This is a genomic window from Allotamlana fucoidanivorans, assembly GCF_006265225.1.
GTDB lineage: Bacteria > Bacteroidota > Bacteroidia > Flavobacteriales > Flavobacteriaceae > Allotamlana > Allotamlana fucoidanivorans.
Genome location: NZ_VDCS01000010.1, coordinates 57,672 through 115,342 on the forward strand (window position 1 = coordinate 57,672; position 57,671 = coordinate 115,342).

Sequence of the window (57,671 nt, forward strand, 5' to 3'; positions counted from 1 at the left end):
TTATTTGGTTATTGGTTAGAAAGCGTAAAATGATGTTTTAATGACTCTTTCAAAAAAACATATCGTCTTAAAAACTGAAAATCTATCAATAGGTTACACCTCTAAAAAAGAGACTAATACAATTGCTTCTCATATTAACATAGAACTTTGTAAAGGAGAACTTGTAGGATTAGTAGGCGCTAATGGTATTGGTAAATCTACACTTTTAAGAACGTTAACCGATGTGCAGCCAGAATTAGAAGGAGATATCCTTTTAAACAATAAACCTTTAAAAACATATTCTAATATTCAATTAGCCAAAGCCTTAAGCTTGGTACTAACAGAAACATTATCATCAAAAAACTTAACCGTTTTTGAATTGGTAGCTTTGGGTAGACAACCCTACACCAATTGGCTTGGAAGCTTTTCAAATACCGATATTAAAATCATACACAAGTCACTCCAACTTATTAATATTGAAGCTTTAAAAGATAAGAAGTGTTTTGAACTTAGTGACGGACAACTTCAAAAAGCCATGATTGCGAGAGCCTTAGCGCAAGACACCGATGTTATCATACTAGATGAACCAACAACACATTTAGACATGTATCATAAGGCCTATATTTTAAAGTTGCTTCAAAAACTAGCTAAAGAGACCAATAAAACCATTTTATTTTCATCACATGAAATTGAGTTAGCCATTCAATTATGCGACAAAATGGTAGTGATGACTCAAGGTCAAGTAACTTCAGATATCCCTTGCAACCTAATTACCAATGGTACTTTTGAAAGACTTTTTCCTAAGGATTTAATTGCCTTTGATAAGAAAACAGGAAGTTTTAAGGTTAAAAAATAAGAATTTATAAAATCCGTTTTCAAAAATTAAATCTTACTTCGGGCAGTTTCTATCTTCAAACTAAAAAAATTATATTTGAAAATATTTCTATTTTTTAATGAACGACAGCCTTATTCTCATTCTTGCCATTATCATTTCAGCCATTGTTGGAGGTTATATAGGTATGCTTATCTCAAAACTTAAAAGTAAAGGAGAAACCAGTGGTTTAATAGTATTAAATTCTAATTTGGAACAGCAATTACAAGATGCTAAAAACACTTTTGAAGCTGAATTAAATAAACAAGCTGAGTTTTTTAAACTTCAAATAAATGAACTCCGCGAAACAATTTCTAAAATTGAAAATGAACGCGAAAATATACGCCGTGAAAAGGATTTCTTAAATGCCGAATTAACAAGAAAAAATACCGAGTTTGAAAATCTTACTCAAAAGAATGCAGAGCAAAAAGCTGAAGTAGAACAGCTTCAGGAAAAATTTACTAAAGAATTTGAAAATTTAGCCAATAAAATATTAGATGAAAAGTCTGAAAAATTCACCATTCAGAATAAAGAAAACATCAAAAATATTTTAAATCCGCTACAAGAGAAAATTCAAGTTTTCGAACAAAAAGTTGAAGCTTCTCAAAAGGAAAGTATCAGCATGCATTCGGCTTTAAAAGAGCAATTATTAGGCTTAAAAGATTTAAATCAACAAATGACCAAAGAGGCCACTAACCTTACCCGAGCTTTAAAAGGCAACAGTAAAATGCAAGGGAATTGGGGCGAATTGGTACTTGAGCATGTTTTAGAAAAATCGGGCTTAGAAAAAGACCGTGAGTACTTTGTACAACAAAGCTTTACACGTGAAGACGGCTCTCGTGTATTACCCGATGTAGTGTTGCATCTTCCTGATGACAAACGCATGATTATTGATAGTAAAGTTTCTTTAGTCGATTATGAACGCTACGTTAATGCTGAAGAAGATGACAAACCTGCTTACCTTAAAGCACACGTTAATTCCGTTAGAAAACACGTAGACCAACTGGCGGAGAAAAACTATCAAGATTTATATGATGAATCTCCGGACTTTGTATTATTATTCATTCCTATTGAAACTGCTTTTGCTGTAGTAGTAAATGAAAACAATAGTATTTATAACAAAGCTTTTGAGAAAAATATTGTTATTGTAACGCCTTCAACATTACTAGCAACACTGCGTACTATAGACACTATGTGGAACAATGAAAAACAACAGCGTAACGCTATTGAAATTGCCAGGCAGGCAGGAGCTTTATACGACAAATTTGAAGGCTTAATGAACGACCTTATTGGTGTTGGTAAAAAAATTGACGCTACTAAATCAGACTATAATGCCGCTATGAATAAGCTTTTTGAAGGTAGAGGTAATTTAATTACCAGCGTTGAAAAACTAAAAAAAATGGGGGCAAAAGCAAAAAAATCACTTCCAGAACCTATACTGAAGCGCGCTCAAGAAGACGAGATTTAAAAAGCATTAAAATATAAATATCATGAAAATTTTAACCAAAATAATCATCGGTCTAGTAGTCATTTTCATAGGCTATTTTTGCTTTCTATATTTTGCAAAATATAGCGAAGGCGTTAGAGCGGGTGAACTTGTTAAATTTAGTCGTAAAGGAGTTATCATAAAAACCTGGGAAGGTGAGATAAGTCAAGGCGTTTCAGATTCTCAATTCTTTAGATTTTCTGTAGAAGACTCAGAAAATAAAGTTATTAAAGACCTAAATGACTTACAAGGCCAATATGTAAAACTTTACTATTATGAGCGTTACAAAACGTTCTTTTGGTTAGGAGACACCAAATATTTCATAACAAAGGTTGAAAAAACAGACAGAAACTTAAATAAATAAAATTACATGTTTAAACACGCTAAAGAATCTCAAGTTGAAATTACACAACTTATGTTACCATCGCACTCAAATTTTAGTGGTAAAATTCACGGAGGGCATATTTTGAATTTGATGGATCAAATAGCCTTTGCCTGTGCTTCAAAGCACTCCAACCACTATTGTGTAACAGCCTCAGTAAATCGGGTAGATTTTTTAAATCCTATAGAAGTTGGTGAATTAGTGACCTTAAAAGCTTCTATAAATTATACAGGAAAAACCTCTATGGTGGTAGGTTTACGTGTAGAGTCTGAAAATATTCAAAGAGGAGAAGTAAAGCACTGTAATTCTTCTTATTTCACCATGGTAGCTAAAGATGAAAATGGTAAAAATGCTTTGGTACCAGGTTTAATTCTCGATAGTGTGCAAAGCATACGTCGATTTGCCAGAAGTATAGCACGACAAGAACAAGCTAAAACGCGAACTACAAAATTTAAGTCTTCTGAATTTAAAATTGAAGAACATATTGAACATATTAAAACTCAAAATGCCCAGATAGCCCTTTAGGTGATTTCTATTTGAATAATTAAATTAGTTTTTTTTACTATATTTAATTATGCGCAAATGGATACTACTTGTTTTAATTCTTGGTTTAGGCCTTTCGTCGTATTTCTATCTTTTTAAAGGTCATAGAGATATTGCTTCAGAAAAGGCAGAAGTAACCATGACAGCTATACAATTACAAGAGTTATATAAAAAAACACCTAACAATGTTTTTGAAAACACATATTTAAACAAAACCATTGAAGTAACAGGTAGAGTTTCTAGTTTTGAACCAAAACAAATTACATTAAACCGTGTTATTTTTTGCCAGCTATCTGATTCTCTAGATGCGCACATCAACATAGGTTCAAATATTAATATTAAAGGGCGCTTAATTGGCTATGATGAATTACTTGAAGAAGTAAAGTTAGACCAGTGCTATATTTTAAATTAAGTTATACTAAACTAACCCATTCCAGTATGAAATACTTTTGTTTTCTTTTTGTATTGTTGCCTTTTTTAGGATTTTCTCAAAATGACTTATTAAATGAAATAGATACAGATTCTTTAAGAGCAAATGAGGTGAGCGCTACTTTCAAAGGGCTCAAGATTGTAAATTTTGAATCGACCAAACTTGTTGATAAAGGCGATTTTACATTTGTGGTTGCCCACCGATTTGGAAGTCTAAAAAATGGTTTTGATAGTTTTTTTGGCTTGGATGATGCCGTAACTCGATTGAACTTTATTTTTGGCGTTTGTGATGGTCTTAATATTGGCGTATCAAGAAGTTCCTTTCAAAAAATTTATGAAGCTTCTGCAAAATATCGTCTAATTAAACAAACACATAGTGGGATTCCATTTACTATAGTCGGTTACAATTCGGTACTCGTTAATACTGGTCTAGAAAAAGACAACCTTCCGTTATTAGAATTCAAACACCGCATGGGTTATACTGCTCAAATACTTATATCAAGAAAAATAAACAACAACTTATCTCTTGAACTTGCTCCTACCTTTTTCCATGATAATTATGTGGCCGTTAACGAACAGGATAATTCACAATATGCATTAGGCCTTGGAGGACGCTATAAAATAAGTAAGCGTGTGTCTTTAAATGTAGATTATGGCTGGCATCTTAACCGAGCCAGCACTTCGCCCTTTAAAAATCCATTATCAGTAGGTGTTGATATTGAAACGGGAGGCCATGTATTTCAAATGCATTTTACCAATGCACAAGGCATGAATACCAACTCTTTTCTGGGTCAAAGTACAGGAGATTGGAGTGATGGAGATATTTATTTTGGTTTTAACTTAAGTCGTGTATTTTAAACCCCACATACTATGAAATATAAAATTTTAATATTTACGCTTTCAACAATTTCTTTTTATAACTGTGCCAACGACAGTGAAGATGATTTAACAAACCCTAACCCTATACCAACAGTTGTAACCTATAATGCGCACGTAAAATCTATAATTAACACCAATTGTACAAGCTGTCATTCAGATCCTGCTGTTAATGGAGCCAATGTTCCTTTAACTACTTATACCCAAGTAAAGTCTGCCGTTCAGAATAACAACTTAATAAGTAAAATAAATGGTAACGGACCTGGGGGACTAATGCCTCTTGGAGGTCCAAAACTACCAGAAAACCTTATTGATGTAATTGAAAAATGGGAAACCGATGGTTTAAAAGAAAACTAATAACTAAAAAACAATACTATGAAAACGAAACACTTTATTTACCTATTTGTCCTTTTCTTGATGGCATTTAACTGTTCTAGCAGCAGTGATACTGACACCATGGAAACTCCAAATCCAGATCCAGACCCAACTCCTAGTGAAAAGGTCACTTATGATGCCGATATTAAAAGTATTTTAAGTAGCAATTGCATTTCTTGTCATGGCTCAACACCTACTCAGAATGCGCCAATGTCATTAACTACTTATACGCAAACGAAAAATTATATCGATCAAATTATTGACCGTGTTAATAGAACAGGCTCAGGCAAGATGCCGCCTTCTGGACAATTATCTAGCCAAGAAAAGGCTGCTTTTCAACAATGGAAAACAGATGGATTGCTTGAAAATTAACAAGAATTATTTGGCAACATTTTTGATCTAGTTAACAATAAAGAATATGAAACACCTACTATTCTATTTTATTGCTTTTTTAAGCTTAAATATGTATTCTCAAGAGAAGTATTTAACGCGTTCTGGTAGAGTTAATTTTGAAGCTTCTGTCCCTTCATTTGAGGAAGTAAAAGCGATAAATAATTCGGCAACCGCCATACTAAATGGTTCTAATGGTGAATTGGCAGCTTTAGTTTTAGTTAAAGGCTTTCGGTTTAAAAACGCCTTAATGGAAGAGCATTTTAATGAAAATTATGCGGAGTCTGATCAATTTCCGAAAGCTACTTTTATAGGAAAAATTGAAAATTTTCATAGTGAACAGTTAAACACTACTCACCAAAACGTTGTACTGAAAGGCCAGTTAACTTTTCATGGAGAAACAAAACCTATAGAAGTAAACAATCTCACTTTTTCAAAAGAAAGTAATGTTATTGTAATGTCTGGATCATTCAAAGTAAAAGCTGAAGATTTCAGTGTCAAAATACCCAAAATAGTACGTAACAAAGTTTCTGAAACTATTGATGTTTCCTTTAATTTTGAGCTTAAACAGAAATAAAAAAAGCAGCCCATAGGCTGCTTTTTTTATTTCAAATGATTGAAAGTTATTTACTTAAGTACATTTTACGTCTTGAATATAAATCATAAAACTCGTCATCTTTTAAACTATCAATAAATAAGATACTTTCTCCTGTACTCTTCATTTCTGGTCCTAAGCGTTTATCTACATTAGGAAACTTATTAAATGAAAATACCGGTTGCTTTATAGCATATCCTTCAAGTTGCGGATTGAATGTAAAGTCTGTTACCTTTTTCTCACCAAGCATTACTTTAGTAGCATAGTTTACATAAGGTTCTTTGTAAGCCTTAGCAATAAACGGAACCGTTCTAGAAGCTCTTGGGTTTGCTTCAATGATGTAAACCATATCATCTTTAATGGCAAACTGAATATTAATTAAGCCAACCGTGTTTAAGGCCCTAGCAATAGTATGTGTATGATCTATAATTTGTTGCATCACTAAATCACCTAGATTAAATGCTGGCAAGGTTGCATTTGAATCGCCCGAATGTACCCCACATGGCTCAATATGCTCCATAATACCTATGATATACACATTACCATCAGCATCACAAATAGCATCCGCTTCTGCTTCAATAGCACCATCTAAATAGTGATCTAATAAAAGCTTGTTGTTAGGAATTTTTCTTAGTAAATCAACAACATGCTCTACTAATTCTTCCTTATTAATCACAATCTTCATACCCTGACCTCCTAATACATAAGATGGTCTTACTAGGATTGGGAAGTTTAACTGATTCGCTAACTCTAAGGCTTCATCTGCATTTTCGGCTACACCAAACTCAGGGTAAGGAATGTTATTCTCTTTTAATAGTTTAGAGAAACTACCTCTATCTTCAGCTAAATCTAAAGATTCAAAACTAGTACCAATAATTTTAATTCCGTACTTGGTTAATTTCTCTGCTAATTTTAAGGCTGTTTGCCCTCCTAATTGCACAATTACTCCTTCTGGTTTTTCATGACGAATAATATCATAAATATGTTCCCAGAATACAGGCTCAAAGTATAACTTATCGGCGGTATCAAAATCCGTTGAAACGGTTTCTGGATTACAATTAATCATGATTGTTTCATAACCACATTCAGCAGCAGCTAAAACACCATGTACGCAACAGTAATCAAACTCAATACCTTGACCAATTCTATTGGGACCAGAACCTAAAACAACAATTTTCTTCTTATCGGTTACAACACTTTCATTGTGCACATAGGTATCTCCTTCTGGTGTTTCTATAATATTTTCGAACGTAGAATAGTAATACGGTGTTTTGGCTGTAAACTCAGCAGCACAAGTATCCACCAATTTAAACACACGCTGAATGTTGAACTCATCACGTTTATTATACACCTGACTTTCTAAACATCCTAACATATGAGCTATTTGACGGTCGCCATACCCTTTTTGTTTCGCCTCAAGCAATAGGTCTTTATCTAACGTATCTATGGTGTATTTTGAAATTTCTTTCTCTAACTGGAATAGCTCTTCATATTGCTTTAGGTACCACATATCAATCTTGGTGATATCGTGAATTTGGCTTAAAGGAATTCCCATAGCAATGGCATCATAAATAACAAAAACGCGATCCCAACTGGCATGAGTAAGCTTATCAATTATTTGATTATAATCTGTATAACCCTTACCATCAGCCCCTAAACCATTACGCTTAATCTCTAAAGATTGTGTAGCCTTATGAAGCGCCTCTTGGAAAGAACGGCCAATTCCCATCACCTCTCCTACGGCTTTCATCTGTAGCCCTAATGTTCTATCAGAACCTTCAAACTTATCAAAGTTCCAACGTGGTATTTTTACAATAACGTAATCTAACGTAGGTTCAAATAAGGCTGAAGTAGATTTTGTAATTTGATTATCTAACTCATCAAGCGTATACCCAATAGCTAATTTTGTTGCAATTTTTGCAATAGGATATCCTGTTGCTTTACTTGCTAAAGCTGAAGAACGTGATACACGTGGGTTAATTTCAATGGCAATAATGTCTTCCTTTTCATCAGGGCTTACAGCAAACTGTACATTACAACCCCCTTCAAAATCACCAATACTACGCATCATTTTAATAGCCATATCACGCATTTTTTGATACGTTTTATCACTCAATGTCATAGCAGGTGCCACGGTTATAGAATCTCCAGTATGAATCCCCATAGGATCCATGTTCTCAATAGAACAGATAATTACAACATTATCATTTTTATCTCTAAGAAGCTCTAACTCATACTCTTTCCATCCCATCATAGCTTTATCAATCATCACCTCATGAATCGGTGAAATTTCTAAACCTCGGCGTAAAAGCTTATCAAAATCTTCTTCTTCATATACTATAGCAGCTCCAGCGCCACCTAAAGTAAATGACGAACGGATACATAACGGGAACCCAAACTCTTGAGCAATCTCCTTACCTTTTAGGAAAGACGTTGCTGTAGCTTGAGGCGCCATAGCTACGCCTATTCTCCCCATTAATTCTCTAAACTGCTCTCTATCTTCAGTAATATTAATGGCATTAATATCTACACCTATTAATTCTACCCCAAACTCTTCCCAGATGCCTTTTTCATCAGCTTCAATACATAAGTTTAAAGCAGTTTGACCACCCATAGTTGGTAAAACGGCGTCAATTTGAGGGTGCTCTTTTAAAATTTTAATGATAGATTTTGTAGTCAGTGGCAACAAATACACATGATCTGCCATAGAAGGATCAGTCATAATCGTTGCTGGGTTAGAATTAATCAAAATCGTTTCAATTCCATCTTCTCTTAAAGACCTCAAAGACTGCGAACCTGAATAATCAAACTCACACGCTTGTCCTATCACAATAGGCCCTGAGCCAATAATTAATATCGATTTAAGTTTTGGATTTTTTGGCATTTTACTTGATATAATATGTTGTCTTTTAATTTTTTACAAAAATAGCAATCAGCAGATATAAAAAAAGGCGCTACACTTAAGTAACACCTTTATATTATCAACAATTGTTAATCATTTATTTTTTATGTCTAGTTTCAGATGATACAGACAATTTTTTTCTTCCTTTTGCTCTTCTACGAGCTAATACCTTTCTACCGTTAGCAGAAGCCATTCTTTCTCTAAAACCATGCTTATTTCTTCTCTTTCTTTTAGAAGGCTGAAATGTTCTTTTACTCATTGTCTTATATCTTTAAAATCTGAAAATGTATTTTTTGTATTAGGGCTTTCTTTAAAACCGAGGGCAAATATACAAAGGCTTTATTAGTTAGACAAAACTTATTTTAAAATTTTTTCAAATAAGTTTTTATTTTAGAATAATAACCTTTAACTCCTTTATTTATTTGGGTTAACATCAATATTTTGTTGGTGTTACCTATATATATTTTGATAAAATTTAGTTTCTTTGCAATCCAAAATAAGGATTTTTTTGTGTTTTATTCGCTAATATCACACAATTTTCAACTAGAAATTAAATATCATGTTCAATAAAATTATAAAACTTATTATAGCTGCAGGCATTATTGCTTTTGCGGTTTATCAATTTACCGAAGATAATATTGGTAATGGAATTGCTTTAATTCTGTTGTCATTAATATTTGTCTTTCTATATTTTAAAAATGAATTTATCCTACTAGCCTTTTTAAAATTACGTAAACAAGATTTTGAAGGCGCTAAAAAATGGCTTGACAAAATAAAGAATCCTGAAACAGCTTTAGTAAAAAAACAACAAGGTTACTACAATTACTTACATGGTATTATGGTGTCTCAAAGCAACATGAATGAAGCCGAAAAGTTTTTAAAAAAGGCTATTACATTAGGATTGTCTATGGATCATGATTTGGCTATGGCGAAATTGAACTTAGCTGGAATTGCCTTTTCTAAAAGAAGAAAACAGGAAGCCCAAAAACTACTTACAGAAGCCTCAAAATTAGACAAGCAAGGCATGTTGACGGATCAAATTAAAATGATGAAGCAAAACATGAAACGTGCCGCAGGACCAAATCAACATTTTGGTACTGGCGGATCTTTAAGAGCTCAAAAAAGAAGAGGTTAAAGTATCGGCGACCATAATCTACAAGAAGATTCTTTTATTTTATCAAATTTTGGTCTATTCAACCAACGCTGATAATCAATCATTTCGCAGTCTTTCAGATCATCAAGAAAATGCTGTTTTAAACGTTTACTGTTGCTTGAATCATAGATTAAGGCGTTGATTTCAAAATTTATTTTGAAGCTTCTATAATCCATATTTGAAGTTCCTACGGTTGAAAAAACATCATCAACAACAATAGTTTTTGCATGTACAAAGCCCTTAGCATACCTGTAAACTCTCACATCAGCCTCTAGCAATCTTTCTAAATTTGAATTGGTAGCATACTTAACCACCCAAGAATCTGATTCTTTTGGAATAATTAAACGAACATCAATGCCACTTTTAGCTGCTATTTGAATGGCAGTAATAATCTCGTCATTGGGCACAAAATAAGGTGTGGTAATATACACATATGATTTGGCTGTTGTAATAGCCGTGAATATAGCTTCCATAATATTGGCCCAATCTGTATCAGGACCACTAGCTGCAATTTGAACGGCCACAGTATTATCACAATGCAATACAGGAAAATACGCTTCCTTTACCTGAAGTGTTTGCCCTGACACAAAATTCCATGTGGTAAGGAAATGAAATTGTAAAGCCTTTACTGCTTCGCCTTCAAGTCGCAAATGTGTATCTCTCCAATACGGTTTACTTCCATTATTATTTAAGTAAACATCTGAGATATTAATCCCTCCTACATATCCTATTTTTCCATCTATGATAGCTATTTTTCGGTGATTTCTATAATTCATCTTACCTGTTAAACTAGAAAAAACAACAGGCATAAAAGGAAAGTGCTCTATTTTATTTTGTGTTAATTGGTGCTTCATTTTAGACGAAATCTTACTACCAACATCATCATATGACACCCTGACTTCAACCCCTGCCCTTGCTTTTTCTATGAGTAAGTTCAATATTTCTGTGCCAATACCATCATCACGTAAAATATAATACTCCAAATGAATGTGATTTTTTGCCGCTCTTATATCTTGCTTTAACTTAATAAACTTGTCGTCTCCATTCCTAATAATATCAACACTATTCTTTAGTGTAAGAGGTGAATTCTCATTACTGTAAAGTAATTTAACCAACTTAACCTTATCACCTAAATGATCATTTATTTCTTCAATCTCCCTGCTACTAAACGTTAAATCATTTCGAACAGATTTTATAATCTTTTGATTTGCAACATTTTTTCTACTAAAGATTTTATTCTTTCTATACTCCTGACCAAACAGATAATATACTAAAACCCCTAGAAAAGGAAAAAAAACCAAGACAATAATATAGGATAAGGTCTTGGTTGGGTTTATATTTTTTAATAAAATTGTTATTGCGGCTGTTGCAGCTAATAAGTAATTAAGAATTAAAAGAATTCCCAAATATTCTTGCTTAATGAATTCTATCATGTACTAGTTTACCATATAGTGGCCTTCTTGAGGTATCTCAATAAAGTACTGTTTTCTTGACTTATTATTTAGGTGTGGTTCTCTTAACCAAGGATTGTGCAATTTGAGTATTTTATAATTTATTCCAAATTCTTGGGCAAACTTATAAAAATTAGTAACCACAGTATCTACCTCAACTTTAAAGGTTGGAACGCTATTGTACAAATCTTTATCCCTAAAATTAAACCCATATTTGGTAGGGTGAGACAAAATTTCTTTGAGTGCGATAATTCTGAATACATAACGACCTGTTTCTTCCCCTAAAAGTAAATCATAATAACTAGAAACTTCTTGTTCTTCAAGCCTGCGCTCAACACCCGACTTTCCTGCATTATAAGAGGCAGCAGCAAGCGTCCATGACCCTAATTTGTCTTTGGCCTCAATTAAATATTTACACGCAACGTGCGTTGCTTTTTCTAAATTATAACGTTCATCAACATTGCTATTAACCTCCAAACCATTCTCTCGGGCTGTTGCTGGCATAATTTGCCAAACACCCCTTGCTCCGGCAGGTGACACGGCATTAGTTAAACCACTTTCAATAACAGCCAAATACTTAAAATCATCTGGCACTCCATGTGCTTTTAAAATAGGTTCTATAACAGGAAAATACTTCTTAGCACGCTTAAACATCAACAAACCATTTGATTGCCAATAGGTATTAACCAGTAACTCCCTATCCATGCGCTCATAAATATCAGGGTTATTAAGCGGCACAGACTCACCAGCAAAATTTAAATCATCTGGCACTTGTAATGCGTACACATTATAATCATTGATTAATTTTTTTTCAAAATTTTCATCGGTTGGCGCGTCTTGGAGGGCATAAATAAAAAGTGCGCATAAACTTAATAATCCCACAAACGCCAAAAATCGTTCTACTATTTTCATCTTTAAAAAGTTTGTCTAAAGATAAAAAAAACGACCTAGTTACTAATAATTATCTTTGGTAAATTTTCGTTAAACCACTTATACTTATTAATAATCATGATGTGGGTACCATTAGGAATAACCATACAATTCTCAATGTATTTTATAGGAAAAACAGAATCGTGATCGCCATGTATATGCACAATATTTGGATTATAAGTTTCTTGTTGCCAGCACACCATCTCTTTAATTGCCCAACTTAAATATGTATTATTATTTACAGAAAGGTATTTTTTATAAAGTTCAACGCGCTTTGTCATGAGTTTTCCGAAAGCATATTTTTCAAAAATCTCAATTTTACTTGCTAAATGCGTTGGAACTAGTTTATAAGCACCTGTAGATTTTACCAACAACATTCTTGACGGTAGCTCATATTTACTTTTAACACTTGATACTATTATTAACTTTCTTACCTTAATCAACCGGGCTATTTCCTGTACCAAAACACCCCCAAAAGACACGCCTAATAGCACAATATTTTCATGTTTAATATGTTGACACATCCTCCTAGCATAGGCACTTAGTGATTCATCCCCTAAGGGTATCATCCATTCTAAATAATGAATATCAAATTGGTCTTTTGGTAAGTTTATATATTCAAATATCTTAGGACTAGCCGCCATACCAGGCATTAAATACACATGTATTACCCCTTGAAACATAAGCATTTAACATTAATTTTACTTTCTGTTAACAATTATTTTTTGTACTTTTGCACAAAGTTATAGAAATAGTATTCGCTATTTTAATTTCCATAAATATAAAACAATAATAAGATGGTTGAAGCTGCAGAATTAATTGACAATGATTTTTTACGTCAATACGAGATTAAAATTGATGGTCAATTAGCAAAAATTGAGTACTCATTACAAGAGCGAAAAATTTTTCTAACCAAACTAATTATTCCAGAAGACATTAACGATGAGGACTTTAAAAAAGACTTTTTAAAACTTGTTTTTGAGCAAATTGAAGAACGTAATTTAAGCGTTGTTCCTACAAGTCCTGAAATTGCAAAGTTTGTACGAAGCAACAGAAAGTACAAAAGAATGCTACCCGTTGGTGTTAGAATTTAATATTGTAAGATTCATTTGAAAAACTAAAAAACCGAAACTTAAATGTTTCGGTTTTTTTATGCTACTTTTTCCTCTTGAAAATTGAATCTTACCAATCCATCTTCATCTATATGAGTGAGTTCAACAACATGCAACGTGTTTACCAATTCAGGATTCCATGGTGCTTTCACTTTTACATAATTTTCTGTAAATCCATGTATATAGCCCTCTTTATTTTCACTTTCAAATAGCACAGTGCGTTTGGTATTAAGTTGACTTTCATAAAACGCACGGCGTTTTTTTACTGATAAACCACGTAGCATTTTACTACGTTTACTTCTTACATTATTAGGAACCACACTATCCATGGTAGCCGCCTCTGTATTATCTCGTTCTGAATAGGTAAAAACATGGAGGTATGAAACATCTAAATCCACTAAAAAATTATAGGTTTCAAGAAATTGTTCATCGGTTTCCCCAGGAAAACCAACAATCACATCAACCCCAATACAAGCATGTGGCATCACTTCCTTTATTTTTGCCACTCTATCAACATACAGTTCACGCATATAGCGACGTTTCATTTTTTTTAAAACCGCATTAGACCCCGATTGCAAAGGCACATGGAAATGTGGCACAAATGCTCTAGATTTTGAAACTAAATCTATCGTCTCATTTTTTAGTAAATTAGGTTCTATTGATGATATACGCAAGCGCTCAATCCCTGCTACTTGATCTAATTCTGTTACTAAATCAAGAAACGTATGTTCATGCTTTTTATTACCAAATTCGCCTTTACCATAATCTCCAATATTTACACCTGTTAAGACAATTTCCTTAATATTTTGTTCTGAAATTTCTTTGGCGTTTTTTAGTACATTTTGCATAGTATCACTCCTAGAAATACCTCTTGCCAGTGGAATGGTACAATACGTACATTTATAGTCACAACCATCCTGAACTTTTAAAAAAGCACGCGTTCTATCCCCAATAGAGTATGAGCCCACATAAAAATCGGCCTCTTCAATTTCACAAGAATGTACTTCTCCAAAATCATTTTTTGACAAATCATTCAAGTAATCGGTAATCTTAAATTTTTCTGTTGCCCCTAGTACCAAATCTACACCATTTACATCAGCTAATTCTTGAGGTTTTAGTTGCGCATAACACCCTACCGCTGCAACAAAAGCATTGGGATTTACTTTTTGAGCCTGCTTCACAATAGTTTTAAAACGCTTATCGGCATTCTCTGTTACAGAACATGTATTAATTACATATATATCGGCTTTTTCAGCGAAATCAACCCTTTCAAATCCTTCATTGTGAAAATCTCTCGCAATAGTTGAGGTTTCCGAAAAATTCAACTTACAACCTAAAGTATAAAAAGCGACTTTTTTATTCATATCTTTTTTATTTCCGTGAAAACAGAAAACTAATTACTTTTACATGCAGCATTGCAAATAGCAAAACGTAAACAACAAATTTCATTTACTATTACGCTCCATAAGAGCCTGCAAATTTACAACTAATAAGTTATATGTTAAAACCTAATTCGAACGAAATAATTAACTATTTATCAATTAGTTGTGTTGTTTTTTTGCTTTTATCCTGTGGAAAGAAGACTAAACTAAATAGAGACCATTTAGTTTTTAGGTATAATGAATATGCCAATATTAACACCTTAGATCCAGCTTTTTCAAGAACATTACAAGACAACAACGTGTGCAATCAATTGTTTAATGGCCTAGTTCAGCTTGATGATCAATTAAACATTCTACCCTGTATAGCAAAGCGTTGGTCCGTTTCTGAAGATGGATTAACCTACAACTTTGTATTACGGAATGATGTATACTTTCATAAGCATCCGCTACTAGGCAAAGACTCTACCAGAACTGTAACACCAACAGACTTTGAATATAGTTTTAACCGTTTGAGAGATAACGAACTAGCTGCTCCCGGAAGCTGGGTTTTAAACAAAGTAGATAATTTTAAAGCAATAAATGACTCAATTTTTGAAATCTATTTAAAACAACCTTTTCCTGCATTTATTGGCTTACTCACCATGAAATACTGCTCTGTAGTGCCTAAAGAAGTGGTAGAATATTATGGTATTGATTTCAGATCACATCCCGTTGGAACAGGTCCTTTTTATTTTAAGCGTTGGGAAGAAAATATTAAACTTGTTTTTAGGAGACATAAAAACTATTTTGAAAAGGACGCAAACGGGCAAGCATTGCCCTATTTAGAAGCTGTAGCAGTAACCTTTTTACCCGATAAACAGAGTGAATTTCTTCAATTTGCACAAGGTAATATTGATTACCTCTCAGGTCTAGATGCTTCGTATAAAGATGAACTCCTTACCGCCGATGGCCAATTAAGACGTAAATACAGTAATGCTGTAAACATTATAAAAGGCCCATATTTAAACACAGAATATCTTGGTTTTTATCTAGATTCTGAAACCCCTGAAATACAATCAGAAGCCATTAGAAAAGCCATAAATTATGGTTTTAATCGTAAAAAAATGATAACCTATTTGCGCAATGGCATTGGCAATCCTGCTCAAGGCGGCTTCATTCCTCTGGGTCTTCCTGGTTATTCAAAAACAAATGGATTTGCCTACAACCCACAATTAGCAAAGCAATTAGTTGAAACGTTTAAAACCGAAAGCGGTATATCCCACCCTGAAATCACATTGGTAACCACCAGTAATTACCTTAGTTTTTGTGAATTTATTCAGCGTGAAATGGAAAAAGCCGGATTAAAGATGCATATTGATGTCATGCCAGAGGCTTCTTTACGGTCTGCTCGGTCAAATGGAAAAGTAGATATGTTTCGTAGCTCATGGATAGCCGATTATTTAGATGCCGAAAACTATCTTTCTATTTTTTATAGTAAAAATTTTGCCCCAGGCGGTTCCAACTACTTTCATTATAATAATAAACAGTTTGATTCGCTCTATAATCATGCATTCACCATTACTGATATAGAAAAGCGAAAACATCTTTATACAAAAATGGATTCTTTAGCTATGGATAAAGCCTTAATGGTACCTTTATACTATGATGAAGTTGTGCGGTTTACTCAAAAAAATGTGAAGGGATTAGGCGTAAACCCGATTAATCTTTTAGATTTAAAACGTGTACAGAAGGATACTTCTGTTTCTTTTCCAAAATCACACCCTTAACAATAAGTAACATAGCAAGTCCGTAAAAAAACATAATGATTGTATCTTGAAAAGGCACATCTCCCCTAAATGTCTTTATCACCATGACCCCTTCTGAAATAAAAAAGCAGATTACACCATAAAACACAAATTTATAACTCGCATCATTCACACTACCCTTTCTTAAATAAGTAAGTTGAAACATAAGCAATGAGATGAAATAACTAATTATTACGGGTAAAAAAAATGCATTTAAATAATCATAAACATAGCTTACTATAGCTAAAGTGTAAAGAAAAATGACTATTGAAAAAGGAATTAACCGAGATACCCTAAAATCATTCTTATTAGAAAACCTAAAACTAAAAAATAATTTACCTAAGGTAAATAAAAGCAAACTTAAACCAAGACAAACTACATTTTCATGTGATATTATAAGCATATCTCCCAGAAAAAAGACACTCAAACCCAGAAACATCCACCAAAAATTACGCTTATTATCCTCTTCCTGATGTGTTAAATAAAACACAATAAGCAGCAGTATCACAGGGGCTTTAGAGATATATCTAAATGGAAATATAGGACAGTATAGTTTTACGAAAATATCTATAACCAGTACAAATAAAAACACAAAAGTAAACTTTTGTTTATTGCTAATTAAGGCATTCATAGCGTGTTTTTGGGGCTTTCTCAAAGCTAAATACAGCTTCAAATCTAGGTCGAAATATAAAAATTATTTCAGAATTAAACCTATACACATGAGATTTTGAACACACCACATATTAATTATGCAGAAACCTCATTAAATAAGCGCTTAAAATGTAAATTATTTATAATCTATATAGCGTAAAAAAATGTATTTTTGCGTTTTCTTAAACACACACAAATCAATACATAATGATTCATTTCTTTGGAAACGTTAATAGCAAAGTATTTGCTGTTCAAACAACAAAAGAATTATCAACAGAAACTATTTCAAAATTAACATGGCTTTTTGGCAATCAACCTAAGTTAGAGCAAGCATCATTGGATGCTTTTTTTGTTGGTCCTCGCGCTGCTATGATTACCCCTTGGAGTACCAATGCCGTTGAAATTACTCAAAACATGGGGATTCAAGGCATTATTAGAATTGAAGCGTTTGAAGTGGTGGCAGAAGATTTCAAAGATTTTGACCCCATGATTTCTGAAAAATTTAACGGCTTAAATCAAGATTCTTTTACTATTAACATTGAACCAGAACCCATTCTTGATATTAAAGATATTGCCGCCTACAACATTCAGGAAGGTCTTTCTTTAAGTGATGAAGAGGTAGACTATTTAGAAAATGTTTCTAAGAAAATTGGGCGTCCTTTAACCGATTCTGAGGTTTTCGGATTTTCACAAGTAAATAGTGAGCACTGTCGCCACAAAATTTTCAACGGAACCTTTGTTATTGACGGTGAAGAAAAACCAACCTCATTATTCAAATTAATCAGAAAAACATCTGAAACTAATCCAAACTCTATTGTTTCAGCCTATAAAGATAACGTAGCCTTTATTGAAGGCCCAAAAGTAGAACAATTTGCTCCTAAACGTGCCGATGTTCCTGATTTTTACACCACTAAAGATTTTGATTCTGTTATTTCATTAAAAGCAGAAACCCACAACTTCCCAACAACAGTAGAGCCTTTTAACGGAGCCGCAACGGGTTCTGGGGGTGAAATTCGTGATCGTTTAGCTGGAGGAAAAGGATCCCTTCCATTAGCTGGAACAGCTGTTTATATGACATCTTACTCCCGTTTAGAAGAAAACAGACCATGGGAAAAAGCGGTTGAAGAACGCGATTGGTTATACCAAACCCCCATGGATATTTTAATAAAAGCGTCAAATGGTGCTTCAGATTTCGGGAACAAATTTGGGCAACCCTTAATCTGTGGTTCTGTATTAACTTTTGAACATGAAGAAGATGCACGCAAACTTGGTTTTGATAAAGTTATCATGCAAGCTGGCGGAATTGGTTATGGTAAAAAAGAACAAGCTTTAAAAGACACCCCAAAAACAGGTGATAAAATTGTTATTCTAGGTGGTGAAAACTACCGTATTGGGATGGGCGGCGCTGCCGTATCAAGTGCCGATACTGGTGAATTTGCTTCAGGTATCGAATTAAATGCGGTGCAACGTTCTAACCCCGAAATGCAAAAACGTGCTGCTAATGCGGTTCGTGGGATGGTAGAAAGCGATGACAACTTTATCGTTTCTATTCATGATCATGGGGCAGGCGGACACTTAAACTGTTTATCAGAATTGGTGGAAGATACTGGTGGAAAAATTGATTTAGATGCGCTTCCTGTTGGAGACCCAACACTTTCAGACAAAGAAATTATTGGTAACGAATCTCAAGAACGTATGGGATTGGTTATTGGTGAAAAACATATTGAAACATTACAACGTATTGCTGAGCGCGAGCGCTCGCCAATGTACACGGTAGGTGATGTAACAGGAGATGACCGATTTACGTTTGAATCAAAATCAAACGGTCGCAAGCCCATGGATTTAGCCATGGAAGATATGTTTGGCAGCTCGCCAAAAACAGTCATGACAGACAAAACAGTTAACAGAAATTATAGTGATGTAAGTTATATTTCTAATAAATTCTATGATTACTTAGATCAGGTTTTACAACTGGAAGCCGTAGCTTGTAAAGATTGGTTAACCAATAAAGTAGACCGCTGTGTTGGTGGTAAAGTTGCTAAACAACAATGTGTTGGACCATTACAACTACCTCTTAACAATGTTGGGGTTATGGCGTTAGACTTTAAAGGTAAAGAAGGTATTGCAACCTCTATTGGGCACTCCCCTATTTCTGGTTTAATTAACCCAGTGGCAGGTAGTAGAAACTCTATTACGGAGTCGTTAACCAATATTATCTGGGCTCCGTTAAAAGACGGATTACAATCGGTATCCCTTTCTGCAAACTGGATGTGGCCTTGTAAAAATGAAGGTGAAGATGCCCGTTTATACGAAGCTGTTGAAGCCGTTTCTGAATTTGCTATCGACTTAGGTATCAATGTCCCAACGGGTAAAGATTCCTTATCAATGAAGCAAAAGTATCCGAATGAAGATGTTATTGCGCCTGGTACGGTTATCATTTCGGCTGCAGGTAGCTGTAACGACATTAATAAAGTGGTAGAACCAGTATTTAAAAAACAGGCAGGTGCTATTTACTACATCAACATTTCTCAGGATAGTTTTAAACTTGGTGGAAGTTCATTTGCTCAGGTTATTAATAAAATAGGTAAAGATGCACCGAATATAAATGATGCCACTTATGTAAAAACCGTTTTCAATACCATTCAAAATTTAATTAAACACGAACAAATTGTTGCTGGTCATGACGTCGCTTCCGGTGGATTAGTGACTACTTTATTAGAAATGTGTTTTGCTGATACGCATACAGGAGCCGAGTTAGATATAACAGCTTTAGCTGAAAAAGATTCGTTTAAAGTTTTATTTGCCGAAAATGCAGGTATCGTTATTCAAGCGAAAGATACCTCCGTAGAAAAAGTTTTATCTGAAGCCAGTATTGAATTTTTCAATATCGGTAAAGTGACTGATTCTGATACGCTAAGCATTATTAACGGAACAGAAGTATTTACCATGATGGTATCTCGTTTGCGTGATGTTTGGTACAAAACCTCATACTTATTAGACCAAAAACAAACGGCAAACGGATTAGCACAAGATCGTTTTGATAATTATAAAAATCAACCACTTCAGTATATCTTCCCTAAACATTTTACAGGAAAGCGTCCTGAATTAAATAGCAAAAGACCAAAAGCTGCTATATTACGTGAAAAGGGAAGTAACTCAGAACGTGAAATGGCAAATGCTATGTATTTAGCTGGTTTTGATGTAAAAGACGTACATATGACCGATTTAATTTCTGGTCGTGAAACTCTTGAAGATATTCAGTTTTTAGGAGCTGTGGGAGGCTTCTCTAATTCAGACGTTTTAGGTTCTGCTAAAGGTTGGGCTGGTGCCATTAAGTACAACGAAAAGGCCAATAAAGCTATTCAGGATTTCTTTAACAGAGAAGACACCTTATCGATTGGAATTTGTAATGGCTGTCAACTGTTTATGGAGTTGGAAGAAATTAACCCAGACCACAAAGTGCATGGAAAAATGCTTCATAACGATTCTCATAAACACGAAAGTTCATTTACTTCTGTAAAAATTCAGGAAAACAACTCCATTATGCTTTCAACATTGGCTGGTAGTACTTTAGGGGTTTGGATTTCGCATGGCGAAGGTAAATTTAGCCTTCCTTACGGTGAAGATCAATATCATATAGTGGCTAAATATGGTTACGAAGGGTATCCGCATAATCCTAATGGATCAGATTTTAACACCGCTATGATGTGTGATAAAACAGGGCGTCACTTAGTAACTATGCCGCATATTGAGCGTTCTACCTTCCAATGGAACTGGGCTAATTACCCTGATGGCAGACAAGACGACGTAACTCCTTGGTTAGAAGCTTTTGTTAATGCCAGACTTTGGATAGAAAAGCACTAAACCAACAATCTATATTTTAGAAAAAGCCTTTATAAAAAAGGCTTTTTTTATTTGATTATATTTTGATATTTTTCTTTCATGAAAGAAAACATCTTGAAAATCCTACTTTTTTGCTCTTGCTTTTACCTAACAGTGAAATCAAATGCATATTCAGCAAATAAAGTCACGCGTTACTTTTTTAAAAACGGTAATATTTCCATTGAAGAATGGTACGGAACAGACGATAAAATTGATAGCCTAAAAACATATTATAAAAGTGGCTCACTAAACGAAATTTATTATTACAAGAAAGGCATGCTGAATGGTTTAGGGTATAGCTTTGACAAAACAGGTAAAAAAACCACCACATGGGAATTTAAAAAAGGAAGAACCATTAAACGTCTTAATCACACTTTAAGCTTTGATAATTTAACTGAACCAGCTGTTAAACGTCTTTTTGATAAACTTAGTGAGTTAAACAAGGTAATATTAGATAATGCCGAAAATCATGAGGCTCGTTTGAGAAGAGCTCAGATTAGAATGGAACTTGGTAATAAGGTTTTAGCTTTAGATGATTTTTTAGACTTGAAGATCAATTTTATTGGCTAAAAAAGTCAGGATATACTCTTAAAAAAGATTTTTTAGCCGCTTTTTATGGTAACCTCGGACAAGTTTATTCCATGTTAGAACAGCCTGATAAAGCCTTACACTATCAATACAAAAATTTGTTATTAACTTCCGAGGAAATCAAGACAAAAAAGGATGAAGTGAGACACATGGTTTCTACTTACAATTTGGGTTCATCATTATATAATATGGAAGCCTACAGGCTTTCGCTTCATTATTTAAATATCGTTTTAAAAAAATGGAAAAAACATGGTTTTGCGAACCGAACAATTGCAGCTGTATACACCGACTTAGGTATGTTTAAACAAGCACTAATTCATGCAGAAACTGCTTTTCCAAAGGAAGATACCATAAATGCACATAGCTATAAAAACCAACAAAAGATCTCAGGACAATAAGAGGGTGGTTATATTATAAAACTGGTGATACAGATAAGGACATTATCGATTTGACGGAAGCCGTTGAAATAAACCTAAAAATGCTTATGCACACAGATACTTGGGAGTTATTTATCATGACCTAGGAAATCATAAATTGGCTTGTAAACACCTACAAAAAGCTAAAAGTTTACATTATGAGGATTATAAAGACGCAAATAATTTAGACATATATATAAAAGGTTCTTGTGATAATGAACCTGTCGAAATTGAAGAAAATAACACCTATGCTAAATTACTAAAAGCCCCGTACATCTCGCCAAACCCAACCAAAGAACAATTTTCAGTTAAAAACTTACCGTTTGAGGTGTTCAACTATACTATTCATGATATGTTTTCCAAGAAAGTTTTACAAGGGCAAACAACAGACAATACTATTAATATCTCAAGATTACCCAGCAGAGTATATTACGTACATATTGTTCAAGATGAACTAAATCAAAAACTCCTTTTAATTAAAGAGTAAAGTTTTTCATTACTTTATAAAAGCGAAAAACACTTTGCATATTAAAAAGCAAAGTGTTTTTCTATTTAATCAAACCAACCAAAAAAACGTTATGCAAACTTCAACTTCTTATTCGCCGCTTCCGTTTTTAAATTCATCTTTTTATATGCTTTGACCACTGTTATTTTCATTAATATTGAAACTATTAATGCTATAACAAATAAGCCAGCAAATACATGTAATGTTGTATCTAATGATCCTGTGGCATTTTTTACCATGTCATAAATAGTAGGACCTACTACACCTGCTAATCCCCAAGCGGCCAATACCATACCATGAATGGCTCCCAATTGTTTTGTTCCAAACAAATCACCCAAGAAAGCGGGCAATGTAGCAAAACCACCACCATACATAGTAATTACGGTAAATAATACAATTAAGAACGCTAGTTCCATTGTAATTTCTGGTAAGAAATAAAAGGCTAATATTTGAAATCCGAAGAAAATAATAAAGGTATTGGCTCTACCAAGATAATCAGAAAGTGTAGACCACATAATTCTTCCTAAACCATTAAACACCCCTATTAAACCAACTATACCCGCAGCTTCCATTGGTGTATAATTTAGTTTTTCCTGCATCATTGGGCTCGCGGCCGAAATAATAGCAATACCACAAGAAATATTAATAAACATCATAATCCAGATATAATAAAAACGTGGTGTTTTAAGAGACGCGTTAGCATCAATATTAGCCATATCGGCTTTAATGGTTTTCCCTTCACCAGGTTTAAATCCTTCTGGCATATACCCTTCTGGAGGTCTTTCAATATATCTTGCTGAAGATAAAATTAAAATCATATAAATAATACCTAGAATATAAAATGCGTTTGAAACACCAACAGAATCAAACAAAGATTGCATTACTGGGCCAAATATTAAGGCCGCAAAACCAAAGCCCATGATAGCCATACCAGTTGCCAATCCTCTTCTGTCTGGAAACCATTTTACTAACGTACTTACAGGAGTGATATACCCTAGACCTAAACCAATGCCTCCTATCACACCGTAACATAAATAGAACAAGGTTAATGATTCCAGTTGAACCGCGAACCCTGATCCTAAAATTCCAAAACCGTAAAATAATCCTGCTGTAGTTCCGCTTACTTTCGGCCCTACTTTCTCAACCCATCGTCCTAAAAAGGCTGCTGAAAGCCCCAGTAGTAAGATGGCTATTTTAAAAGCCCATTTTATAACACTTCCATCTACATCAAAAACATCTTTAACAGGGTTTGTCATAACAGAGTATGCATAAACAGAACCTATTGAAATATGTATTCCTACCGCAGAGGCAGCAATTAGCCATCTATTTTTTAGTTTTTTAGTTTTCATAATTTCATTAATTTTCGATGTTGTTTAGAACATCTTATTTAGTTAACCTTTACTTCTTTGAAGTAGTTTTTCAATATATTAACTGCTCCTTGAAGTTCTTCATCTGTATTTTCACGAGCATCTTTCAATTGATAATCCCAACCAAGGGTATCCCATTTATGAATCCCTAATTTATGATACGGTTGAATTTCAATTTTCTCTATAGTTTTATAATCTTTAAAATATTCACCTAGTGCGTGTAATAATTCTGGTTTGTTTGTAATCTCTGGAATTAAAACATACCGCAACCACATTGTTTTTCCTGATTGCTCTCTATGTTTTGCAAAATTGAATGTGGTTTCTTTATTACGCTGCCCAGTAATGTATTCATACCCTTCCTCTGTCATGTGCTTAATATCTAGCATAACCAAATCTGCATACTCATCAAGCAATTCAACAGCAAAGTGATTTAAAAGTCTACCGTTGGTATCAATATTAGTATGAATACCTTCTTCCTTTAATCGTTTAAAAAAAGGAATTAACTCCTTTGATTGCAGCAAAGGTTCTCCTCCCGAAACTGTTACACCTCCTTTTCTTCCAAAGTAAGGCTTCATCTTTACGGCCCGCTGTACTAAATCTTCAATATGGTATTCCTGCCCTCCTGTTGTATCAATTGTATCAGGGTTATGGCAGTACAAGCATTTTAATTTACAACCTTGTAAAAAAATTACAAATCTAATACCTGGACCATCGTGAGTTCCAAAGGACTCAATAGAGTGAACCCTTAATGTGTTGTCTTGAGTTTTGATAATATTCGTTTTTAAAATTAGCATCCGAAAATTAAGCTTTTAAACTTAATTTTCAGATGCATTCAAAATATTAATAAAACTACATGGATTCGTGGAAAGAACGTGTAATAACTTCCATTTGCTGCTCTCTTGTTAATCTAACAAAGTTTACAGCGTAACCAGAAACACGAATGGTTAATTGAGGATACTCTTCTGGGTGCTCCATAGCATCCATTAAAGTTTCTCTGTTTAGCACATTCACATTTAAGTGCTGTGCTTTTCTAGTGAAATAACCATCAATTATAGACACTAAATTTTCAATTCTATCAGTTTCATCAGATCCTAAAGATTTTGGTACCATTGAAAAGGTATTTGAAATACCATCTAAAGAATTTCTATAATCAATTTTAGATACTGAGTTTAAAGATGCTATAGCACCATTACAATCACGACCGTGCATTGGGTTTGCGCCTGGAGCAAAAGGAATACCATTGGCTCTACCATCTGGTGTAGCTCCTGTTTTCTTACCATAAGACACGTTTGATGTAATAGTTAATACAGATAGTGTAGGCTCTGCATCTTTATAAACTGGTAATTGTTTAAGCTCGTTATTAAAATCGGCAACGGCATTAGCAGCTAAAGCATCTACTCTATCATCATCATTACCATATTTAGGGAACTCGCCTTCAATTTTAAATTCTACAGATAAACCTTCTTCGTTTCTAATTGGTTTTACTTTAGCATATTTAATAGCTGACAATGAATCGGCCACAATTGATAAACCAGCAATACCGTAAGCTATGTTAATACTTGGGTTAGTATCTATTAAAGACATTTGCGCTTTTTCATAGTAGTACTTATCATGCATGTAGTGAATAATGTTCATAGAATCATTATAAACTCTTGCCACCTGCTTCATGGCAATTTTAAAGTTAGCCATAACTTTATCAAAGTCTAAGTACTGGCCTTCTAAAGGTTCAATACCTTCCACCATTAATGTTCCTGTATTTTCACAACGACCACCATTAATAGCTAACAATAACGTTTTTGCTAAGTTTGTTCTAGCCCCAAAGAACTGAATAGATTTACCTAAACTTTGGTAAGACACACAACATGCTATACCATAATCATCAGAACCACGCTCAGCTCTCATTAAGTTATCATTTTCAAACTGAATTGAAGAGGTGTCAATAGCTACTTTAGCACAGAAATCTTTAAAATTTTGCGGCAATTCTTGTGACCAAAGTACGGTCATATTTGGTTCTGGAGATGGCCCTAAGTTATAAAGTGTGTTTAAGAAACGGAAGGAAGTTTTAGTTACTTTAGTTCTTCCATCTTCAAACATCCCACCAATAGCTTCAGTAACCCAAGTAGGGTCTCCTGCAAAAATCTCATCGTAAGCACTCATTCTTAAGTGACGCACCATACGTAATTTCATCACGAACTGGTCAATGTACTCTTGTGCTTCTTCTTCGGTAATCAGACCTTCTTTTAAATCATTCTCAATATAGATATCTAAAAATGTAGACACATTACCTAAAGACATGGCTGCACCATCTTGTTCTTTAACAGCAGCTAAATACGCCATGTAAGTCCATTGCACGGCTTCACGAGCGTTTTCGGCAGGACGACTTAAATCTAAATCGTACTTAGCACCTAATTCAAGCATATCCTTCAATGCTTTTATTTGCTCTGACACTTCTTCACGTAAACGAATAACAGATTCTGTCATTGGCCCTGTGATATTTTCTAAATCCGCTTTTTTGTTTTCAATCAAAAAGTTGATGCCATATAATGCTACACGACGGTAATCACCAATAATTCTACCTCTAGCGTAGTTATCTGGCAGTCCTGTTAAGAACCCTAATGAGCGGTATTTTCTTATCTCAGAAGTATATGCATCAAAAACACCATCATTATGGGTTTTTACATATTTAGAGAACAGTTCAGTTAAATTTTCATTTGGTTTAACACCGTGTTCTGATAACGCTTTTTGTACCACTTTAAAACCACCAAATGGTTTCATGGCACGTTTTAATAACTCATCGGTTTGTAATCCTACAATAACTTCATTCTCCTTATCTATATACCCAGCAGCAAAAGCACTTACCGTTGAAATAGTATCTGTATCAACTGCACGAACGCCATTGCGATCTCTTTCTTCTTTGGTTGCAACTTTACAAACTTCCCATACTTTATTAGTTCGGTCACTTGGTCCTACTAAAAAGCTGTAATCTCCGTAATATGGTGTAATGTTATTAAATACGAAATCTCTAACATTGACTTGTTCAGTCCAAACACCGCCTTTAAATTGTTTTACTTCCATTTTTTTATGTATTAATATTTTGAAAAAATCCGTTTTATTTTACACTTACAAAGGTAGACTCGGATAAAGAAAATAAAACTGACAAAAGTCAGTAAACCACTGATTTTAAAAGTTTTTCATTTTAAAATAATTACGAAAACGTTTGAAATTTTACATCCAATTAACAATTACTTAACACTTTTAACTGAACTACTATGAAAAGGAAAAAATTTTAAGAATTTAATAAAACATTATGAGATTTTTTTAGGTAAAAATTAAGATATTCGTAAAAATTATAAAAAACACTACTAAATCTTTATACCTTCTTTTATCAGTTTATTTGAAAATCTTATTTAATTTCATAATTTGCAATACAGCAAAACATATTAATAGCTAATGATAGAAATAACTAGACTTTTTGATTTTCCTTACTATCAACTCGAAAATAAGCCTAATGAAGCTGCTTTGGTAACAAAGTATGACGGTGAATGGATTAAAACCTCTACTCAAGAATATATTGATAAAGCGAATGCTATAAGCAGGGCGCTTTTAAAATTAGGTGTAAAAAAGGACGATAAAATAGCAGTTATTTCATCAACAAACAGAACCGAATGGAATATAGTTGATGTTGGCGTGCTTCAACTTGGCGCGCAAAATGTTCCTATTTATCCAACAATTTCCCCTGATGATTATGCGTATATACTTAATCATAGTGAATCTATTTATTGCTTTGTTTCCGATGCAGAAGTGTTAGAAAAAGTAAATAAGGTAAAAGCTAAAACCAAATTAAAAGACGTTTACTCCTTTGATGAAATTAAAGGCTGTAAGCACTATTCTGAATTATTAGATTTAGGCAAAGACACAGATAATCAAGAGGCTGTAGAAACCAGAAAAAGAGAAGTAAAATCTACAGATTTAGCTACTATTATCTATACCTCAGGAACCACTGGAAAAGCCAAAGGTGTTATGCTTTCGCACTGGAATATTACAAGTAATGTTTTAGACAGTGTTCCAAGAGTACCCCTTAGAGGGTCTGAAACCAGAGTGCTAAGCTTTCTACCTATTTGTCACATTTTTGAGCGGGTTTTAATTTATGTTTATCAGCATGCAGGCACCTCAATTTACTATGCCGAAGCTCTTGATAAAATTGGTGAAAATGCCAAAGAGATAAAGCCAAACCTTATGAGTGTTGTGCCTAGACTTCTTGAAAAAGTTTATGATAAAATCATGGCTAAGGCGGCCGAGCTATCTGGCATAAAAAAAATGCTGTTCTACTGGGCTGTTAATTTAGGGGAACATTGGGAACCTTACAAAAAAAATGGTGCTTGGTACGAGTTCAAATTAGGTATAGCAAATAAGCTCATTTTTAGTAAGTGGCGCGAAGCTCTCGGCGGAGAACTTTACACAATGGTATCTGGAAGTGCTCCTTTACAACCTAGATTAGCCAGAATATTTGGAGCTGCTGGTATGCTTGTTATGGAGGGCTATGGCCTAACAGAGACGTCGCCTGTAATATCCGTAGGGTATTACAACGACAATATGTATAAGGTAGGTACAGTAGGAAAGCCTATTCGCAATGTTCAAGTAAAAATAGCAGACGATGGTGAAATTTTGATTAAGGGTCCTAATGTTATGTTAGGGTATTACAAGGATCCTGAAAAAACAGCTTCTGTCATGACAGGCGACTATTTTCACACAGGAGATAAAGGCGAAATTGATGCCGACGGTTTTTTAAAAATTACAGGACGCAAAAAAGAAATGTTTAAAACGTCTGGCGGAAAATACGTAATTCCTACGCTTCTTGAAAATGAATTAAAACAATCTCGCTTTATAGAACAAGTCATGGTCATTGGTGAGGGTGAAAAAATGCCTGCTGCCCTAATACAAGTTAACTTTGAATTTGTGCATGAATGGGTAGAGCGCAAACACCATCCCATTGAAGACTCTCATGACGCTATTTCAAACTCAGAAATTGTGCAAAAAAGAATTCAGCAAGAAATAGACAAATGCAACACGAAATTTGGAAAATGGGAACAAATAAAATTATTCCGATTAACTCCTGAAGTATGGTCAATAGATTCAGGACACCTTACGCCTACCTTGAAAATGCGGCGGTCAATTATTCTAGAAAAATATAAAGACCTTATTGAAGACATTTACCGTCCCGTTTCATAAAATTCTCTAAAGGTTTTTTACAGCATTTTTTATGATGTTTTAGTAAAATTTGTTATGCGCGCATAACAAATTTTACTATATTTGAGAAAATCAACTAAAATGAAAGATAAAACCATAGATTACATGCTACGCACCACATGGCTGGCAGTACAAAAAATGTATAATGAAGAAGCCGCCAAATTTGACAGCACCATGGCCACAGGTTTTACACTTTTAAGCATTGATCCTGAAAAAGGAACGCCATCTACAGCATTAGGACCTAAAATGGGCATGGAAGCGACAAGCTTATCAAGAATATTAAAGGCAATGGAGAAAAGAGGACTCATTGAACGAAAACCAAACCCCGAAGACGGGCGTGGTGTTCTCATCTGTTTAACCCCATTTGGTCTTGAAAAAAGAGATCTTTCCAGAGAACGTGTACTCACTTTTAATGATGCTATTAAGCAACATGTATCTGAAGAGCAATTAGCACATTTTTATGACGTTTCTGAAGTTATTTTAGATAGAGTTTGTAACAAAAAAATATACAATCAAAACGATTAGTAAAACACAACATGAATAAAAGAAGAATAAAAAAAATTGCCATTATTGGCTCAGGCATCATGGGAAGCGGTATAGCCTGCCATTTTGCAAATATTGGTGTAGATGTTCTACTTCTTGATATTGTTCCCAGAGAATTAACCGAAAATGAAAAAGAAAAAGGTTTAAGCTTAAACGATAAGGTTGTTAGGAACCGTCTTGTAAATGATGCCTTAACAATTGCTTTAAAACAAAAGCCTTCCCCTATTTACCATCAAAAGTTTGCCAACAGAATTACAACTGGAAATCTAGAAGATGACATTAGTAAAGTGGCTCATGTTGATTGGATTATGGAAGTTGTTGTTGAACGCTTAGACATAAAAAAACAGGTATTTGAAAACCTTGAAAAGTATAGAACCCCAGGCACACTCATTACTAGTAATACTTCTGGCATACCCATTAAATTTATGAGTGAAGGCCGTAGTGAAGATTTTCAAAAGCATTTTTGTGGCACACACTTTTTTAACCCAGCCCGTTATTTAAAACTCTTTGAAATTATTCCTGGTCCAAAAACCGATACTTCTGTATTAGAGTTTTTAAGTGACTATGGTGAAAAATTCTTAGGAAAAACAGTGGTTATAGCTAAAGATACCCCGGCATTTATAGGCAATCGTATAGGGATATTTAGCATAATGAGTTTATTCCATACCGTAAAAGATATGGGTTTAACCATTGAACAGGTTGATAAACTTACTGGCCCCGTTATTGGTAGACCTAAATCAGCAACCTTTAGAACTGTAGATGTTGTTGGATTAGATACTTTGGTTCATGTAGCCAATGGTATTGCCGAAAATTGCAAAACAGATGAACAGTTAGAACTATTCAAACTACCAGATTTTATTAGTACTATGGTAGTAAACAAATGGTTTGGCAGTAAAACGGGACAAGGTTTTTACAAAAAACAAGTTTCTCCTGATGGTAAAAAAGAAATCCTCTCTTTAGATTTAGATACACTGGAATACCGTTCATCTAAAAAGGCAAAATTTGCTACGTTAGAATTAACAAAACCTATTGATAAAGTTATTGATCGTTTTAAAGTACTCATTTCAGGAAAAGACAAAGCTGGTGAATTTTATAGAAAAACATTTGCTGCTCTATTTGCCTATGTATCGCATCGCATTCCTGAAATTTCAGATGACCTTTATAAGATTGATGATGCCATGAAAGCTGGTTTTGGTTGGGAGCATGGTCCTTTTCAAATTTGGGACGCTATCGGCGTTTCTAAAGGTTTAGAATTGATTGAATCCGAAGAGTTATCTGTAGCTACATGGGTAAAAGATATGGTTGCTTCCGAAATTGAATCCTTCTACACTGTTAAACAAGGAGCAACTTACACATATAATATACCAAGCAAAACATACGAGAAAAAACCAGGACAAGATGCTTTCATTATATTAGACAACATCCGAAAAACAAACGAAGTATTTAAAAATGCTGGTGTTGTTATTGAAGACTTAGGTGATGGTATATTAAACTGCGAATTCCAATCTAAAATGAACACCATAGGTGGTGATGTATTAGCTGGATTAAATAAAGCCATAGATATTGCAGAAAGAGATTTCGAGGGGTTAGTAGTTGGTAACCAAGGTGCCAATTTCTCAGTTGGGGCCAATATTGGCATGATTTTCATGATGGCTGTTGAACAAGAATATGATGAGCTCAATGCGGCCATAAAATACTTCCAAGACACCATGATGCGCATGCGCTACTCTGCAATTCCTACGGTATCTGCACCTCATGGTATGTCCCTCGGGGGAGCTTGCGAGCTTTCCATGCATGCAGATAAGGTTGTAGCAGCAGCAGAAACTTATATGGGACTTGTTGAGTTTGGTGTTGGTGTAATACCAGGGGGTGGTGGCTCAAAAGAAATGGCTTTACGTGCTTCAGACACCTTTAGAAAAGGGGATGTAGAACTCAATATTTTACAAGAATACTTCCTAACCATTGGTATGGCAAAAGTAGCCACCTCAGCTTATGAAGCCTTTGATTTAGGTGTACTTCAAAAAGGAAAAGACCTTGTTGTTGTCAATAAAGACCGACAGATTGCAACGGCTAAAGCTCATGCTAAATTAATGGCAGATGCCGGTTATACAATGCCTGTAAAACGTAAGGACGTTAAGGTATTAGGAAAACAAGCACTTGGTATGTTTTTAGTAGGCACTGATTCTATGGAAGCAGCTAATTATATTAGCGAACACGATCAAAAAATTGCCAATAAACTAGCCTATGTCATGGCCGGAGGTGATTTATCAGAACCTACTTTAGTAACCGAACAGTACTTGCTAGACATAGAACGAGAAGCCTTTTTAAGCTTATGTACAGAGCGTAAAACTCTAGAGCGTATTCAATACATGTTAAAAACTGGAAAACCATTACGGAACTAGTTACTAAGCTTTAAGACCTATGCTCTAAGCAATAGGCGAGATTTATTTTAAATATTTGAGCTTAAAGCATATAGCTTAAAGCCTAAAAGCATAAAAAAATGAAACAAGCATATATAGTAAAAGCATACAGAACAGCTGTAGGAAAAGCACCTAAAGGAGTGTTCCGTTTTAAAAGAACGGATGAATTGGCGGCTGAAACCATCCAGCACATGATGAAGGAATTACCTCAACTGGATAAAACTCGTATTGACGATGTCATTGTTGGCAACGCTATGCCCGAAGGATCTCAAGGGTTGAATATGGCACGTTTAATTTCCTTAATGGGATTAAATTCTGTCGAAGTTCCTGGAGTAACGGTTAATCGTTTTTGCTCTTCAGGTATTGAGACAATAGGAATTGCCACCGCAAAAATTCAATCTGGAATGGCCGATTGTATTATTGCAGGTGGAGCAGAAAGTATGAGCGCTGTACCCATGACAGGATTCAAACCTGAATTAAATTATGACATTGTTAAGGCTGGCCATGAAGATTATTATTGGGGCATGGGAAATACGGCTGAAGCGGTAGCAAATCAATTTAAAGTATCCCGTGAAGATCAAGATGAATTTGCCTATAATTCACATATGAAAGCTTTAAAAGCCCAAGCCGAAAACCGTTTTCAAGATCAAATAGTTCCCATTGAGGTAGAACAAACTTATATTGATGAGCAGGGTAAAAAAGCCACTAAAAAATATACCGTTATAAAAGATGAAGGCCCTAGAGCAGGAACCAGCTTAGAGGCTCTTGCTAAACTACGTCCAGTTTTTGCTCAAGGTGGGAGTGTTACGGCCGGTAATTCCTCTCAAATGAGTGATGGTGCCGCTTTTGTTCTGGTTATGAGCGAGAATATGGTTAAAGAATTAAACCTTGAACCTATTGCCCGTTTAGTAAACTATGCAGCCGCAGGTGTAGAACCACGAATTATGGGTATAGGCCCTGTAAAAGCTATTCCAAAAGCATTAAAACTAGCAGGACTTAAACAGGAAGATTTAGAGCTTATTGAACTTAATGAAGCATTCGCATCGCAAGCTATTGCCGTAATCCGTGAGTTGAACCTCAACCCCAATTTAGTCAATGTAAATGGTGGCGCCATTGCGTTGGGGCACCCGCTTGGCTGTACAGGCGCAAAACTTTCTGTTCAACTCTTTGATGAAATGCGAAAAAGAGATATGAAAGGGAAATACGGCGCTGTTACAATGTGCGTGGGCACTGGCCAAGGCGCTTGTGGAATTTTCGAATTTTTAAACTAAAAAAACGTACTATACAAATGGAAAAAGACATACTACGGGGCGGACAATTCTTAGTAAAAGAATCAAACTGCGAAGCTATTTTCACCCCTGAAGATTTTAATGAAGATCAGCTCATGATGAAAGAGGCAGTTACTGAATTTCTAGACAGAGAGGTATGGGCAAAAAAGGCTCAATTTGAACAAAAAGATTACGCCTTAACAGAATCTTGTATGCGTCAAGCTGGTGAGTTGGGCTTTTTAAGCGTTGCGGTACCAGAAGAATATGGTGGTATGGGCTTGGGCTTTGTAGACACTGTGTTGGTGTGCGATTATATTTCTGGTGCCACAGGGTCTTTTAGTACGGCCTTTGGTGCACATACAGGTATAGGTACCTTACCTATTACACTTTATGGCAATGAAGCCCAAAAACAAAAATATGTACCTAAACTAGCTTCAGGTGAATGGTTTGGTTCTTATTGTTTAACCGAACCGAGTGCAGGTAGCGATGCCAATTCGGGAAAAACCAAAGCGGTACTTTCTGACGATGGTACGCACTACAAGATAACAGGGCAAAAGATGTGGATTTCAAATGCTGGTTTTTGTCGCTTAATGATTGTTTTTGCTCGTATTGAAGATGATAAGAATATTACGGGCTTTATTGTAGAATACGATCCTGAAAACCCAAATGGCATTACCATGGGTGAAGAAGAACACAAATTGGGTATTAGAGCCTCTTCAACACGGCAAGTTTTCTTTAATGAAACAGTGGTTCCTGTTGAAAATATGCTATCTACAAGAGGAAATGGGTTTAAAATTGCTATGAATGCCCTTAACGTTGGAAGAATCAAATTAGCAGCAGCATGTTTAGATGCACAACGCCGTACAATTTCTGAATCTGTAAAATATGCTAATGAGCGTATTCAGTTTAAAACCCCTATATCAAGCTTTGGAGCTATTAGGCAAAAAATTGCAGAAATGGCTACTAATTGCTGGGTGGGCGAAGCTGCTACCTATCGGGCTTCAAAAGATATAGAAGATAGAATTGAACTTAGAAAAAACAATGGCAAAGACACCCACCAAGAAGCTGAATTAAAAGGTGTTGAAGAGTATGCTATTGAATGTTCAATATTAAAAGTAGCCGTATCAGAGTTTGTACAAAAATGTACCGATGAAGGTATTCAGATTTTTGGAGGCATGGGCTTTTCAGAAGATACACCTATGGAATCAGCTTGGCGCGATGCCCGAATTTCAAGGATTTATGAGGGTACTAATGAGATTAATCGTATGCTATGCATTGGCATGCTCATAAAAAAAGCTATGAAAGGGCATGTAAATGTGCTTGAACCAGCCATGGCTGTAAAAGAAGAACTTATGGGTATTCCTTCGTTTGATGTGCCAGACTATTCTGAATTATTCTCTGAAGAAAAAAGTATTATTAAGAATCTTAAAAAGCTGTTTTTAATGGTGGCTGGAGCTGCCCTTCAAAAATATGGTGAAAAAATCGAACAGCAACAGCAACTCATGCTAGCGGCTTCTGACATTTTAATTCAAATCTATTTAGCTGAGTCGGCTATTTTACGTGCTGAGAAAATGGCCAAAAAAGATGGTGAAGCACAAGCAAAAGAACAAATTGCCATGGCTAAACTCAACCTCTTTCACGCTATTGATGTCATTGAAACAGCAGGTAAACACTCCATAATTTCATTCTCTTCAGGAGACGAGCAACGCATGATGCTCATGGGATTAAAACGCTATATTAAATATGTAAATATGCCTAACATTATAGAGCTTAGACATATTATCGCTGAAAAAGTAATACAAGAAAATAAATATTGTTTTTAATATCTTCGGAATAAAAACAGAGTAGTGACTAACTCAAATGCAAAAAACGCTTCGGAAAAAATTTCGAAGCGTTTTTAATTTTCACTATTTTTAGGTCAAAAATGACCATTAAACTAACACTATTTCTTTTATTACTATTTGCTTTATCACCATTAATTAATGGTCAATCTCAAGGAGATCTCTACAAAATCATAGACTCCATTTCAGAACACCGTATTAAAAAAGACATTCAAACCCTCGTTAATTTCGGCACCAGAAATACATTTAGTGATACCCTTTCAAATAAACGTGGGATTGGAGCGGCTAGAAGATGGGTAAAATCAGAATTCGAAACCATTTCAAAAGACTGTAATAATTGCTTAGAAGTATTTTATCAAAAAGATTTTATCACTAAAAAGGGCAATAATCGAGTGCCTCATGATGCTTGGATAGTTAATGTTGTTGCCATTCAAAAGGGAACCTCTTACCCTAATAACTACATTATTATGAGTGGTGATATCGATTCAAGAGCTAGCAATACCATGGATTTTACCACAGATGCTCCAGGGGCAAATGATAACGCTTCAGGTTTGGCCGGAACTATTGAAGCCGCACGTGTATTAAGCCAATATCAATTTGAAAATAGTATTGTTTATGTTGGTTTATCTGGAGAAGAACAAGGTCTATTTGGAGGGGCAGGTTTAGCACGTTATGCCAAAGACAAAAAATGGAATATCATTGGGGTGTTAAATAATGATATGATTGGAAATATAAAAGGGGTTGATGGTGTGATTGATAACAGAACATTTAGAATATTCTCAGAGCCTACCCCTCCTACCGAAACTGATAATGAAAGACAGCTTAGGCGGTTTTATGGAGGTGAGGTTGATGGTATATCGCGCCAGTTAGCGCGTTACATCTATAAAACTACGAAACTATTTATGCCCGAAATGAATCCTGTGATGATATACAGGCTTGATCGGTTTGGTAGAGGTGGCCATCACCGCCCATTCAATGATTTGGGGTTTGCTGGAATACGCATCATGGAATCTCATGAAAATTATACGCAACAACATCAAGACATTAGAACTGAAAATGGCATTCACTATGGTGATATTATAGAGCACGTTAATTTTGGCTATGCTAAAAAACTCACTGCTGTAAATGCTATAAACTTAGCCTGTTTGGCTTGGGCACCTCCGGCACCAAAACAAGTGGCTATTGGTGGTATTGTTGAACCTGCCACCAGATTAAAGTGGACCAAAGTTGAAAGTGCTAAAGGGTATAAAATATATTGGAGAGATACCACCTCACCTACTTGGGATTACAGTCGTTATGTGGGGGATATTTCAGAATTTACGTTGAACGGTATCGTTATTGATAATTATTTCTTCGGAATTTCTGCCGTAGGAGAAAATGGTTTTGAAAGTACCGTTACTTTTCCGAATAACATCATGTACAAATAATTAATATACCAAACACTTTAAAACATTCACAAGATTAAAAACCAAAAACACCAATGAAATCATTTAAACGCTTTTTATTTTTTACATTCTTAACCATATCAGCAGCATCTTTTTCGCAAGGCTTACTTCAGGATAAATCAAATTTCACAAGGCAAGATACGTTAAGAGGTAGTATAACCCCAGAACGCGCATGGTGGGATTTAACGTACTACCACCTTGACATCAAGGTAGACCCAGATAATAAATTTATTTCTGGAAAAAACACGGTACAATACAAAGTACTCAAACAAGATTCGATACTTCAAATAGATTTGCAAGCGCCTTTAAAACTTACAAAAGCTGTTCAAAACGGTAAAGCACTAAATATAAAGCATGATGGCAATGCCCATTTCATTTACTTAAATGATATTCAAAATGTAAATACTATTGAAACTATTGATGTGTATTATGAAGGGCATCCCAGAGAAGCCGTAAATGCGCCTTGGGATGGTGGTATTTCTTGGAAAAAAGACAACAACGGTAATCATTTTGTTGCATCCTCTTGTCAAGGTTTAGGTGCCAGTGTATGGTGGCCTTGTAAAGATCATATGTATGATGAAGTAGATAGTATGCAAATTAGTGTAAACGTACCCGCAAAATTAATGAATGTTTCTAATGGACGGCTGCGAAGCATTGAGCGTATTGAAGACACCAAAACCTATAATTGGATAGTAAAAAGCCCCATTAATAACTACGGTGTCAATATAAATATTGGCGATTATGTTCACTTTTCTGAAGATTATGATGGTATGGCTGGCAATCTTGATATGGAATATTATGTATTAAGCTATAATCTAGACAAAGCCAAGGAGCATTTTAAAGACGCACCAAAAATGATGAAAGCTTTTGAACATTGGTTTGGGCAATACCCTTTTTATGTAGATAGCTTTAAACTAGTTGAAGTACCATATCTTGGTATGGAACATCAAAGTTCAGTAACCTATGGCAACCAATATAAAAAAGGATATTTAGGTAATGATTTATCTGGAACTGGTTGGGGACTAAAGTTTGATTTTATTATTATTCATGAATCTGGTCACGAATGGTTTGCTAATAACATCACTTATAAAGATGCCGCCGACATGTGGATTCATGAAAGTTTTACAGCCTACTCTGAATCTTTATTTTTAGAGTATTACTACAGTAAGCAAGCGGCTTCTGAATACGTAATTGGAACTAGAAAAACTATTGTAAACGACAAACCTATTATTGGTCACTACAATGTAAACAAAGAAGGTTCTGCAGACATGTATTATAAAGGAGCCAACATGCTACATACTTTAAGACAACTTTTGGAAGATGATGAAAAATGGCGTCAAATTTTAAGGGGACTTAACCGTGTTTTTTATCATCAAACGGTAACCACGCAGGAAATTGAAAATTATATGAGTGAACAATCGGGCATTGATTTAACAGCGTTTTTCAATCAATATTTAAGAACCACCAAAACCCCTACACTTTCATATAGTATTGACAATAATACTCTTAAATACAAATGGACAAATATTGTTGAAGATTTTGACATGCCCATTCAAATAAATATTAATGGAAATACACAATGGTTGTTCCCAAAGGCAGATTGGAACACCTTAAATTTAGATTCAAAAATAAACACATTTGAAATTGATCCTGATTTCTATGTAGATTCTAAACAATTATAATATTTGCAAGCTATTACAGAAATACACTTTGAGCGCGATGCCGACTGGTATGATTGGTTGTTAAATAATCATGCTAAAACCAACGGAGTGTATCTTATATTTTACAAACTAAACATGAGTTTACCAACAATGCGTTGGGAAGAAGCCGTTAAAGTTGCGCTGTGTTTTGGCTGGATAGACTCTAAAGTGCAAAGTTTAGGGGGAGGAAAAAGACGTCAATATTTTTCACCAAGGAATCCTAAAAGCTCTTGGAGTGCATTAAATAAAAAGTATATTGAAGAACTTGATGCTAAAGGTTTAATACAAGACCATGGTTATAAAAGTATTGAAGTAGCCAAACAAAATGGAGCTTGGACAGCGGTGGATGATGTTGAAAATGGTATCATTCCTAAAGATTTAAAAGAAGCTTTCAACCAAAATCCTGAAGCTTATAAAAACTACTTAAGTTTTGCCAAAAGTTACCAAAAAGGCTATTTATTTTGGCTAAATAGTGCCAAGAGAAAAGAAACACAACAAAAGCGCATTAATGAAATTATACGTTTGTGTGCTTTTAATATTAAAAGTCGGTAATTTCATTGTTCCCTTAACAATAAACAAAATACTACCTAGTAAAGTATTAATATACCATAAACCTCCTTTTATATTTTCCCAACAGCTACTTAGCATTATGGTTATTTTAAATAATAACCATTTAAATGATAAGAATACATATGTTGTTCGACTAAAGTTCGGAAATTTATAAACACCAAACTGTGAAAAGAACCATACTATTATGTTTTTTGTTTGTAGGCTTACTATCATGCAAAGACAAAAAAGAAGAAACCATCAAAGAAACTAAACCAGAAACCACTTTTTCAACAAAAGTAAAAATAGACAACCCTTATGTTTCAAATATTGAAAAAGCATATCAAAAAAAGGCGTTTTTAACTAAAGCTGCAGTTACTTTTGATGTTAGTATTGTGTTTGGTGGAAACGAAATTCTTAATGGAAAAGCTCTATTTTCAACAGATTCTTCTAACGGAATATTAAAATTAAACAACGGTGATACAATAGTTTTTAGCCAACAAAATGTTTACCATTCACCAGATGCTAAAAACACCAAGATGATTCGTTTTCATGCTTATACTTGGCATTATTTCTTTATGTTTCCTTATAAGTTGAGTGATCAAGGTACGGTTTGGTCTTTCTACCCAAATTCTAATTTAAATGGCAAAAATTATGATACTAAAAAATTAAGTTTTAAAGCTAACACTGGTGATGCTCCCGATGATTGGTATGTTGTTTATGCTAATCCAGAAACGCATTTAATTGATGTAGTGGCCTATATTGTTACAGCTGGAAAAACTAAAGAAGCCGCCGAAGATGACCCGCATGCTATTAAATATCAAGACTTTAAAACCATAAAAAATATTCCTGTGGCTCATAAATGGACATTCTGGGAATGGCATGCCACCAAAGGACTAACCAAACAAATTGGAATGGGAATTATAAAAAACGTTGAGTTCATTGATTCAGATGCGGCTCTATTCGAAATTAAAGACAATTATATAAAAATATAAAAGAGGTCGTTTGAATTTTGATTTAAACAATTCGGATTGAGATAATTATAAATCCAGCATTGCAGTATGCGTCTAGATATTCTATATTTGGAAGGTGTTTCCCAATGAGTCCATTGGTGTTTTCATTGGTTTCTAACCAATGAAGGTAGTCCATTGTATTTTCTAATAATAGGAATCACAATTTCTTCAAATTCGTTAAATACTTTTTCTTTCCCATACTTAACGTAAATCCATTGATTAATTTTCTTACTGTTCTACTAGTTGTTTAATTCCATGCAAAGCTTTAATTCTCATTCTAGAACTCATTCTTTTCATTATTAGCAAATTCAACACTCTACTAAAGAATCCTTTTGGATCTCCATAGCCTTTATTGATGACTTTGGTTTTGTTACTCGATACTGGAACTAGAGTAAAAGAAAATCCATAATTACCAAACATTTTACTAATCCCAAATTCGTCTGATAACATAATCCATCCTATTTCTTTTTTCTCATTGAAAAGTATACACTTTTCTGATACTTTACCAAGTTTTCCATTCATTTCCACATCGCAATGGCGCACGGTATTAAGTGCTTCAGTATCACTTGTAGTATGTTTTACGATGGTCATCCATTGTGATAGTAATGTTCCATCAATTAGAACTTCCCATATTTTATCTGCAGATGCCTCAATGATTAATTCATTTTGTCCTTGCAATTCTCCTTTCATTTTAAAGCTTTTAAATTTATAATCACTACAATAGTTGGTACCCTTTTTAAAGTGTTGAGGAATTGTTTTCGCTATTTAAACACGGTGCCTTCTGCTATAGTTCTATTGTTTTCTAAATCCTTTTTTACACTTTCTACCTTTGCTGCTATTGTTGATAGTGCTATTCTCCCTAGCGGAAAGCGAAGTGTTAGAGAATCTGAGTTAACTATGTCAATGATAGCCTTTGAGGCTTTTACTGGGTCGCCTTCTTGTTTTCCGTCAACCCCTCTTAATTTGACTCTAAAAGCTCCAGCAGTTTCTGAATAATCCGAAAGCCTTTTTTTCGCTTCTTTTAAACTGTCACTGGCAAACTTTGTACGGAATGGACCTGGCTCAATAATAGAAACTTTAAGTCCAATTGGATTTACCTCTTGCGCAAGAGCTTCACTGAACCCTTCAAGTGCAAATTTACTGGCGTTATAAATACCAAATCCAGCAAATGCTTTAATCCCTCCATGTGAGGATATTTGAACAATATGTCCGTTTTTTTCTTTACGCATGAACGGTAAAACACTTCGAGTTAGTTGGAGTGCTCCAAAAAAATTGGCATCAAAGACTGCTTTAACTTCTTCTATACTACTTTCTTCAATAGCACCAACAAAACCAATTCCTGCATTATTGACTAATACTTCAATTCTGCCAAATTTAGAAATAAGGAGTTGTACCGCCTCGTTTATATCATTCAAATTGGTAATATCAAGTTTAATGGCAAAACCATTTCCCTTATTCTTTTGATTAAACGACTCTACTTGTGATTGTTTTCTGAAAGTCCCTATAACAAAACCTCCTGATGTCATTACAGTTTCTGCAAGTGCTTTACCCAATCCACTTGAAACCCCTGTTATTAACCATATTTTTTTACTCATGATAATATGTATAAATTCTTTAGAAGCAAAGAAAAAGAGTAATGAAAAGATGAAAAATGAACTACATCAGGAAATATGATTGAACTAGTTCAAGATTTTATTGCCAGACGTTTTCTAATTTTACTCAAGAATTCGGCAGACATTCCTAGATAGGAAGCTAAAGCATACTGTGGGACACGTAAGACAATCTCGGGGTAAATATTTTGAAATTCTATGAAACGTTCTTCAGCTGACTTACCTAAATTGGAGAGTACACGTTTTTGAGAAAAAGCGAAAGATTTTTGAGCAACTAATCGAAAGAAACGTTCAAATTTTGGGTTTTCGCGGCATAATTTTTCAACGTCATCGTACGTAATTTGTTGAATGATTGAATCTTCAAGAGCTTCTACAAAAAGTGAAGCTGGCTCTTGATTTATATAACTACTAAAATCACTAATAAACCAATCTTCTATTGCAAACTGGATTGTATGATCAACGCCTTCGTTATTAATAAAATAACTTCTCAACGCACCTTTTAAAACATAAGTTTGACAAGAACACAAAAAGCCAGGTTGAACAATAAATTGTCTGCGCTTTACTTTTAATGTAGTTATAATGGCACTAAATTGTTTACTATCACTCTCATTTAGGTCAACATATCGCTTAATGTTATTTAATATATTTTTGTGATTTTCCATAACTACTTTCTAATTTTATAAGAGCCATCATTTCAGGGTCTAATTTTTAGTCAACCTACTTCAGGAATGTGCAGTCATAATAATTACAGCTAGCGTGTTTCTTTAGTTTAGCTATAACTAGCATTTTTTTTATACGTTGTACCTGTTGCACAACACTCAAATATAATTCAAAATTTTAAGTTTTAAATGAAAGTTCTTATTTTTAGAGATGCAAGAAAGATGAGAGTATCAGGAGAAATTATTTAATAATTTTCAGTTAAGTGTTTGTGTACTGGAGCACAATTTCTATTGCAGTTTAAAAGATGTATTAGCATTAGAATTTCTGTATAAACAAACCAAAGGGTATTATGACGGACTTGAAATTCATAGAAAAACACAGTAAACGAGGGACGACTAGTCTGCAAATTCGTTTTTTGCATGTATAAAGGCATGACAGACCTTACTTTTAGCCTAAGCCCATCTTGATTTTAGATGATAAATAACTATCAAAAACAATAAACGCCCTTGAAAAGGACGTTTTGTATCTTGTTTTTTAAAAATGAAGGGCTTGTGTAACGATTACTGTTGTTGGAATTTCGTTTTTCTTAAAGGAAAAAATTAATCGGGTAAAGTTCTACCCGAAATTTCCACTTTTCCATTATTAATAGTTGAATTAGGAGTATCATTTGGTAATGTTTGTGTTTCTGATTTGGAATCTCCTCCTTCAGGTACCCAAACAGCAGTTATACTTAATACTCCTTGATAAGGAATATCTCCATAAGCGGCTGCCTCTAAACCAAGCCCAGCTCTTACATTGAGATTAATAGTCCAAGGTGAAGTAACATTGGTTAGTTCTACAAGGTTTCCTTGACTATTTCTGTAGACTACCTTGTTTATTGTCGCTCCATTTGATGCAATCACTGTATATGTAATATCGTACATAGTTCTAGCTGGTTTGTCATCTTTTGAACATGAAACTAAAATTGCAATAGCTGTAATAAATAATAGTTTTTTCATTCTTTATAAAATTAAATCATTTCTAAATTTAACGTGTTTCGAATTCCATTTTATTCCATACATTCAAATGAATGTCAATGCAGCATATGAAAAGTAAAGGTTTTGGTGGATTTACTTTTTACAAAAGTAAATCGTTTTAAAAGTAAGAATTATTTTTGATTTTCATAGCGATTCTCTATTATTTATAACACAGGGTTCAGTATTTTTTCCATTTATTGACCTGCCTTTTTAGATTATGGCCACAATTGTTTTAAAAATATCTATCCATTATATTCTTCATTAAAAAATATATAAGATTTAAGGTTCCCTGAATTGTAGCCAATCCCTTTAAAACACTTTATTTTAAAATAAGAATTTTATCATTGACTAGCTATTGGTCATGATGCAGCATACCCTGTTTGTATAAAACAGTTAAGCCTTTGATTGATTACAATGTTCCAATTATTTTTAAAGGTTGGGATGTTTATTATGTTACCAAAATATTTTTAAGCAGAATTAGATTGAAGTTTCACTCCTTTTTTTTTAATGTTGGACTTGCAACCAAAAAAAGCCCGCTCTGATGATTCAAAGCTAGCTTGTAATGTTTGATTATGATACTGATTAACGATAATGCTGCTGCACTAACTGACGGGCGAAACCAGGAATATACAATTGATTCAGGTATACACTTGAGAAAAACACGACTACCGTGTTGGTTTCCGGTGACACATAAATTCCTTGTCCGTAACGACCAGCTTTGTACAAGTCACCATCATCAAAAACCATATCCCACTGATATGTGGCATGCGACTGGCCATCTTTAAAATATTTCGATTTATCGGTTTCAACACCTTTTTTAAGGGCATCGGCATAAGTGGTCTCATACACCTTATCGAAGTAAGTATCGCTTATAATTTGCTTTTCGGCCACTTTGTTCCAGCTTGGTGTATACAACATACCAAAACGACCCATATCGCGCAAACGAGAGGTAAAGTATCCGGCCGAAATAGGTTCTCCTTGGGCTGATAATGCATAGTGACCATCACTTTCCATTCCTACTTGTGTCCATATACTTTCGGCAACAATTTTCTCATATTTTTTACCGGTAACTCGCTCCACAATAAAACCAAGAATTTGGGTGTTTGGGGAAGCATAATCGAATTTTACACCGGGTTCAATATAACTTTTCACCTCTTTTAATATATTATAGGCCGACTGTCCGCCTTCCTCATGACGGGAGGCCAAGGCATAAGAGGTAACTCTTGCCAAGGCATGCTCAAGGTTCATAAAATTGGCATTGGTTTCCACATAGTCCATTCCAGATACGTGATGTAAAAGGTGCTTAACTTTAACTTTTCTCCAATCTTCATTGTTATAATCGGGCAAGTAGTGGTTGACAGTTTGCTCAAGATCAATCAATCCTTCTTCTTCTAGGATATGCACCATAATACCTAATATTTGTTTTGAAGCCGAGAACCAGCTGTGTTTATCTAGTTCACGCATTCCAGGGTACTCTTCCAATACAATTATACCATCATGAATGACTAACAGACCTTGCATTCGGACAGCTTCATCCCTCAATAAAGCTTTCAAAGGCATTTTACCGGCATCGGTATCGGTCATGGTGTTCAATAGCGATGCATCAATATCTTTTTCGAGCATGGCCACCTGTCCACCACTGCGATAAACGGTAGCAGTCTGGTACATCTCAGGCACACTAATAAAACTGTATGTCCCTCTATCGCCGTTTATCAAGAAATCTTTGGCGCGGTATTCCCTGCGGTACTCCAATGCTTGTTCGGGTGATGCACTTTCTGAGAAAACAGATACGGGTGAAGGTTTCATCTCCTGGGCATTTGTTATAAATAAACCTGTAATACCCATCAATGCATGTAGTAATATTGTTCTAATCGTTTTCATTGCTATTATATTTTAATATTCATTTCTAATTTGATAAGACAAAGATGAAAAAATCAGCATTAAAGGCTAGGCCAAATACGTCCAGAGAACAACCCAAAAGGTTCAAAACTGCAGATGGAAATACGCATTAAGTTAGTTCTTTTTCATATTTTTAATGACTATGGAACAACGTACGTCAGTTCATATTAAACTAAAAGAAGGTGAAGCAACCAACTATATGGATGCTTTCATTGACAAGTTTGGTGGAAAGATTTATGAAAATCGACTGATTGTTGAATCTGCCAAAAATGGACTCCAGTTTTCGTACTACAATTTTATTGAGGAATTCGATCTTTTGGTGGCTCAAATAAATTTTCCCAAAGAAATCATTGTAGAGCGAATGCCCGATGAACGCCCTGATTATTATCATTTTAACATGATTAACCAAGGGCAAATTAAGCAAAACTATCAAGATAGTTTAAAGTACACCTAGGCCGGCAGTTCCAACGGTATCTTTATTTATAATGGGATGTTTCCGTTTACATCTGCGTTCCCGGCACGAAGTGATATTCAATCGATGGGCTATAAGTTTTCAAAAAAAGCATTGAACAAACTGATGCCTGAAGCCATAGAATTAATGGATACCCTTTTTGGCAACGGCGAGGCCAAAGCCTATCATATAGGCATAAATTCTGAACTGGACAAAATGTTGGATGAGTTGTTCTTTTATGAGAATTCAACCTTTGGGCGCATTCCCTTAGTAATGGCACGAGGTCTTGAAATACTACCAGTCCTGATGAAAACAATAAAAAAGCAATTGGACAAAGATGAACTAAACGGTTTGCACATTGATGATTATAAACGGCTGTTGGAGATAAAAAACTACTTATTAACCCATCTAGAGGATAAAGTGAATATTGAAGATGTGACCAATCGTTTTGCTATCAGCCAGTCTAAACTCAAACGTGACTTTAAAACCTTATACAATACTACCGTCTATGCCTTTTATACTCAGGCTAAAATGGATGAAGCTTATCTGCGACTGCGTTCGGGCCAATATTCTGTTACCGAAGTAGGCTATGATTTAGGCTATCAGAATATATCGAAATTTTCGCTAATGTTTAAAAAGATAAAGGGTATTAGCCCGAAAGAGGTGATCCCTTTGTAACACCAAAGTTGGTAGTTTTTGTAACGCAGCCCCTTATTGGTTTTTGGAATACATCATCCTATTCAGACTGTCATTTAATTAAAAAATAGTCTCTCTTTTATCGCGTAAACTACTATTATAATCAGTATTATGGAGTTTTTACGTTTTATAGGACAAAAAATTTAAAACCATTTGTTATAAGTAAATAGTTAGTAGTATGAAAAAATGATATAAATTCAGAATTTAAAGCACAAACAGTTCAACTGTGTTACCAAAGGGAGAATATAATTAAATGAATAGATGGGTAAATGTCTAAAGGATATATAATTGCCTTAAAGTATCAAAATAGAATAAGGCCCATAAGTCTAAAAGCCTATTTTAAATGATACTTTAAAGCTAAAATTATGTAAATCCTTAAAGAAAAAGAACTAGAGCTTCTTTAAAAAACCGAGCACATCTATTCATAGAGGGATGGAAAATCTATAGATTTATAGTCAATTATAAGTATTTATACCCTATTGAAAAGATGTACAATGTATTGAAAGCCAACAAAAGTAAATATTATAGGAGGTTTACCCATGAGGCAATTCAAAGCATATGCATGTAGGGTTAATAATTCTGTTCGTTTCGAATTGTTTTACCGCATGGTGCTTATAGTTTTGGATTGTCTTCAAATAATACCCCTTTAGTATATTCTCGTCTATTTAGTTTAATCCTTAAATGATAACCTTTAAAACTTGTCCTTGCTGTAGTATTATTTCTTTATCAAAAATGACTATCAATTCAGAGTTGTCAATTTTTACAGATGCTTGAACAGTTTTTTCTCCAATAAAAACTTGAGCTGTCGTTTTGTTTAAATCTTCATTTAAGGAAAACTTCATTTGTTTTAAACGTAGTTTTCCATATTTTAGTTCAATTATTTGTGTTTGAGTACCTCCTTCAATCGTTTGGCTAATATTTCCCCAACTTTCAGCGGCAGAAAAAAAGCTTTTGAAGTTCTTAGGGTCTAGTTTTGGAGCAAATCCTAATTTTCCTGCAGGACCGTCAAAAGTAAATCCGCTTATTGCTAATAAAATATTCCATGAATGCATGGCCCGTGAATAGTGATCGGAACCTTCTACTTCGCTCCATGGATTACGTTTTGCTCCATCGTAACGGTCGTGAATAGACCTAATAGAAACTAATGCTTCGTCTAATAAACCTTCGTTTATCATATCACAAGATGCCTCGTATTCTAGGCCTGTCCACACATTTGTTTTATCATGTGTGTTTTCAAAACTTCGTGGTTTTTCTTTAGACCAGCCACCATTAATCATGGCCGCCTCTCCTTTTGCTGCCAGTACTCTGGCATTGGGTTTTTCGAAATCATAAATGGTTGCAATATCAGGTGTCCAATTATATTTAAATATACTTTTAGCTGCTTTTTTGCATTTTTCAGGAGACAAAATGTATCCTAAGCCAAGTTGGTTTGCCCAGTTCTGGCCAAAAAGCTGTTGTGCATCACAAGCAGTTCCAGGGAAATATCCCGATCGACCTTCGTTAAATGCTTTTACATAGCTTCTGGCATTATCATCAATCTCTTCTGGCAATTTAAAGCCATTTTTAACCCCCACATTTCCATTAAAACCAACTGGGTACAAATGATAGTAGAATTCTCCATTCCACATTTTTTCATCCATAAATTTTTGACCCGATTTAAATATAGCATGATATCTTGCAGCCAATTCAGGTTCTCCTTGAATAATAGCCATTTCTTCAGCAGCCCTTAATGCAGCTAAATACAAGGTGTTGTTGTATGGATTTGGCCCATACCACATCGGGTCCCAAAAGGTTTGTTCTCCCTCCAACACACCGTTGGGTTCTAAACCAATTTCGGCACCATCCTTAAAAATATGATATCCTATTGCCCCTTTTACTTGTTCCCAAATTGAATCCAGAAAATCGTTATTTGGTGACATTAAATGTTCACGGTAGGCTTTTAGAACATAACCACTTTGTGCATCGGAGGCATAACTATGCGGAACATTGGGGTCATTCGGTAAATAACCTCGAAAATTAATTCGTCCCGAAGTACTATATGCTGTTGAATAATTGAAATCCTGAAGTAAACGAACAGAACGTTCCAACTCAGGAAACAATTTAGAAATGGCTGTTACAAAATTATAAACGTGGCCGCAGGTACCCATACAAAATCCTACGCCTTCATAAGCATAAAATCTTCCATTTTCCCAAATGGCTACGTTACCAGCTGCTAAGGTAGAAACCGGCATGGTTATACGATTTGATAGCCAATAAGGTAAAGTATTATCGTTATAGCTTTCTCTAAATAGTTTCGTTTTTCCATAAAGATCATCGAAATTGGCAGCAACATATTTGGCTACATCATTGGAGTTGTTATACCAATTGTTATAAATATGTCCAACCCAACCTGGTGCTTCCGCGCTTGCTATTTTATACCGTCTACCATTTTCGTAATAATTTGGAAAATACCATGATATTAGAAAGGTGATTTCCTTTGTTTGGTTCGGTTTTAGCGTAATGCTGGAACCTACGCTTCCAGTAACAGGCTCTTTTGAGGTTGTAGTTGCGGTAATACCCTTATCTTTATCAGTTAATAATTCAGCTTTTGTATCCAATACACTTAAAGTAAAGCCACCCAGCTGAGGGTGTTTTAATAATGTAGAATCTGAACTTAAAGGCTTCATCTCAAAAGAAATTCCGGATACACCTTTTGATTTTAAAGTAGAATTACGGTACTCAACTTTAGCTTTCTCTGGGAAATGAATGTTCCTTAATATTCCATTAATGTTTATCTCTACGGATTTATCACTAGTATTTGAAAGCGCATACTTTAGCACTATAACAGGGTTGGCAGAGCTTCGCACGTTCAATGGTACAAAAGGAGAGAAAACTTCGGAACGAATTTCGACAGGAAGTTCTTCGTCAGTTTTTTCATATTTCAATTTCGCCAAAGGATATTCACCTATAAATTCTATGGCATTAAAGTCATTGCTAGTCAGGCTGTAATTGGTCGCATCTTTTCCTTCTTCTTTAATTGCTATAGAAAAGCTACTTTTTACTTTTGACACGCGTTCCTGTGGATACAAATATTGATAACCTGTGGATAAGCCGTGACCTGCATTGGGTTGTTGCTGTTGGTTATAAACAGATTCGAAAAAGCAAAGTTCTCCATCTCCAGTTATGTATACTTGTCCTGTCCCAATGCCACCACAAGGCATTCCAATCCATTTTAATTCAGCACCTTTATATACTTTTTGCTCTCCCTTCTCATATAAAGATTTTACCCAATCAGCGTCTATATTTTTTTCCAAAGGGATATAAGCATCATTTTTGTCGTGTTGTGCAAATAGACCTAGTGGTAATAATGAAAATACCAGAAATAAATACTTTTTTTGAATCATACTCTTTTTTTTAAAACTATTTTTTGCTTTTTTTTCTATAACATTGTTCTTAAGCGCTTTTCTGCTTCATTATTCCAATACTTGCAGTCAAGCTGGTAAAATACCGAAGTATAGGGTATGGTATAATCGGTCTTTATTATTATTACGTTGAATAACTCAGAAGCTTTGTCGAGCTTGTAGATAATATCTTCGTGCACTTCTTTTTTTATTTCTCCTGTAAGAAAAGTTTTAATGTTAGCACGAAACAAGGCAACACCAGGTGCATCTTCTTCTGGAATAAAGTCAAGTTCCTTATCTAAAAAAGTAATTGGCTTGATATGCTTTTGTTGCTGAATAAGTGCATTTACTTTTTTGATAGTTGTAATGTGGTCATTGTTACTAAGTATGGTGGTAATACCCGGGTTACTTTGAAGCGGATAAGCCGCATCGGCAACAACAATCCAATTACGATGTCCTAAAAGTTGAATCTGAGATTTGAGCTGGTTTTCCCAACTAAGATCATTTGTGCTTGTGTTGTTATTTGTACCCGAACAACTTGCTAAAATAAAAATCACAAGAAACAGCAGGTAGTTAATCCTTTTGAAATATTTCATAAACCATAATTTAAGAGGAATAATCCGATTAGGTTTATAAAATTACGGATAGTAAAATAGATTACAAAAAAATACGTATCCCATGGATATTGCAATAAGTCTCATAGCAATTTAGGACTTGTAACTTACTGAATAATTGAGATCTATGTATTGAGTCTATAATTGATATGTATAGTTTGTTTTAGATAATAAACAGCAATTCTTCTTGCCTTATTATTGTTTGTTTTGAATGTATTCTGTTGGCGTTTGATTGGTATGATTTTTAAAAACATAATAGAAAGAAGATTTTAAATTAAATCAACATTTTTCAGTCATAGAAACCAATTTTAACTTCTTATTTTCAGTTTAAATGGTTTTGAATAACGTCTGATAACTTTATCATATTTATACATAATACTTGAAATTATTTAGCCTTTATTTAGGCATTGTATTAATTTTAATGTCTCTTTGACGAAATCTGTTTTTCCTAGTACATACGAGCCTCTATCGTTTTTAAACTTAGACGCTAATTCAATTTTTAAAACTTCGTATTCTTTTGCTCGTTTTTTATTCACATTTAGATAGTCTCGAAAGTCTAATTGTTTCCACATTACATTATCTTTTGGACACATATGAATGTGAAAAACCTGTTCTTTTTTTCCATCAATATTATATCCTTTTCCAAATGTTGAATATTCCTCAATAGTTTCTCTTGCTGGAACTTTGAAATGGGAATAGCCCAGTTCAGTGAATTGGGCTATTAATTGCTCGTCAAACAATAAATCTTTTGGAATTTCAATCATTAAGTCGATATACGGTTTAGATTTTATTGATGTAATTGATGAACTGCCAAAGTGCTCAATTCTTAATATTGTTTTTTGTCCGACCTTTTCTAAAATCCGCTGTTTCTCATTTTCATAGATATTTTTCCACTCAGGATTATGGTCAACCAATTCAATTGGGAAAAGTGTATTCCAATCCTCTTTAGTCAAATCGTATAATGTTTTTGTCATTATTTTTTGGTTGATTGATAATGAATCACAATGGTTTAGGCTATGATTACGTTGTGAAAAACGTCATTAGACTTTTCCGCTTATGTAATCATACCGGATTAAAAGTACAAAGTTTAAAATTTAGGACAAAGCCCACAATGAAATATAGTAATTGTGCCTGTTACACAACACTTAAATATAGTTTAAAATTTTAAGATATGTGTGTAAATTCTTATTTTTAAAAATGCAAACCAAAAGGGATTATCAAGAAAATACTGTATGCGTTAAACACAATGGTTAGTATATGCATTGTGCAATCGATAGAGAGCATTATCACATATACATTGTTTGGTGATTGTTATTTTGATTCGAGAATAATAAAACCATTTTTAACCATCTGAATTTCAATATTCTCATTTAATGAACTGAATTGACTTTCATCATCACTAAATACAGTTTTCCAACTGTTTTCGGAAGGCTCAAAAGGAAGTTCCTCTGTATTTATTATCATAGATGTTGCTTGGTCCGTTAAATTGAAAGCTAAAATATAACCAGACAAATTGTTCCATCGACAATAGGTGAAGGTAGAATCATTTTCATGCTGTATTATTTCAAATTCGCCTGTTGTAAATGCAGAGTTTGAAGATCTAAATTTTAAAATTTTGCGATAGAAATTCAACAATGAATTAGGATTGTTAATTTGCTCTTCAACTGAAATTCCATCTTTTGATTTTATAGATTTTTTTTCCCAATAAGGCTGGACGTTTTCAAACCAAAGTGCATTTCCAGCTTCGTTAATATCCGCTGTCCATTCAAACGGTTCTCTTACTGAAATATCGAGACCATCACTTAGTTCCAGAAGACTTTCATGTCTAATTAATTCTTCTCTTTTGCCAGTCATTCCTATTTCCTGCCCATAATAGATATATGGAATAAACTTCATTAAATAAGTTAGTGTTGCCAATTGCTTGTTTTTCGCAGTATTGTTGCCAATCTTACTTAATACTCGATCTGTATCATGTTGATCCAAAAAAGCAAACATGTTCTTTCCTTCTGGAAGATCCTGTTTTGACCACTTGAAATACTCTCTTAAAATGGTTGGATTATTAACGTTGAAGTGAAGCCCAAAAGAATATGCTACTTCAACGCCAGATTTTTTCATCCACGAATGTGCATCACCATCATCCCATGTCGCCTGTTCAGCTACAAAAGTCACGTCTGGATTAATGCGCTTGCTGTTATCAATTATTGGCTTCCAAAAACCTTGTGCCAAATTGGTTAAAATTCCCTTCTTTAACTGATCATTATGAAATGCATCTATCCGAAATCCATCCACACCATCCTCAAAGGAACCATCTCCATTAGGATCTACCCAGAAAGCATAATAATCCTTAATATATTCAGCAACTTCTTCCTTATACAGGTTTACAATCGTGATGTCCGTATAATATCCATCATATGATTTTAATCCCTTAAGGTCAAAAACCATTGTTTCTGGTTCTGTATTTAAGCTGTCTTTATACATAACATAATTGCTAAATTCCGAATTTGGGTTTTGAAATGACTCTCCAAACCAGGGGTGCTCCTTGATTACATATTGAAGTTCGGTATCCATATAGAATTTCATTCCTCTGCGATGAATCTCCTTTACCATATTGAAGTAGTCATCCACAGTACCGAATTCAGAATCAATGCCATAGTAGTCATGTGTAAAATAATTATGATAATAGGATGAAGGATACAATGGTGTCATAATTATTGAAGTAATACCCAAATCTTGGATATAATCTAGCTGCTGAGTAACACCGTTTAAATCACCGATTCTATCACCATTACTATCGAAAAAACTTCGTGGAAATATCAAATAAAATATTTCTTCTTCTAACGCTACTTTATTAGTTGATTCGAGAGTCCGCTTTTCAATTGACAACTGTCTACATCCTGCAATTAGCAACATCAGAATTAAAAAAATTAAGTATAAATTCTTTGGTTGTATCATATTCTAAATTATCGCCAATTCCATATAAACTTACCAAAGATACCATTTAGCCTATAAAAAATCCCAACAAACAAATCGTATTACAGGACAGTGCTTTAAAAGACGTGTTTGTAGCTACTAGTCTACCCCATAAACCGTTCAATATCTAATAATGATATGCTAGGATTTGCGCCCTTGCTTTGTGCTACCATAGCACCTACCGCACAGCCATAATCAATAGCTTTTTGAGGAGGCTCATTGTTTAATAAATAACTTATTAAAGTTCCTAGAAAAGCATCTCCTGCTCCAACGGTATCAACCACTTCAATTTTGTAACCACTATTATAAAATAGGCGCTCTTGGTGCCATAAAACCGCACCAAAGGCACCTTTAGTAACACATATACTTGGCGTATTAGTTTTATTGGCAATAAATTTTAAATTCTGTTCTAGGCCTCTAAATGGTGAATTCAAATACGCACTAACTTCATAAAGTTCATCATCATTAAATTTTATAAAATCAGAGGCTAACATTAATTCAATCAGTAATTTTTTTGAGTAAAATGGAGGTCTTAAATTCAGGTCGAATATCTTATATGACGCCAGATTCAAATAATTTTTCAGGGTAGCTTTGGACACTGCATCTCTAGCTACTAAACTTCCAAAAACAAAAGCATCGGCTGCCTTAACTACTTTTTCTCCTTGTGCGGTTGTTTCAATTTTATCCCAAGCTCTTGGGTATTCTATAGTATAAGTTGCCGAACCTTTATCATTTAAACTTACTAGAACCGATCCTGTTGCATGGGCATCAAACTTTTGAATACAACGAACGTTTACATGATGCTCTTTTACATAAGCAATTAATTTGTCACCTAGAGCATCTTTCCCAACCGCACTAATCATAGTCACGTCATGGCCAAAGGCTGCCAAACGCAGCGCCACATTAAGTGGTGCCCCTCCTATTTTCTTATTCTCAGGAAAAATATCCCACAATATTTCTCCAAAGCAAACAATATGACTCATAAGGAAAGTTTCAGTAGTTACAATATTATATTCGGATGTCTTAATAAAACAAATTAGATTCCATTGTTCGTTGATTAATTGAACTTTTAAACACTTCTATTATACGTTTAGCTATGCCCGTCCACCCAAAATTTCGTCTAGCAAAACGCGCACCTTCAACAGATAACTCATTACGCATTTTAGGATATAATAGCGGCATAGCCATCATAGTCCCAAATTCTAGCGGTCTGTGGGGATCGGCAAACAAGGCCTGATTTCCAAAATCTATCAAATCATACAAGCCTCCATGCACCGTAATAACGCTTGGTGTACCGCAGGCCATAGCTTCAATAGCAACCATACCAAAAGGCTCATAGCGTGACGGCATTGCAAAGATGTTTGCCGATCGGTACACATTGGCTAAATCTTCATCGGCAATATAACTTTTCCATTTAATCTTTTCCATCACCCCTAACTCGGTTGCTAACTTTTTAAGCGTTTTTACACCCGCATCATCTTGGTCTGAATGATCACTACCTATAGCCGCCACTAATCGTGCCTCGGGACAAAGTTCAAAAACCGTAGGCAAGGCCTGTATTAATAAATCGTATCCCTTATTATGCGCCATTCTTCCTAAGGTTAAAATATCAGTTGGATGGATGTCGTACTTGGTTCTAATTTTATCATTTTCTTTTGAAGGCACCGGATAAAACCTGTTTTCATCAATACCTGGCGGAATCATGGTGCAATTTTTTGGTAACACATCATATTGTTTTGTCAGTAAATCTACCTGCGGAATGGTGGTCGCTATAATATGATTACACATTTGATAGACAAAATACTCTTTTCTAATGCGTTCCTTAAAACGATAGGTTTTCTCCATTTCCTTTTCATCCATATCGCTTCCCATGGTATGTTGTTTCCACCACCCTACTGAATGTGGGGTATGTACATGTGAAATACCAAGTTCTTCGGCTATTTTTTGTCCAGCCCATCCAGCATCCCAATAATGAGAATAAACCACATCATACTTTTTATTTTCATTCTTGATAGCCGCCAAACAATTGGTGACAAACTTTTTTAAATGATCATGCATATCCTCCTTTCTGATGAACTTTTTGCCCCCAAAGGGAATACGCCAAACATTATAATTCTCATGAACATGGTCATATTCAGGTTGGTCTTCAAATTGACGTGTCACTAAATCAACTCTTTTGCCTAATCGACTAAAGCGCTCAGCTAATTCTAAAACATAAACCACCTGGCCGCCAGTGTCGGGCTTTCCAAGTTCTGGGTTTGCAGCAACATATCCGTGTAGCGAGATCATTAATATCGACTTCATAATATTTATTTTAGGTTATTTTTTAATAATTTTTAAATCATGACATGCAGAAATATATTGCGCTGCGGACCATGCTTGATAGGCTTTGCCCATAGGCTTTCCTGTGGTTCCATGTGCCCATTCAGTAAACTCCCATTCATCTGTTATACCTTCTTTATTTATCAATGCTAGTTTGTGAAGCTCTGAAATTGCCATTTCTTTAAACCCTAGTTTATTGACAAACTTCACCCAAAAACCACCAACAAATGGCCAAATACCGCCATTATGATAATGATTTGGAAGGTTTAAGAGATTTACTGTATAATAGGGTCTCCAATCTGGGTCGCCCGGCGAAACCACAGGATATACATTAGCCACAGGATACGGATCATTAACACCAACACCCAACATAAAATGGAAGGTTTGATGTGCTTTTTCGGCGTCAACTGTGCCGTGTAAAAACGCTAAAATATTTCCTAGCGTATCACAGCGCCAACTGAAATCAAAGGGTGTAGTTTGTGCTATAAGGTAAGAGGTATCGCCTAGTGTAAATTGCTTTTCGGCAAAGGACACCGATTGAAATAATTTTTGCTGGGTGGAAGGCCAAAAATTCTGTAAAATTTCTTTTTTAATAACTTGAGACCATCTGATATATTCTCCTGCTTGTTCATAAATGCCAAGCATTTCTAGCATACGCCCAAAACACACGTTGGCTCTGTACCATAAGATTTCGTCATAAAGAATATTATAACTTCTTCCGAACAAATCTGTCCAATCTCCTGCTTCAGGTATTTCTAATAAAGCATCATTATTACTATCATGAGCACCAAGCCAACGCATGGTTTCCTTAATGTCATCAATATACTTTCTTAAAAATTCAAAATCCTTGGTTACATTAACGTATTCATAAAAGGCAATAACTACCCAAATACCACTATCTATAGAACAGATACCTCCAACACCAGAATAATCTGGTATATTATCTTTAATTCTAACATTTGAAGGTATTTGTCCGTTTCTTGAAATATGATCAAGTAAAGTAACTAGTGTTTTTCTCTGGCAATCATGTATCTCCTTATCATGAACCAGTGGTAGCGACCCTATAACCGTAATAGCACCATCACGTGCCCAAACGCTATAATAGTTTTCATCAGTTCCCTTGGCTACATTATCTTTTATAGAACAGGCTGAAAACCCAAGTGGCGTAATATTCTTCTTTAAAGCCTCAACAGCTTTTGTATACCCCTCTTTGATAAGAGCTATCTTTTCATCTTCATCTTCTGTGGCTATATGACTTAACTCTTGCTGTATATAAAAATCATCAGCATGATCAACCGCTGTGTAAACGCTAGCTTTTTCGGGCAAAACATTATAATAAACCAAACCTTCAATAATACCATCTCCCATTTCTTTTTCAGAATGATAAACTTGTCTGTGCTTAGTATATTGGTATAATTCTTCATGGGCATTGGACACTACAATGCCTTTTACATCTTTGAGATCAAACATGGCAGAATCATTCCCGCTGTCTCCAGCCACAATCACTTCATTTGAATGTATTTGCAGTTGCTTAATCAACCATTGTAGTGCATTGCCTTTATTCGCCCATTTGGGCAAAACATCTAAAAACTTATCGCCTGAATACACAATATTTACATCCATATTGGCTTTGGAAAAATCATTTTCTACACTTTCTATTAGATTGGGAGTAGCATCATAAAAAAAATAGCTTCGCTTGTAAGAGTGTTGAAACTTTGTAGGCTGTTCACTAATAGGATGATTGATTTTACTTATAATATCTTCAACCGCTGCCAAATTCCAACCGTCATCTAAAACATCATTAAACTCTTTAACAACACTTTTTGTTTTAAAATTATAGATATGTGTGCCTACCCCCGAGATAATATAATCTGGTTCGGGGAGTACTTTGGTTTCAATAAGATTAAGGACATCATCAATAAGTCGCCCCGTATTGTAGGTTAAAAGTACATCGTTTTGCGGTTTATACATTTTCCAAACT

Annotated in this window: 50 protein-coding genes (2 of these 50 cut by a window edge); 28 read left to right on the forward strand and 22 right to left on the reverse strand. The window is 34.6% G+C overall.

Going from position 1 to position 57,671, the window contains the following annotated elements; genetic code table 11:
- The 10 genes from FGF67_RS11125 to FGF67_RS11170 all read left to right on the forward strand — a co-directional run.
- On the forward strand, window positions 1-41 hold the final stretch of the coding sequence (locus FGF67_RS11125) for a FecCD family ABC transporter permease (protein WP_139697757.1). It extends 988 nt beyond the left edge of the window; only the last 41 of its 1,029 coding nucleotides appear in the window; its start codon lies off the left edge, out of view; it ends in the stop codon at window positions 39-41.
- Window positions 41-835, forward strand: coding sequence for an ABC transporter ATP-binding protein (locus tag FGF67_RS11130; protein WP_139697759.1), 795 nt, complete (start codon window positions 41-43; stop codon window positions 833-835). Before FGF67_RS11125 ends, FGF67_RS11130 begins: the two co-directional genes overlap by 1 nt.
- A gap of 97 nt (window positions 836-932) precedes the next feature.
- A complete protein-coding gene (rmuC, locus tag FGF67_RS11135; protein ID WP_139697761.1) occupies window positions 933-2,318 on the forward strand; it encodes a DNA recombination protein RmuC in 1,386 nt (461 codons plus the stop codon).
- 19 nt (window positions 2,319-2,337) lie between these two features.
- A complete protein-coding gene (locus tag FGF67_RS11140; RefSeq protein WP_394344304.1) occupies window positions 2,338-2,700 on the forward strand; it encodes a 6-phosphogluconate dehydrogenase in 363 nt (120 codons plus the stop codon).
- 6 nt (window positions 2,701-2,706) lie between these two features.
- Complete coding sequence (locus FGF67_RS11145; protein ID WP_139697764.1) at window positions 2,707-3,243, forward strand: acyl-CoA thioesterase; 537 nt, start codon at window positions 2,707-2,709, stop codon at window positions 3,241-3,243.
- A 49-nt stretch (window positions 3,244-3,292) separates the two neighbouring features.
- On the forward strand, window positions 3,293-3,673 hold the full coding sequence (locus tag FGF67_RS11150; RefSeq protein ID WP_139697766.1) for an OB-fold protein: 381 nt from the start codon (window positions 3,293-3,295) through the stop codon (window positions 3,671-3,673).
- A 26-nt stretch (window positions 3,674-3,699) separates the two neighbouring features.
- The gene (locus FGF67_RS11155; RefSeq protein WP_139697769.1) at window positions 3,700-4,548 is read left to right on the forward strand and encodes a DUF5777 family beta-barrel protein; all 849 of its coding nucleotides are present in this window, start codon (window positions 3,700-3,702) and stop codon (window positions 4,546-4,548) included.
- 12 nt (window positions 4,549-4,560) lie between these two features.
- Window positions 4,561-4,923, forward strand: a complete 363-nt coding sequence (locus FGF67_RS11160; RefSeq protein ID WP_139697771.1) for a hypothetical protein — start codon at window positions 4,561-4,563, stop codon at window positions 4,921-4,923.
- A gap of 60 nt (window positions 4,924-4,983) precedes the next feature.
- Window positions 4,984-5,313, forward strand: coding sequence for a c-type cytochrome (locus tag FGF67_RS11165; RefSeq protein WP_158293214.1), 330 nt, complete (start codon window positions 4,984-4,986; stop codon window positions 5,311-5,313).
- Between the two features lie 46 nt (window positions 5,314-5,359).
- Window positions 5,360-5,908, forward strand: coding sequence for a YceI family protein (locus FGF67_RS11170; RefSeq protein WP_139697775.1), 549 nt, complete (start codon window positions 5,360-5,362; stop codon window positions 5,906-5,908).
- A 46-nt stretch (window positions 5,909-5,954) separates the two neighbouring features.
- Here FGF67_RS11170 and carB read toward each other — a convergent pair whose 3' ends face one another.
- Together carB and rpmH are read right to left on the reverse strand one after the other, a co-directional pair.
- Window positions 5,955-8,810 (reverse strand): carbamoyl-phosphate synthase large subunit, encoded by a 2,856-nt coding sequence (gene carB, locus FGF67_RS11175; protein WP_139697777.1) that lies wholly within the window; start codon window positions 8,808-8,810, stop codon window positions 5,955-5,957.
- Window positions 8,811-8,925: 115 nt separating this feature from the next.
- Window positions 8,926-9,087 carry a 50S ribosomal protein L34 gene (gene rpmH / locus FGF67_RS11180; protein WP_027878648.1) on the reverse strand — a complete coding sequence of 54 codons (162 nt, stop codon included), beginning with the start codon at window positions 9,085-9,087 and terminating at the stop codon, window positions 8,926-8,928.
- Window positions 9,088-9,387: 300 nt separating this feature from the next.
- Between rpmH and FGF67_RS11185 the strand changes: the two genes are divergently transcribed.
- Window positions 9,388-9,963 (forward strand): tetratricopeptide repeat protein, encoded by a 576-nt coding sequence (locus tag FGF67_RS11185; RefSeq protein ID WP_139697779.1) that lies wholly within the window; start codon window positions 9,388-9,390, stop codon window positions 9,961-9,963.
- On the opposite strand, the gene cls is transcribed toward FGF67_RS11185, so the two are convergent.
- The 3 genes from cls to FGF67_RS11200 are packed head-to-tail and all read right to left on the reverse strand — an operon-like array spanning window position 9,960 to window position 13,045.
- A complete protein-coding gene (gene cls / locus FGF67_RS11190; protein ID WP_139697780.1) occupies window positions 9,960-11,414 on the reverse strand; it encodes a cardiolipin synthase in 1,455 nt (484 codons plus the stop codon). The genes FGF67_RS11185 and cls overlap by 4 nt on opposite strands.
- Window positions 11,415-11,417: 3 nt before the next feature.
- Entirely contained in the window at window positions 11,418-12,344 is a 927-nt protein-coding gene (locus FGF67_RS11195) for a lytic transglycosylase domain-containing protein (RefSeq protein WP_139697781.1), read from the reverse strand.
- Between the two features lie 35 nt (window positions 12,345-12,379).
- Entirely contained in the window at window positions 12,380-13,045 is a 666-nt protein-coding gene (locus FGF67_RS11200; RefSeq protein WP_139697964.1) for an alpha/beta hydrolase family protein, read from the reverse strand.
- Window positions 13,046-13,159: 114 nt separating this feature from the next.
- On the opposite strand from FGF67_RS11200, the gene FGF67_RS11205 reads away from it, so the two are divergent.
- Entirely contained in the window at window positions 13,160-13,456 is a 297-nt protein-coding gene (locus FGF67_RS11205) for a GNAT family N-acetyltransferase (RefSeq protein WP_139697783.1), read from the forward strand.
- 56 nt (window positions 13,457-13,512) lie between these two features.
- Here FGF67_RS11205 and mtaB read toward each other — a convergent pair whose 3' ends face one another.
- A complete protein-coding gene (gene mtaB / locus FGF67_RS11210; RefSeq protein ID WP_139697785.1) occupies window positions 13,513-14,838 on the reverse strand; it encodes a tRNA (N(6)-L-threonylcarbamoyladenosine(37)-C(2))-methylthiotransferase MtaB in 1,326 nt (441 codons plus the stop codon).
- A 134-nt stretch (window positions 14,839-14,972) separates the two neighbouring features.
- On the opposite strand from mtaB, the gene FGF67_RS11215 reads away from it, so the two are divergent.
- The gene (locus FGF67_RS11215; RefSeq protein WP_139697787.1) at window positions 14,973-16,622 is read left to right on the forward strand and encodes an ABC transporter substrate-binding protein; all 1,650 of its coding nucleotides are present in this window, start codon (window positions 14,973-14,975) and stop codon (window positions 16,620-16,622) included.
- Here the strand turns inward: FGF67_RS11215 and FGF67_RS11220 are convergent.
- Window positions 16,555-17,271, reverse strand: coding sequence for a lysoplasmalogenase family protein (locus FGF67_RS11220; protein ID WP_139697788.1), 717 nt, complete (start codon window positions 17,269-17,271; stop codon window positions 16,555-16,557). The genes FGF67_RS11215 and FGF67_RS11220 overlap by 68 nt on opposite strands.
- Window positions 17,272-17,498: 227 nt before the next feature.
- Here FGF67_RS11220 and purL point away from each other — a divergent pair, with 227 nt between their 5' ends.
- From purL to FGF67_RS11240, 4 genes are all read left to right on the forward strand, one after another.
- A complete protein-coding gene (gene purL, locus FGF67_RS11225; RefSeq protein ID WP_139697789.1) occupies window positions 17,499-21,155 on the forward strand; it encodes a phosphoribosylformylglycinamidine synthase in 3,657 nt (1,218 codons plus the stop codon).
- A 132-nt stretch (window positions 21,156-21,287) separates the two neighbouring features.
- On the forward strand, window positions 21,288-21,743 hold the full coding sequence (locus FGF67_RS11230; protein WP_139697790.1) for a toxin-antitoxin system YwqK family antitoxin: 456 nt from the start codon (window positions 21,288-21,290) through the stop codon (window positions 21,741-21,743).
- A 71-nt stretch (window positions 21,744-21,814) separates the two neighbouring features.
- Window positions 21,815-22,159 carry a hypothetical protein gene (locus FGF67_RS11235; protein WP_139697791.1) on the forward strand — a complete coding sequence of 115 codons (345 nt, stop codon included), beginning with the start codon at window positions 21,815-21,817 and terminating at the stop codon, window positions 22,157-22,159.
- 100 nt (window positions 22,160-22,259) lie between these two features.
- On the forward strand, window positions 22,260-22,664 hold the full coding sequence (locus FGF67_RS11240; protein ID WP_139697792.1) for a T9SS type A sorting domain-containing protein: 405 nt from the start codon (window positions 22,260-22,262) through the stop codon (window positions 22,662-22,664).
- 89 nt (window positions 22,665-22,753) lie between these two features.
- Here the strand turns inward: FGF67_RS11240 and FGF67_RS11245 are convergent, their stop codons facing one another.
- The 3 genes from FGF67_RS11245 to pflB are packed head-to-tail and all read right to left on the reverse strand — an operon-like array spanning window position 22,754 to window position 27,124.
- Window positions 22,754-24,031 carry an L-lactate MFS transporter gene (locus FGF67_RS11245; protein ID WP_139697793.1) on the reverse strand — a complete coding sequence of 426 codons (1,278 nt, stop codon included), beginning with the start codon at window positions 24,029-24,031 and terminating at the stop codon, window positions 22,754-22,756.
- A 38-nt stretch (window positions 24,032-24,069) separates the two neighbouring features.
- Window positions 24,070-24,843 (reverse strand): pyruvate formate-lyase-activating protein, encoded by a 774-nt coding sequence (gene pflA, locus FGF67_RS11250; protein ID WP_139697794.1) that lies wholly within the window; start codon window positions 24,841-24,843, stop codon window positions 24,070-24,072.
- Window positions 24,844-24,898: 55 nt separating this feature from the next.
- Window positions 24,899-27,124 (reverse strand): formate C-acetyltransferase, encoded by a 2,226-nt coding sequence (gene pflB / locus FGF67_RS11255; protein ID WP_139697795.1) that lies wholly within the window; start codon window positions 27,122-27,124, stop codon window positions 24,899-24,901.
- A gap of 375 nt (window positions 27,125-27,499) precedes the next feature.
- Here pflB and FGF67_RS11260 point away from each other — a divergent pair, with 375 nt between their 5' ends.
- The 9 genes from FGF67_RS11260 (at window position 27,500) to FGF67_RS11300 (ending at window position 40,054) form a co-directional block, all read left to right on the forward strand.
- Window positions 27,500-29,278 (forward strand): AMP-dependent synthetase/ligase, encoded by a 1,779-nt coding sequence (locus FGF67_RS11260; RefSeq protein ID WP_139697797.1) that lies wholly within the window; start codon window positions 27,500-27,502, stop codon window positions 29,276-29,278.
- 99 nt (window positions 29,279-29,377) lie between these two features.
- A complete protein-coding gene (locus FGF67_RS11265) occupies window positions 29,378-29,821 on the forward strand; it encodes a MarR family winged helix-turn-helix transcriptional regulator (RefSeq protein WP_139697799.1) in 444 nt (147 codons plus the stop codon).
- An 11-nt stretch (window positions 29,822-29,832) separates the two neighbouring features.
- Window positions 29,833-32,241, forward strand: coding sequence for a 3-hydroxyacyl-CoA dehydrogenase/enoyl-CoA hydratase family protein (locus FGF67_RS11270; RefSeq protein ID WP_139697801.1), 2,409 nt, complete (start codon window positions 29,833-29,835; stop codon window positions 32,239-32,241).
- A gap of 98 nt (window positions 32,242-32,339) precedes the next feature.
- Entirely contained in the window at window positions 32,340-33,530 is a 1,191-nt protein-coding gene (locus tag FGF67_RS11275; RefSeq protein WP_139697803.1) for an acetyl-CoA C-acyltransferase, read from the forward strand.
- 17 nt (window positions 33,531-33,547) lie between these two features.
- Window positions 33,548-35,350: an acyl-CoA dehydrogenase family protein gene (locus tag FGF67_RS11280; RefSeq protein ID WP_139697805.1), complete on the forward strand. Its 1,803-nt coding sequence runs from the start codon at window positions 33,548-33,550 to the stop codon at window positions 35,348-35,350.
- A gap of 101 nt (window positions 35,351-35,451) precedes the next feature.
- Complete coding sequence (locus FGF67_RS11285; protein WP_139697807.1) at window positions 35,452-36,795, forward strand: M28 family peptidase; 1,344 nt, start codon at window positions 35,452-35,454, stop codon at window positions 36,793-36,795.
- 53 nt (window positions 36,796-36,848) lie between these two features.
- Window positions 36,849-38,495 carry a M1 family metallopeptidase gene (locus tag FGF67_RS11290; RefSeq protein WP_139697809.1) on the forward strand — a complete coding sequence of 549 codons (1,647 nt, stop codon included), beginning with the start codon at window positions 36,849-36,851 and terminating at the stop codon, window positions 38,493-38,495.
- Between the two features lie 3 nt (window positions 38,496-38,498).
- Window positions 38,499-39,065 (forward strand): YdeI/OmpD-associated family protein, encoded by a 567-nt coding sequence (locus FGF67_RS11295; RefSeq protein ID WP_139697810.1) that lies wholly within the window; start codon window positions 38,499-38,501, stop codon window positions 39,063-39,065.
- 182 nt (window positions 39,066-39,247) lie between these two features.
- Complete coding sequence (locus tag FGF67_RS11300) at window positions 39,248-40,054, forward strand: DUF6503 family protein (RefSeq protein WP_139697813.1); 807 nt, start codon at window positions 39,248-39,250, stop codon at window positions 40,052-40,054.
- A gap of 246 nt (window positions 40,055-40,300) precedes the next feature.
- Here FGF67_RS11300 and FGF67_RS11305 read toward each other — a convergent pair whose 3' ends face one another.
- The 5 genes from FGF67_RS11305 to FGF67_RS11325 form a co-directional block, all read right to left on the reverse strand.
- Entirely contained in the window at window positions 40,301-40,762 is a 462-nt protein-coding gene (locus FGF67_RS11305; protein WP_139697815.1) for an SRPBCC family protein, read from the reverse strand.
- A gap of 71 nt (window positions 40,763-40,833) precedes the next feature.
- Complete coding sequence (locus FGF67_RS11310) at window positions 40,834-41,667, reverse strand: oxidoreductase (RefSeq protein ID WP_139697817.1); 834 nt, start codon at window positions 41,665-41,667, stop codon at window positions 40,834-40,836.
- A gap of 89 nt (window positions 41,668-41,756) precedes the next feature.
- Window positions 41,757-42,344 (reverse strand): Crp/Fnr family transcriptional regulator, encoded by a 588-nt coding sequence (locus FGF67_RS11315; protein WP_139697818.1) that lies wholly within the window; start codon window positions 42,342-42,344, stop codon window positions 41,757-41,759.
- Between the two features lie 597 nt (window positions 42,345-42,941).
- Window positions 42,942-43,340 (reverse strand): hypothetical protein, encoded by a 399-nt coding sequence (locus tag FGF67_RS11320; RefSeq protein WP_139697820.1) that lies wholly within the window; start codon window positions 43,338-43,340, stop codon window positions 42,942-42,944.
- A 600-nt stretch (window positions 43,341-43,940) separates the two neighbouring features.
- Window positions 43,941-45,239 carry a serine hydrolase domain-containing protein gene (locus tag FGF67_RS11325; RefSeq protein WP_139697822.1) on the reverse strand — a complete coding sequence of 433 codons (1,299 nt, stop codon included), beginning with the start codon at window positions 45,237-45,239 and terminating at the stop codon, window positions 43,941-43,943.
- 160 nt (window positions 45,240-45,399) lie between these two features.
- On the opposite strand from FGF67_RS11325, the gene FGF67_RS11330 reads away from it, so the two are divergent.
- Both FGF67_RS11330 and FGF67_RS11335 read left to right on the forward strand, forming a co-directional pair.
- Window positions 45,400-45,711: a hypothetical protein gene (locus tag FGF67_RS11330; RefSeq protein ID WP_139697824.1), complete on the forward strand. Its 312-nt coding sequence runs from the start codon at window positions 45,400-45,402 to the stop codon at window positions 45,709-45,711.
- A gap of 123 nt (window positions 45,712-45,834) precedes the next feature.
- On the forward strand, window positions 45,835-46,386 hold the full coding sequence (locus FGF67_RS11335) for a helix-turn-helix transcriptional regulator (protein ID WP_158293215.1): 552 nt from the start codon (window positions 45,835-45,837) through the stop codon (window positions 46,384-46,386).
- 695 nt (window positions 46,387-47,081) lie between these two features.
- Here FGF67_RS11335 and FGF67_RS11340 read toward each other — a convergent pair.
- The 7 genes from FGF67_RS11340 to FGF67_RS11370 all read right to left on the reverse strand — a co-directional run.
- Window positions 47,082-49,787 (reverse strand): GH116 family glycosyl hydrolase, encoded by a 2,706-nt coding sequence (locus FGF67_RS11340; protein WP_139697828.1) that lies wholly within the window; start codon window positions 49,785-49,787, stop codon window positions 47,082-47,084.
- 35 nt (window positions 49,788-49,822) lie between these two features.
- Entirely contained in the window at window positions 49,823-50,341 is a 519-nt protein-coding gene (locus FGF67_RS11345) for a hypothetical protein (RefSeq protein ID WP_233244064.1), read from the reverse strand.
- A 446-nt stretch (window positions 50,342-50,787) separates the two neighbouring features.
- Window positions 50,788-51,372, reverse strand: coding sequence for a GrpB family protein (locus FGF67_RS11350; RefSeq protein WP_139697832.1), 585 nt, complete (start codon window positions 51,370-51,372; stop codon window positions 50,788-50,790).
- Between the two features lie 337 nt (window positions 51,373-51,709).
- Complete coding sequence (locus FGF67_RS11355; RefSeq protein ID WP_158293216.1) at window positions 51,710-53,215, reverse strand: alpha-amylase family glycosyl hydrolase; 1,506 nt, start codon at window positions 53,213-53,215, stop codon at window positions 51,710-51,712.
- A gap of 257 nt (window positions 53,216-53,472) precedes the next feature.
- A complete protein-coding gene (locus FGF67_RS11360) occupies window positions 53,473-54,351 on the reverse strand; it encodes a carbohydrate kinase family protein (RefSeq protein WP_139697837.1) in 879 nt (292 codons plus the stop codon).
- A 40-nt stretch (window positions 54,352-54,391) separates the two neighbouring features.
- Window positions 54,392-55,672 (reverse strand): glycosyltransferase, encoded by a 1,281-nt coding sequence (locus FGF67_RS11365; protein ID WP_139697839.1) that lies wholly within the window; start codon window positions 55,670-55,672, stop codon window positions 54,392-54,394.
- Between the two features lie 15 nt (window positions 55,673-55,687).
- Window positions 55,688-57,671, reverse strand: the 3' portion of a protein-coding gene (locus FGF67_RS11370; RefSeq protein WP_139697841.1) for an HAD-IIB family hydrolase. It continues 101 nt past the right edge of the window; only the last 1,984 of its 2,085 coding nucleotides appear in the window; its start codon lies off the right edge, out of view; its stop codon occupies window positions 55,688-55,690.

Coding starts and splice junctions, on each gene's coding strand:
- FGF67_RS11130 (WP_139697759.1), top strand. CDS start 41: ATGACTCTTTCAAAAAAACATATCGTCTTAAAAACTGAAAATCTATCA.
- rmuC (WP_139697761.1), top strand. CDS start 933: ATGAACGACAGCCTTATTCTCATTCTTGCCATTATCATTTCAGCCATT.
- FGF67_RS11145 (WP_139697764.1), top strand. CDS start 2,707: ATGTTTAAACACGCTAAAGAATCTCAAGTTGAAATTACACAACTTATG.
- FGF67_RS11150 (WP_139697766.1), top strand. CDS start 3,293: ATGCGCAAATGGATACTACTTGTTTTAATTCTTGGTTTAGGCCTTTCG.
- FGF67_RS11155 (WP_139697769.1), top strand. CDS start 3,700: ATGAAATACTTTTGTTTTCTTTTTGTATTGTTGCCTTTTTTAGGATTT.
- FGF67_RS11160 (WP_139697771.1), top strand. CDS start 4,561: ATGAAATATAAAATTTTAATATTTACGCTTTCAACAATTTCTTTTTAT.
- FGF67_RS11165 (WP_158293214.1), top strand. CDS start 4,984: ATGGCATTTAACTGTTCTAGCAGCAGTGATACTGACACCATGGAAACT.
- FGF67_RS11170 (WP_139697775.1), top strand. CDS start 5,360: ATGAAACACCTACTATTCTATTTTATTGCTTTTTTAAGCTTAAATATG.
- carB (WP_139697777.1), bottom strand. CDS start 8,810: ATGCCAAAAAATCCAAAACTTAAATCGATATTAATTATTGGCTCAGGG.
- rpmH (WP_027878648.1), bottom strand. CDS start 9,087: ATGAGTAAAAGAACATTTCAGCCTTCTAAAAGAAAGAGAAGAAATAAG.
- FGF67_RS11185 (WP_139697779.1), top strand. CDS start 9,388: ATGTTCAATAAAATTATAAAACTTATTATAGCTGCAGGCATTATTGCT.
- cls (WP_139697780.1), bottom strand. CDS start 11,414: ATGATAGAATTCATTAAGCAAGAATATTTGGGAATTCTTTTAATTCTT.
- FGF67_RS11195 (WP_139697781.1), bottom strand. CDS start 12,344: ATGAAAATAGTAGAACGATTTTTGGCGTTTGTGGGATTATTAAGTTTA.
- FGF67_RS11200 (WP_139697964.1), bottom strand. CDS start 13,045: ATGTTTCAAGGGGTAATACATGTGTATTTAATGCCTGGTATGGCGGCT.
- FGF67_RS11205 (WP_139697783.1), top strand. CDS start 13,160: ATGGTTGAAGCTGCAGAATTAATTGACAATGATTTTTTACGTCAATAC.
- mtaB (WP_139697785.1), bottom strand. CDS start 14,838: ATGAATAAAAAAGTCGCTTTTTATACTTTAGGTTGTAAGTTGAATTTT.
- FGF67_RS11215 (WP_139697787.1), top strand. CDS start 14,973: ATGTTAAAACCTAATTCGAACGAAATAATTAACTATTTATCAATTAGT.
- FGF67_RS11220 (WP_139697788.1), bottom strand. CDS start 17,271: ATGAATGCCTTAATTAGCAATAAACAAAAGTTTACTTTTGTGTTTTTA.
- purL (WP_139697789.1), top strand. CDS start 17,499: ATGATTCATTTCTTTGGAAACGTTAATAGCAAAGTATTTGCTGTTCAA.
- FGF67_RS11235 (WP_139697791.1), top strand. CDS start 21,815: ATGTTAGAACAGCCTGATAAAGCCTTACACTATCAATACAAAAATTTG.
- FGF67_RS11245 (WP_139697793.1), bottom strand. CDS start 24,031: ATGAAAACTAAAAAACTAAAAAATAGATGGCTAATTGCTGCCTCTGCG.
- pflA (WP_139697794.1), bottom strand. CDS start 24,843: ATGCTAATTTTAAAAACGAATATTATCAAAACTCAAGACAACACATTA.
- pflB (WP_139697795.1), bottom strand. CDS start 27,124: ATGGAAGTAAAACAATTTAAAGGCGGTGTTTGGACTGAACAAGTCAAT.
- FGF67_RS11260 (WP_139697797.1), top strand. CDS start 27,500: ATGATAGAAATAACTAGACTTTTTGATTTTCCTTACTATCAACTCGAA.
- FGF67_RS11265 (WP_139697799.1), top strand. CDS start 29,378: ATGAAAGATAAAACCATAGATTACATGCTACGCACCACATGGCTGGCA.
- FGF67_RS11270 (WP_139697801.1), top strand. CDS start 29,833: ATGAATAAAAGAAGAATAAAAAAAATTGCCATTATTGGCTCAGGCATC.
- FGF67_RS11275 (WP_139697803.1), top strand. CDS start 32,340: ATGAAACAAGCATATATAGTAAAAGCATACAGAACAGCTGTAGGAAAA.
- FGF67_RS11280 (WP_139697805.1), top strand. CDS start 33,548: ATGGAAAAAGACATACTACGGGGCGGACAATTCTTAGTAAAAGAATCA.
- FGF67_RS11285 (WP_139697807.1), top strand. CDS start 35,452: ATGACCATTAAACTAACACTATTTCTTTTATTACTATTTGCTTTATCA.
- FGF67_RS11290 (WP_139697809.1), top strand. CDS start 36,849: ATGAAATCATTTAAACGCTTTTTATTTTTTACATTCTTAACCATATCA.
- FGF67_RS11305 (WP_139697815.1), bottom strand. CDS start 40,762: ATGAAAGGAGAATTGCAAGGACAAAATGAATTAATCATTGAGGCATCT.
- FGF67_RS11310 (WP_139697817.1), bottom strand. CDS start 41,667: ATGAGTAAAAAAATATGGTTAATAACAGGGGTTTCAAGTGGATTGGGT.
- FGF67_RS11315 (WP_139697818.1), bottom strand. CDS start 42,344: ATGGAAAATCACAAAAATATATTAAATAACATTAAGCGATATGTTGAC.
- FGF67_RS11320 (WP_139697820.1), bottom strand. CDS start 43,340: ATGAAAAAACTATTATTTATTACAGCTATTGCAATTTTAGTTTCATGT.
- FGF67_RS11325 (WP_139697822.1), bottom strand. CDS start 45,239: ATGAAAACGATTAGAACAATATTACTACATGCATTGATGGGTATTACA.
- FGF67_RS11330 (WP_139697824.1), top strand. CDS start 45,400: ATGGAACAACGTACGTCAGTTCATATTAAACTAAAAGAAGGTGAAGCA.
- FGF67_RS11335 (WP_158293215.1), top strand. CDS start 45,835: ATGCCTGAAGCCATAGAATTAATGGATACCCTTTTTGGCAACGGCGAG.
- FGF67_RS11340 (WP_139697828.1), bottom strand. CDS start 49,787: ATGATTCAAAAAAAGTATTTATTTCTGGTATTTTCATTATTACCACTA.
- FGF67_RS11350 (WP_139697832.1), bottom strand. CDS start 51,372: ATGACAAAAACATTATACGATTTGACTAAAGAGGATTGGAATACACTT.
- FGF67_RS11360 (WP_139697837.1), bottom strand. CDS start 54,351: ATGAGTCATATTGTTTGCTTTGGAGAAATATTGTGGGATATTTTTCCT.
- FGF67_RS11365 (WP_139697839.1), bottom strand. CDS start 55,672: ATGAAGTCGATATTAATGATCTCGCTACACGGATATGTTGCTGCAAAC.